The 57671-nt window shown below is 61.8% G+C and carries 53 protein-coding genes, 1 tRNA gene and 2 pseudogenes (1 of these 56 cut by a window edge); 30 read left to right on the plus strand and 26 right to left on the minus strand.

Going from position 1 to position 57671, the window contains the following annotated elements; all coding sequences use genetic code 11:
• Positions 1–81: 81 nt before the first annotated feature.
• On the plus strand, positions 82–642 hold the full coding sequence (locus GB880_RS11725; protein WP_154490164.1) for a YcbK family protein: 561 nt from the start codon (positions 82–84) through the stop codon (positions 640–642).
• A 69-nt stretch (positions 643–711) separates the two neighbouring features.
• On the opposite strand, the gene GB880_RS11730 is transcribed toward GB880_RS11725, so the two are convergent.
• Positions 712–1464, minus strand: coding sequence for an SseB family protein (locus GB880_RS11730; RefSeq protein ID WP_154490162.1), 753 nt, complete (start codon positions 1462–1464; stop codon positions 712–714).
• Positions 1451–2053: a uracil-DNA glycosylase family protein gene (locus GB880_RS11735; RefSeq protein WP_229774255.1), complete on the minus strand. Its 603-nt coding sequence runs from the start codon at positions 2051–2053 to the stop codon at positions 1451–1453. The genes GB880_RS11730 and GB880_RS11735 overlap by 14 nt, the downstream gene beginning before the upstream one ends.
• Positions 2054–2215: 162 nt before the next feature.
• Between GB880_RS11735 and GB880_RS11740 the strand changes: the two genes are divergently transcribed.
• Genes GB880_RS11740 through kdsA form a run of 3 tightly spaced genes read left to right on the plus strand, consistent with a single transcriptional unit; the run spans position 2216 to position 5416 of the window.
• The gene (locus GB880_RS11740; protein WP_154490158.1) at positions 2216–2869 is read left to right on the plus strand and encodes an ABC transporter ATP-binding protein; all 654 of its coding nucleotides are present in this window, start codon (positions 2216–2218) and stop codon (positions 2867–2869) included.
• Positions 2853–4586, plus strand: coding sequence for a capsule biosynthesis protein (locus GB880_RS11745; protein ID WP_154490156.1), 1734 nt, complete (start codon positions 2853–2855; stop codon positions 4584–4586). The genes GB880_RS11740 and GB880_RS11745 overlap by 17 nt, the downstream gene beginning before the upstream one ends.
• On the plus strand, positions 4583–5416 hold the full coding sequence (kdsA, locus tag GB880_RS11750; RefSeq protein WP_154490154.1) for a 3-deoxy-8-phosphooctulonate synthase: 834 nt from the start codon (positions 4583–4585) through the stop codon (positions 5414–5416). Before GB880_RS11745 ends, kdsA begins: the two co-directional genes overlap by 4 nt.
• 11 nt (positions 5417–5427) lie before the next feature.
• On the opposite strand, the gene GB880_RS11755 is transcribed toward kdsA, so the two are convergent.
• Positions 5428–6633: an NAD(P)/FAD-dependent oxidoreductase gene (locus GB880_RS11755; RefSeq protein WP_154490152.1), complete on the minus strand. Its 1206-nt coding sequence runs from the start codon at positions 6631–6633 to the stop codon at positions 5428–5430.
• Between the two features lie 98 nt (positions 6634–6731).
• On the opposite strand from GB880_RS11755, the gene GB880_RS11760 reads away from it, so the two are divergent.
• A tRNA-Gln gene (locus tag GB880_RS11760) sits at positions 6732–6806 on the plus strand.
• Between the two features lie 198 nt (positions 6807–7004).
• Here GB880_RS11760 and GB880_RS11765 read toward each other — a convergent pair.
• Positions 7005–8210 carry an IS256 family transposase gene (locus GB880_RS11765; protein ID WP_013654810.1) on the minus strand — a complete coding sequence of 402 codons (1206 nt, stop codon included), beginning with the start codon at positions 8208–8210 and terminating at the stop codon, positions 7005–7007.
• A 763-nt stretch (positions 8211–8973) separates the two neighbouring features.
• Here GB880_RS11765 and GB880_RS11770 point away from each other — a divergent pair.
• Positions 8974–9219: a helix-turn-helix domain-containing protein gene (locus GB880_RS11770; protein WP_154494472.1), complete on the plus strand. Its 246-nt coding sequence runs from the start codon at positions 8974–8976 to the stop codon at positions 9217–9219.
• A gap of 213 nt (positions 9220–9432) precedes the next feature.
• Here the strand turns inward: GB880_RS11770 and GB880_RS11775 are convergent, their stop codons facing one another.
• From GB880_RS11775 to GB880_RS15830, 5 genes are all read right to left on the minus strand, one after another.
• Positions 9433–10950 carry a hypothetical protein gene (locus GB880_RS11775; protein ID WP_154494471.1) on the minus strand — a complete coding sequence of 506 codons (1518 nt, stop codon included), beginning with the start codon at positions 10948–10950 and terminating at the stop codon, positions 9433–9435.
• Between the two features lie 95 nt (positions 10951–11045).
• Positions 11046–11333: a hypothetical protein gene (locus GB880_RS11780; protein WP_154494470.1), complete on the minus strand. Its 288-nt coding sequence runs from the start codon at positions 11331–11333 to the stop codon at positions 11046–11048.
• Positions 11326–11514 carry a hypothetical protein gene (locus GB880_RS11785; protein ID WP_010399171.1) on the minus strand — a complete coding sequence of 63 codons (189 nt, stop codon included), beginning with the start codon at positions 11512–11514 and terminating at the stop codon, positions 11326–11328. The genes GB880_RS11780 and GB880_RS11785 overlap by 8 nt, the downstream gene beginning before the upstream one ends.
• Positions 11505–12113 (minus strand): tyrosine-type recombinase/integrase, encoded by a 609-nt coding sequence (locus GB880_RS11790; protein ID WP_263467154.1) that lies wholly within the window; start codon positions 12111–12113, stop codon positions 11505–11507. The genes GB880_RS11785 and GB880_RS11790 overlap by 10 nt, the downstream gene beginning before the upstream one ends.
• Positions 12047–12718 (minus strand): DUF6538 domain-containing protein, encoded by a 672-nt coding sequence (locus GB880_RS15830; protein ID WP_327077745.1) that lies wholly within the window; start codon positions 12716–12718, stop codon positions 12047–12049. The genes GB880_RS11790 and GB880_RS15830 overlap by 67 nt, the downstream gene beginning before the upstream one ends.
• 564 nt (positions 12719–13282) lie before the next feature.
• Here GB880_RS15830 and GB880_RS11795 point away from each other — a divergent pair.
• Together GB880_RS11795 and GB880_RS11800 are read left to right on the plus strand one after the other, a co-directional pair.
• Positions 13283–14436, plus strand: a protein-coding gene (locus GB880_RS11795; RefSeq protein WP_263467155.1) for an IS3 family transposase whose coding sequence is annotated in 2 segments (ribosomal slippage) — positions 13283–13541 and positions 13541–14436 — 1155 coding nt in all. Because the reading frame shifts where the segments join, the coding sequence is not laid out codon by codon here.
• A gap of 110 nt (positions 14437–14546) precedes the next feature.
• Positions 14547–15164, plus strand: a complete 618-nt coding sequence (locus tag GB880_RS11800) for a hypothetical protein (RefSeq protein WP_154550797.1) — start codon at positions 14547–14549, stop codon at positions 15162–15164.
• Between the two features lie 137 nt (positions 15165–15301).
• Here GB880_RS11800 and GB880_RS11805 read toward each other — a convergent pair.
• A pseudogene (locus GB880_RS11805) lies at positions 15302–15791 on the minus strand (hypothetical protein); the annotation flags it as partial.
• A gap of 121 nt (positions 15792–15912) precedes the next feature.
• Between GB880_RS11805 and GB880_RS11810 the strand changes: the two are divergent.
• Complete coding sequence (locus GB880_RS11810; RefSeq protein ID WP_013654810.1) at positions 15913–17118, plus strand: IS256 family transposase; 1206 nt, start codon at positions 15913–15915, stop codon at positions 17116–17118.
• A 159-nt stretch (positions 17119–17277) separates the two neighbouring features.
• Here the strand turns inward: GB880_RS11810 and GB880_RS15890 are convergent, their stop codons facing one another.
• The 5 genes and pseudogenes from GB880_RS15890 to GB880_RS11835 all read right to left on the minus strand — a co-directional run bounded on the left by GB880_RS15890 (position 17278) and on the right by GB880_RS11835 (position 22427).
• On the minus strand, positions 17278–17577 hold the full coding sequence (locus tag GB880_RS15890; RefSeq protein WP_154494175.1) for an IS3 family transposase: 300 nt from the start codon (positions 17575–17577) through the stop codon (positions 17278–17280).
• Positions 17578–17872: 295 nt separating this feature from the next.
• Positions 17873–18544: pseudogene (locus GB880_RS11820) on the minus strand (IS5 family transposase); the annotation flags it as partial.
• A 162-nt stretch (positions 18545–18706) separates the two neighbouring features.
• Positions 18707–19687: a GGDEF domain-containing protein gene (locus GB880_RS11825; protein ID WP_154494176.1), complete on the minus strand. Its 981-nt coding sequence runs from the start codon at positions 19685–19687 to the stop codon at positions 18707–18709.
• Entirely contained in the window at positions 19684–20262 is a 579-nt protein-coding gene (locus tag GB880_RS11830) for a hypothetical protein (protein ID WP_154494177.1), read from the minus strand. The genes GB880_RS11825 and GB880_RS11830 overlap by 4 nt, the downstream gene beginning before the upstream one ends.
• The gene (locus tag GB880_RS11835; protein ID WP_154494178.1) at positions 20259–22427 is read right to left on the minus strand and encodes a ComEC/Rec2 family competence protein; all 2169 of its coding nucleotides are present in this window, start codon (positions 22425–22427) and stop codon (positions 20259–20261) included. Before GB880_RS11835 ends, GB880_RS11830 begins: the two co-directional genes overlap by 4 nt.
• A 122-nt stretch (positions 22428–22549) precedes the next feature.
• Between GB880_RS11835 and gltX the strand changes: the two genes are divergently transcribed.
• The 3 genes from gltX (at position 22550) to GB880_RS11850 (ending at position 26079) form a co-directional block, all read left to right on the plus strand.
• Complete coding sequence (gltX, locus tag GB880_RS11840) at positions 22550–23956, plus strand: glutamate--tRNA ligase (protein ID WP_154494179.1); 1407 nt, start codon at positions 22550–22552, stop codon at positions 23954–23956.
• 53 nt (positions 23957–24009) lie between these two features.
• Complete coding sequence (gene gltA, locus GB880_RS11845; protein ID WP_154494180.1) at positions 24010–25302, plus strand: citrate synthase; 1293 nt, start codon at positions 24010–24012, stop codon at positions 25300–25302.
• 111 nt (positions 25303–25413) lie between these two features.
• Positions 25414–26079 carry an SDR family NAD(P)-dependent oxidoreductase gene (locus tag GB880_RS11850; protein ID WP_154494181.1) on the plus strand — a complete coding sequence of 222 codons (666 nt, stop codon included), beginning with the start codon at positions 25414–25416 and terminating at the stop codon, positions 26077–26079.
• Here GB880_RS11850 and GB880_RS11855 read toward each other — a convergent pair.
• Positions 26064–27500, minus strand: coding sequence for a cobyric acid synthase (locus GB880_RS11855; RefSeq protein WP_154494182.1), 1437 nt, complete (start codon positions 27498–27500; stop codon positions 26064–26066). The two genes, GB880_RS11850 and GB880_RS11855, sit on opposite strands and share 16 nt — an antisense overlap.
• Before the next feature lie 55 nt (positions 27501–27555).
• Between GB880_RS11855 and secG the strand changes: the two genes are divergently transcribed.
• The 11 genes from secG to GB880_RS11910 all read left to right on the plus strand — a co-directional run bounded on the left by secG (position 27556) and on the right by GB880_RS11910 (position 37024).
• Positions 27556–28044, plus strand: a complete 489-nt coding sequence (gene secG, locus GB880_RS11860; protein ID WP_263467156.1) for a preprotein translocase subunit SecG — start codon at positions 27556–27558, stop codon at positions 28042–28044.
• A gap of 144 nt (positions 28045–28188) precedes the next feature.
• A complete protein-coding gene (locus tag GB880_RS11865) occupies positions 28189–29832 on the plus strand; it encodes a CTP synthase (RefSeq protein ID WP_154493378.1) in 1644 nt (547 codons plus the stop codon).
• Positions 29833–29917: 85 nt separating this feature from the next.
• The gene (locus GB880_RS11870; protein WP_263467157.1) at positions 29918–30346 is read left to right on the plus strand and encodes a hypothetical protein; all 429 of its coding nucleotides are present in this window, start codon (positions 29918–29920) and stop codon (positions 30344–30346) included.
• Positions 30347–30406: 60 nt separating this feature from the next.
• Complete coding sequence (ppk2, locus tag GB880_RS11875; protein ID WP_154493374.1) at positions 30407–31315, plus strand: polyphosphate kinase 2; 909 nt, start codon at positions 30407–30409, stop codon at positions 31313–31315.
• 77 nt (positions 31316–31392) lie between these two features.
• Positions 31393–31854 carry a tellurite resistance TerB family protein gene (locus tag GB880_RS11880; RefSeq protein ID WP_154493372.1) on the plus strand — a complete coding sequence of 154 codons (462 nt, stop codon included), beginning with the start codon at positions 31393–31395 and terminating at the stop codon, positions 31852–31854.
• 88 nt (positions 31855–31942) lie between these two features.
• Entirely contained in the window at positions 31943–32740 is a 798-nt protein-coding gene (locus GB880_RS11885) for an ABC transporter ATP-binding protein (protein ID WP_154493370.1), read from the plus strand.
• A gap of 19 nt (positions 32741–32759) precedes the next feature.
• Positions 32760–33491, plus strand: coding sequence for a transporter substrate-binding domain-containing protein (locus tag GB880_RS11890; RefSeq protein ID WP_154493368.1), 732 nt, complete (start codon positions 32760–32762; stop codon positions 33489–33491).
• Between the two features lie 66 nt (positions 33492–33557).
• Positions 33558–34436, plus strand: coding sequence for an ABC transporter permease (locus GB880_RS11895; RefSeq protein WP_154493366.1), 879 nt, complete (start codon positions 33558–33560; stop codon positions 34434–34436).
• Positions 34433–35260 (plus strand): ABC transporter permease, encoded by an 828-nt coding sequence (locus GB880_RS11900; RefSeq protein WP_154493364.1) that lies wholly within the window; start codon positions 34433–34435, stop codon positions 35258–35260. Before GB880_RS11895 ends, GB880_RS11900 begins: the two co-directional genes overlap by 4 nt.
• A gap of 3 nt (positions 35261–35263) precedes the next feature.
• Entirely contained in the window at positions 35264–36595 is a 1332-nt protein-coding gene (locus GB880_RS11905) for a glutamine synthetase family protein (protein ID WP_154493362.1), read from the plus strand.
• A 162-nt stretch (positions 36596–36757) separates the two neighbouring features.
• Positions 36758–37024: a hypothetical protein gene (locus GB880_RS11910; RefSeq protein ID WP_154493360.1), complete on the plus strand. Its 267-nt coding sequence runs from the start codon at positions 36758–36760 to the stop codon at positions 37022–37024.
• Between the two features lie 56 nt (positions 37025–37080).
• Here the strand turns inward: GB880_RS11910 and GB880_RS11915 are convergent, their stop codons facing one another.
• From GB880_RS11915 to GB880_RS11930, 4 genes are all read right to left on the minus strand, one after another.
• Entirely contained in the window at positions 37081–38520 is a 1440-nt protein-coding gene (locus GB880_RS11915) for an NAD(P)(+) transhydrogenase (Re/Si-specific) subunit beta (protein WP_154493358.1), read from the minus strand.
• Positions 38521–38530: 10 nt separating this feature from the next.
• Positions 38531–40105: a Re/Si-specific NAD(P)(+) transhydrogenase subunit alpha gene (locus tag GB880_RS11920; protein ID WP_263467158.1), complete on the minus strand. Its 1575-nt coding sequence runs from the start codon at positions 40103–40105 to the stop codon at positions 38531–38533.
• Positions 40106–40313: 208 nt separating this feature from the next.
• Entirely contained in the window at positions 40314–42461 is a 2148-nt protein-coding gene (locus GB880_RS11925) for a malate synthase G (RefSeq protein WP_154493354.1), read from the minus strand.
• Between the two features lie 179 nt (positions 42462–42640).
• Positions 42641–43225: a hypothetical protein gene (locus GB880_RS11930; protein ID WP_154493352.1), complete on the minus strand. Its 585-nt coding sequence runs from the start codon at positions 43223–43225 to the stop codon at positions 42641–42643.
• A 151-nt stretch (positions 43226–43376) separates the two neighbouring features.
• On the opposite strand from GB880_RS11930, the gene pepN reads away from it, so the two are divergent.
• Together pepN and GB880_RS11940 are read left to right on the plus strand one after the other, a co-directional pair.
• On the plus strand, positions 43377–45926 hold the full coding sequence (gene pepN, locus GB880_RS11935; RefSeq protein ID WP_154493350.1) for an aminopeptidase N: 2550 nt from the start codon (positions 43377–43379) through the stop codon (positions 45924–45926).
• Positions 45927–45996: 70 nt separating this feature from the next.
• On the plus strand, positions 45997–46881 hold the full coding sequence (locus GB880_RS11940; RefSeq protein ID WP_229774364.1) for a 1-acyl-sn-glycerol-3-phosphate acyltransferase: 885 nt from the start codon (positions 45997–45999) through the stop codon (positions 46879–46881).
• A gap of 18 nt (positions 46882–46899) precedes the next feature.
• Here the strand turns inward: GB880_RS11940 and proB are convergent, their stop codons facing one another.
• Positions 46900–48012, minus strand: a complete 1113-nt coding sequence (gene proB / locus GB880_RS11945) for a glutamate 5-kinase (RefSeq protein WP_263467159.1) — start codon at positions 48010–48012, stop codon at positions 46900–46902.
• A complete protein-coding gene (gene obgE / locus GB880_RS11950) occupies positions 48000–49034 on the minus strand; it encodes a GTPase ObgE (protein WP_263467160.1) in 1035 nt (344 codons plus the stop codon). The genes proB and obgE overlap by 13 nt, the downstream gene beginning before the upstream one ends.
• A 138-nt stretch (positions 49035–49172) precedes the next feature.
• Here obgE and GB880_RS11955 point away from each other — a divergent pair, with 138 nt between their 5' ends.
• The 4 genes from GB880_RS11955 (at position 49173) to eno (ending at position 53124) form a co-directional block, all read left to right on the plus strand.
• Positions 49173–49505 (plus strand): SMR family transporter, encoded by a 333-nt coding sequence (locus GB880_RS11955; RefSeq protein WP_442793778.1) that lies wholly within the window; start codon positions 49173–49175, stop codon positions 49503–49505.
• Positions 49506–49565: 60 nt separating this feature from the next.
• Positions 49566–50981 (plus strand): protein adenylyltransferase SelO, encoded by a 1416-nt coding sequence (locus GB880_RS11960; protein WP_154493342.1) that lies wholly within the window; start codon positions 49566–49568, stop codon positions 50979–50981.
• Between the two features lie 17 nt (positions 50982–50998).
• Entirely contained in the window at positions 50999–51781 is a 783-nt protein-coding gene (locus GB880_RS11965) for an endonuclease/exonuclease/phosphatase family protein (RefSeq protein WP_229774363.1), read from the plus strand.
• 65 nt (positions 51782–51846) lie between these two features.
• Positions 51847–53124, plus strand: coding sequence for a phosphopyruvate hydratase (gene eno, locus GB880_RS11970; RefSeq protein WP_154493340.1), 1278 nt, complete (start codon positions 51847–51849; stop codon positions 53122–53124).
• Positions 53125–53172: 48 nt separating this feature from the next.
• Here the strand turns inward: eno and GB880_RS11975 are convergent, their stop codons facing one another.
• The 3 genes from GB880_RS11975 to cysS are packed head-to-tail and all read right to left on the minus strand — an operon-like array spanning position 53173 to position 56973.
• Positions 53173–53934, minus strand: coding sequence for a squalene/phytoene synthase family protein (locus tag GB880_RS11975; protein ID WP_263467161.1), 762 nt, complete (start codon positions 53932–53934; stop codon positions 53173–53175).
• Positions 53931–55553: a citramalate synthase gene (cimA, locus tag GB880_RS11980; protein ID WP_154489923.1), complete on the minus strand. Its 1623-nt coding sequence runs from the start codon at positions 55551–55553 to the stop codon at positions 53931–53933. The genes GB880_RS11975 and cimA overlap by 4 nt, the downstream gene beginning before the upstream one ends.
• 22 nt (positions 55554–55575) lie before the next feature.
• Positions 55576–56973: a cysteine--tRNA ligase gene (cysS, locus tag GB880_RS11985; protein WP_154489925.1), complete on the minus strand. Its 1398-nt coding sequence runs from the start codon at positions 56971–56973 to the stop codon at positions 55576–55578.
• A 155-nt stretch (positions 56974–57128) separates the two neighbouring features.
• Here cysS and GB880_RS11990 point away from each other — a divergent pair, with 155 nt between their 5' ends.
• A complete protein-coding gene (locus tag GB880_RS11990) occupies positions 57129–57470 on the plus strand; it encodes an MmcQ/YjbR family DNA-binding protein (protein ID WP_154489927.1) in 342 nt (113 codons plus the stop codon).
• 54 nt (positions 57471–57524) lie between these two features.
• Here the strand turns inward: GB880_RS11990 and GB880_RS11995 are convergent, their stop codons facing one another.
• Positions 57525–57671, minus strand: partial view of a pore-forming ESAT-6 family protein gene (locus GB880_RS11995; protein ID WP_154489929.1) — the 3' end only. The gene runs 306 nt beyond the window's last position; only the last 147 of its 453 coding nucleotides appear in the window; its start codon lies off the right edge, out of view — the gene reads right to left on this strand; it ends in the stop codon at positions 57525–57527.

Here is a 57671-nt window from a genome sequence, read left to right on the forward strand (position 1 = left end):
ATATTCTCAACCAGTTCCGGGTAAACCGGGATGGGCCGTCCCAGGGCGGTGACACAAAGATAGCAGGACAGGCGATCTGACATGACGTTTGAAACTATCTCGCGCCGGGGCATTCTTGGTGTCTTTGCGGCGACGACGGTGGCGGCAGCGCCAGTAATGGCCAACGCATTCGGACTGATCCGCGGCGCCGGTGATATTCGACGCATCCGCATGTACTCTCCGCGCACGGGTGAAAGCATCGACACGGTCTATTGGGTCGAGGGCAAGTATATCCGGGACGCTCTCAACGAAATCAACATCTTCATGCGTGATTGGCGCACCGGCCAGGTGATCGGCGTCGATCCGCGCACCATCGACATTGCTGCGGCCTCGCACCGGCTGCTGCAAACAAGCGAACCCTACATGATGCTGTCGGGGTATCGCTCGCCCCAGACCAATGCGATGCTGCGGTCGCGCTCGGCCGGGGTGGCACGGAACTCGCTGCACATGGTCGGCAAGGCAGCTGACCTGCGGCTGAAATCGCGCTCGGTCTCTCAGATGTACAAGGCCGCCTCGGCCTGTCAGGCAGGGGGTGTCGGGAAATATTCGCGGTCGAATTTCGTCCATATGGACTGCGGGCCTGTGCGCCATTGGGGCGCCTGATTCACGCCCAATCAATTGGCCGTGACTTGCCAGAGCCCGCCCGAAAAGGCGGGCTCTGGCCGTTATGCGTCACCGCAGTCGTGGTGGCATCGACGGCTTGGCCTGCGGAATCTCGGCGTTGGTTTGCGGTGTTTCAGCAACGATTCGCAGCGCCCCCTCGGCTCGAGCCGGGGCATCGAAGGTGATGTCCACGCCCCCCTCCAGTCGCGGAAGGAAGGCGATCAGTTCTGCAAGTGCCTTGGCGATCGCAGGCTGATGGCCGGTGGCCGCCCCGTGCACGATCAGCAGATGCGCATTTTGGCCATCGGCCCATTCAACACGGGCCAGATCCACGGCCCGCGCCAGATGGGCCATGTCAGTCATGCGCTGCCCCAATGGATCGGCCAAAACCCTTACGGCCTCCGCGTCAGGCGGCAACAGCCGGCATGTGCCATCAACATGCACCGGCCGCGCATCGGCGCGCAGTGCTTGCATCAGCCATGCCAGCATGTTCGCATCCAGAAGCATCTGCGAAGGTTGTCCGGGGTTCACCAGTAGCCCGACCGCATTCGACACCAGGGCATTGGCCAGCACCCGGCCGGGCGCGGCAAGATGGGCTATTGGCGCCCCCGCAAAATCGGCAAGACGTTCGGCCAGATCACAAGCTACGGCAAATCTGCCTTCGGGCAGATCGAACATCTGCAACTCGACCTGATCGCCTGCCGGTTCATGGGTCAGCGCGGCGAACAGCTCAGTGTCTGCCAGGCGCGACAATACACGAGCCCGCCTTGCCGCATCGGCCAGATGAAACGGAGTGCTGCAAAGTTCGTCAAGATTCGTCATCGGCTTCGCTCAATGCATTCAGAATCGCCACGCGCAATGCGGGCAGTAGCTCTGCTTCGAACCAGGGATTGCGCCGCAACCAGCCGGTATTGCGCCACGAAGGATGTGGCAAGGGAAAGATGCGGGGTGCGTAAGCTCTCCAATCCGCAACAGTCGCCGTGACGCCTGACCGGGCGGCCGGACCGAGGTGCCATCGCTGGGCATGACCGCCGATCAGCAGGGTCAGCCGAGGTTCAAGCAGTTGCATCACTTGCTCTCGCCAGGTCTGTGCGCAGATCGGGGGTGGTGGCAGGTCGGATCCTCGCTGGTCATAGCCCGGAAAGCAGAAGGCCATCGGCACAATGGCAATTTTCGACCTGTCATAGAAAACCTGTTCATCAGTCTGCATCCAGTCCCGCAGACGGTCGCCAGAACGATCTGCAAATGGCCGGCCCAACCGATGCACCTGCATGCCCGGCGCCTGCCCGACCAGAAGAACGCGGGCCCCGGGTGTGAACCACACCACCGGCTTAGGGCGATGCGCCGTTGCGGTCCCGGAAAAACGCTCGGCGCAAAGGCGGCAATTCTGGATCTGTCGCACAAGTTCCATGAGCGGGACATAGGCGCGCCCCTCTGCCGGGATAAGGGGCATTCACGAAATATGAAGCATTGTCCGGGCAATGTGGACAGCACATGGCCGGCAACATAATCTGCATTTGGCCAAGGTGCAGATAGTCACCTCTGGCGGACATGCCGCAGATCGGAAAGCCGGATGATCGAATTCGATGATGTGTCCAAATCGTTCTGGACCGGCACACAGCGCAAGGTGATCCTGGACCGGGCTTCTTTCCGCATAGAACTGGGCAAGTCCATGGGCATCCTGGCGCCGAACGGCACGGGAAAGACCACGATCATCAACATGATGTGCGGGCTTGAAAAACCCGACGAGGGCACGATCCGAACCAGCTGTCGGGTGTCGTTTCCCCTGGGGTTCATGGGTGGAATCACCCCCACGATGACCGCCAATGAAAACGCCAGGTTCATCGCGCGGATCTATGGCCTGGATCCCGACTATGTCGAGGCGTTCTGTCGCTGGATGGCCGATATCAAGGAATATTTCGACATGCCCGTCGGCACCTACAGCGCCGGCATGCGGTCCCGTTTCACGTTCTCGCTGATGCTGGCGCTGGAGTTCGACATTTACCTGATCGACGAGGGAATGCCTGCGACCACGGATGCCGAGTTCAACCGCAGGGCCGGGGCGGTGCTTTACGACCGGCTGCGGTCAGCGACGGTGGTGGTGGTCTCGCACCAGGCCAGGACGATCGAGAAGTTTTGCAATTCGGCCGCCGTGCTGCGTGACGGACGGCTTTATCAGTTTGAAACACTTGAAGAAGCAAGGCAGTATTATGACTACACCGCCTAAAGCACGCGCCTATCGCCTTCGCCGGGAAGAATCGGTTCTGGCTGCCAGCCGCGCGCCGGCGGCCATAGAAACAGCGCGCCGTGTGCAGATATCGGTCAGCAAGCAGGACAATCAGACAGCACCGGAAAATCTGTTCGACAACTCCGACGATGGATTCGGCGACATGCGCTTTCACGGCGCGCCAGCTGCGAAGCGCGCGCCATCTGCCGTGAGCGATGCCGGTCTGGAGGCGCGTATACAGGCTGTGCGTGCCGAGAATCTGACCGACCGGCAGCTACGCATGGCGCGACGAATTGCAGCCATGCATGAGATCGAGGTGCAATCTGACCTGGAGGCCGTGGTGGCGCTGCGGGATCGCGGCATCGATCCCTTTCATCGCGCTTCGGTCGGCAAGATCCTGTCAGAGGAAGGTGCCCGCGCCGTCGCCACGCCAGAACCCAGCGCCCCCAGCACCATGCCCGTGCCTACGCGGCGCGACGGTCCCGGGCGGCGCGGACGAGGCCATGAGATCGTGCCTATCGCACCTTCCCCAACTCAGCTGCCTTCGCGTGAGGTTCTGACCGAGGACAAGCGCGCAGCCGAGATCATCCGTATTCAACAGGATATTGCACGGCGCCGGCGTCGAAAGCTGATGATGCTGATGATGCGCCTGCTGGTCTTTGTCGGATTGCCGACACTGGTTGCGGGCTATTATTACTTTTTCGTCGCAACACCGCTTTATGCGACATATTCGCAGTTCCAGATCCAGCAGGCGGACAAGTCCACGCCGGGTGGGCTGGGCGGTCTGTTCAGCGGCACGCAACTGGCGACAAACACAGACTCGGTGTCGGTGCAAAGTTATCTGACGTCCCGAGATGCGATGTTGCGGCTGGACCGCGATCTTGGTTTTCGTCAGGCCTTTCAGGGCGCGCATATCGATCCGATCCTGCGCCTTCCTGCCGATGCCACCAACGAACAGACCTACAAGCTTTATCTGAACTCGGTAAAGATCGGCTACGATCCGACAGAGGGCGTGGTTAACATGGAGGTCATCGCGCCGGACCCGAAACTGTCGCAGGATTTTTCCTTGGCATTGATCCAGTATGCCGAAGGTCAGGTGGATCAGATGACGGCGCGGTTGCGCGAGGATCAGATGAAAGGCGCCGTCGAAAGCTATCGCGATGCCGAAAACAAGGTGCAGGAGGCACAGCGTCGTGTCCAGGATCTTCAGCAAAAGCTGGGCGTGCTGGATCCGGTTGCCGAAGGCGGCGTCATCATGGGACAGATTGCCGAACTCGAACGTCAGCTGTCGGCGAAGCGATTGGAACTTGGACAGTTGGAATCGAACGCACGTCCCAATCAAAGCCGTGTTGCCGGGGTCAAGGGCGACATCAGCCGTCTGGAACAGATGCTGGCACAAACCCGAAGCCAGCTTACCGAAGGCAACGCGGCACGCGGTTCGCTGGCGACCATTTCCGGGGAAATCCGCATTGCGGAATCCGACCTGGCTACCCGCCAGGAGCTGCTTGCTGCGGCAGCAGCGCAGATGGAAACCGCAAGGATTGAGGCCAACAAGCAAGTCCGCTATCTGTCGCTTTCAATGCCTCCTGTTCCCCCGGACGAGGCAACCTATCCGAAGGCTTTCCAGAATACGATCGTGGCCTTTCTGATCTTTGCCGGCATCTATCTGATGCTGTCTCTGACCGCCTCGATCCTGCGTGAACAGGTATCTTCATGAAGCACGTCCATATCCGCGACCTGACGCTTGGCAACGACAAGCCCCTGTGCCTGATTGCCGGACCCTGTCAGCTGGAAACGCTGGAACACGCGCTGATGATTGCCGAACCCGTGGCGCAGGCATGCGCGGCCGCCGGCGCAGGTTTCATCTTCAAGGCCAGCTACGACAAGGCCAATCGCACATCTTTGGGCGGACGTCGCGGCATCGGCATCGATCAGGGACTGCGCATGCTGGAAGAGGTGCGCAGCCGGCTTGGGTGCCCTGTCCTGACCGATGTTCATGACGTCGATCAGGCACGGACAGCAGGATCGGTTGTCGATGTCCTGCAGATTCCGGCTTTCCTGTCACGCCAGACCGACTTGTTGCTGGCTGCGGGCGAAACTGGCGCAGTTGTCAATATCAAGAAGGGGCAGTTTCTGGCACCATGGGACATGGCCAATGTCGCCGAGAAGGTCGCTTCTACGGGAAATCAGCGCATCATGCTGACAGAGCGCGGCGTAAGCTTCGGCTATAACACGCTTGTGGCCGACATGCGCAGCTTGCCCATCATGGCCCGCACCGGTTGGCCCGTGATCATGGATGCAACGCATTCGGTGCAACAGCCCGGAGGTCAGGGCAGTTCATCGGGCGGACAGCGCGAATTCGCCCCAGTCATGGCGCGGGCCGCAGTGGCGCTCGGCGTAGCTGGTGTGTTCATCGAAACCCACCAGGATCCGGACGAGGCGCCCTCTGACGGTCCGAACATGATTCCGCTGGATCGGATGCCCGCGCTGATCGAATCACTCATGCGCTTTGATGCCTTGGCCAAGTCTGACCCGGTGATGTCCTAGACCGGAACGCGTCAGCGCTTCGTTGCGGAAATTGCCTTGCCGGCGGCATGCGCCGATGCCCAGGCCCACTGGAAATTGTAGCCCCCTAGCCAGCCGGTGACATCGACGACCTCGCCGATAAAGAACAGCCCCGGCACGTTGCGGGCCTGCATGCTGCGCGAATCCAGTGCGGTGGTATCCACCCCCCCCACTGTCACCTCTGCCGTGCGCCAGCCTTCCGAGCCCACTGGACGCAACTGCCAGCGATTGATCCGCTGTCCTATCTGATCCAAGGCATTGTTCTTGACCTCAGCAAGTTTCCGTCCCTCGAAGCCAAGTTCGTGAACGATCGCTTGGGCCAGTCGCACCGGCAACCACTGGGCAAGGACTGTGGACAGGTTGCTGCGACCTTGACCTACGCGCCGAAGCCGCAATTCATCTGCGATGCCAAGACCCGGTGCAAGATCGATGGAAATCGGATCGCCAGGCCGCCAGAAGCTTGATATCTGCAGAATTGCCGGGCCTGACAGACCGCGATGCGTGAACAAAAGCCCGTCCAGGAAACTCTGATGCAGACCGGGCTGGGAATGGCTCGTCTGCGCCTGTATCGACAATCCGGCGATGGGGCGGCACAACTCAAGATCCTGATGGGCGAAGGTTAACGGCACCAGACCGGGCCGTGGCGCTACGACTGGCACTCCGAAATTGCGGGCGATTTCATAACCCAGACCAGTCGCCCCCATCTTAGGGATGGACTTTCCACCCGTCGCAACCACCAGATTGGGGGCCTGCACCATGCCGCGAGAGGTCTCAACCCGGAAACCATCCTGCCCGCCCGCGACTGCACCGATCGAGGTCTGCAGCCAAAGCTGCGCCCCTCGCATGCGATGCAGCAGCATGTCGATGATCTGCCGCGCGCTGCCATCGCAAAACAGCTGCCCCATGGTCTTTTCATGCCACGCGATTCCCGCGCCCTCCACCAGGTCGATGAAATCCTGCGCCGAGAAGCCTGTCAGAGCCGAGGCAGAGAAGCGTGGATTGCCTGACAGGAACCTGTCCGGAGCGGTGGAAAGATTGGTGAAGTTGCACCTGCCCCCGCCCGAGATCCGGATCTTTTCACCGGGCGCCCTGGCATGATCTATGACCAAAACCCGTTGTTTAGCTGCCGCAAGGATCGAGCCGGCACAGAACATGCCGGCAGCGCCCGCCCCAAGAATGATCGTATCAAATTGTTCCATGCTTGGGCGGATAGAGATCGTCAGCCGGAGCCACAAGTTTTTTCGGTTTTGCCTCTTGCACCCCCTCAACAGCTTGGGTAGATACCCGCTCACAGAGTTGGGGCGTGGCCAAGTGGTAAGGCAACGGTTTTTGGTACCGTGTACCGTAGGTTCGAATCCTACCGCCCCAGCCAGTTCACCTAAGTCAATAAGAAGATGATATTTTCTTCCCTCAGGGACAGGATCCTTCCGAACCTTTTCGATGGAATAGCCTAGATCAGCTAGCGACCTGCTTAGTCATGTGAGCGGGACGCCAGTCAGGATTCTGCCCCAAGAGATGCCGGTCACGTCCGTCAAGCTGGTGTAAATTCCTGGATGGCCTGAGGGCATGATCAGGCGGCTTTCGTGGTTATGCTGAGAATGGGGTCGATCTCCTCCTTGTCGATCTCGGCGAAGGCCTCGACCATCATGTAGCGGCTCGAGGTCTGCCATTCGTCGTTGGCTTCGAAGAGCACGGCGCCGATCAGGCGCATGATTGAGGCCTCGTTGGGGAAGATCCCGACGACATCGGAGCGCCGCTTTACCTCCTTGTTCAGGCGCTCGATCGGGTTGGTGCTGTGCAGCTTGGTCCTGTGCTGGCGCGGGAAGGACATGTAGGCCAGCACGTCATGCTCGCTGGCGTCCATGAGATCGGCCAGCTTGGGCCAGCGCGGGCGCAGTTGTTCGGCAACCTTGCGCCAGGTTTCGCCCGCATGGGCGCGGTCGGGCTGGTCGAAAGCCTGGCGGATCGCGGCGGCGACAACGGTGTGTTGGCCGCGCGAGACGTGGGCGAGAGCATTCCTGATCCAGTGAACGCGGCATCGCTGCCAGGTCGCTTCGAACACCCGGGCAATGGCTGCCTTGAGGCCGGTGTGGGCATCGCTGATCACCAGCTTGACCCCACTCAGCCCCCGGGCGCGGAGGGAACGCAGAAACTCGGTCCAGAAGGTCTCGGCCTCTGAGGGCCCAATGCCCAAGCCGATGATTTCCCTTCGGCCCTCGGTGTTGGCCGCCACCGCAATTATGGCCGCGACCGGCACGATGCGCCCGCCTTGGCGGACCTTGAGATAGGTGGCGTCGAGCCAGACATAGGGCCAGTCGCCGGTGAGCGGCCGGTTCAGGAACTCCCCGACCCTGTCATCGATATCCTTGCAGAGCTTCGAGACCGTGCTCTTCGATATCCCGCTGAGCCCCATGGCCTGCACCAGCTCGTCGACGCGGCGGGTGGAGACGCCGCCGATCCAAGCCTCCTGGATCACCGCCACCAGCGCCTGCTCGGAGGTCTTGCGGGCCTCGAGGAAGCCCGGGAAATAGCTGCCCTGCCGCAGCTTCGGCACCCGCAGGTTCAGCGTGCCCAAACGGGTATCGAGAGCGCGCTCTCGATACCCGTTGCGCCAGGTCGTGCGTTCACCGCTGCGTTCATGCCGGCCGGCGCCGATGATGCCTTCCACATCGGTCTCCATGATCAGTTGCAGCACGGCTTCGGCAATGCCGCGCAAGAAGTCGCCCTGATCGTGCTTGGCCAGAAGCTCGGACAGGTCCATGTTCGTCTTGGTCATCGGGGTCTCCGTAGGGGCCGTGGTTGAAGTCGCCAAACTCCACCTCGAACATACACCTCGATGGCCACCTGGGATCACACCGCCGACGGCGATGAAATTACACCAGCTCCTCGGACGCTAACGAGATGCCCCAGGGAACTGCCCCTAGAGCGGCATTCAAGGGGTGGCTGGGTATGCCGCTTTCAACAGGCCGAAGCGCAGGCGGCGGAAGCGGAGATCAATTCGACCCTCGGCACATCGCAGTATTTAGCAGTCGCTCAACATTGAGATGTTAAGTTACTCAGACAACATAGAGGAAATAACGATAGAAAGCATCATTTTGCATGTAAAATCCAATGCCTCCAGATGTTTTTCGTGAGGCGCGCCGGGGCGATCGTAGAGGTTGTTTATGAATGTTTCAAACATTGCTTCAGATGCAATTCTGATAAGGTCCGCGCTTTCGTCTGTCTCATGGTTGGTTCCCTCTAGTCGAGAGAGCAGCTGTGCGCGCGTGAATCCCCTTTCCTTTGCTCCGACAATTTGCTCCCCCCGCTTCTTGTGCTGATGCACATGCTTGCGCCGTCAGCGACTCCGTCGCTCTTGCAACCAATGGATCAGGAGTTTCCGCCTTTACGATGACAGGAGTCGTTGCCAGCGCAAGAAGGGTCAGCGCGTGGACAAAGGGTTTCAAGATTGGGTTCCTCTCACAAAATACTTCCTAGAATCTGCTTTTTTATAGAATACTTCATAGAGCAAGCGAGATAAGTCTTGCTTGTGCGCGGGGATGGATATTGACCCCGACGCCTTTCTGATGACCTATGCGCGGGTGCTGCGCCGGCATCGCAAGGATCTGAACCTCTCGCAGGAGGAACTCGCATTCCGGGCGGGGTTGAGCATGCGCTACGTGTCATTGCTCGAGAGCGGGAAACACCAGCCCAGCCTGAGCACGATGAAGGCACTGGCCGATGCTCTGGACACGAACCTTATCGCGATGATCGGTGAAGCCGAGAACGACAACGATCAGGCATAGCAGCCTGCCTTACGCCGCAGGGTGGCCCGCCTGCTACGATGGCGTTGTCTTTGCCGAGGCTGACGGAGCCCTAGTCATTCACTGCCCCTTTTGCCCCCCTGTGATGGCAGGATACCCTCATAACATACTGATATGTATAAGTATGGGGAAGAAGGAAGGAACAGGAAGAATACACAAAGAATCCTCCTCCTCGTGTACCCTCCCCCTCCTCTTCTAACCATACAGGAAAGGAACAACCTCCCTGCCTGTAGTATCCTCCCACTCCTTGAGCCTTGTCAGATATCCTTCACAGCGTTCCGTCTCGCGCCACATCTGGAAATCCTGTCGGACATGAAAAGGACTATACTGCATCGTGTCCAGCCCCAGAGCCTTGGCCTCCAAGGGAATCTCCCGACCGACCACCTCAACAGCAGCACGGATCATCGCCGCTTCCAACTCCTTGCTATGGGTATAGGGAACGATGGCGCTGTCGTGAATGGTCAGAACAGGCAAATCCAAGAGAGTGCAGTGGGTGATGACCTGCTCCATGATCTGGGAATCGGTGAACATCAACCTGATGCCCACATCCGAGCAAAGGCTACCTGCCAGCGCCGGGACATGCTCGCTAAAGGCGTCGATGGTCTTTTGGAGGGTTGTATTCTTCAAGTGTTTCCCGGGATGTCCAACCTCAAGCCCTTCCCGAAAGGCTAAACAGGCAGAATGAGTATCCTTGGCGTTCAGAGCCGTCAGCACCAGTTGCTTGACCAGACCGCGCTGTTCCCTTGGATCGGTATCCGGAAATTGCCCAGGAGGAAGCTCATAGGGATCAGGAGGAAGTTCCACCCCTTGCTGTGCTGCCAGAATCTGGATGTGCATGGCCTTGAAGTCGATCTCGACGGTCGGGGTGTCGTTGATGAAGATCTGCGACCGTAGCTTGCTGTTCAGCCCATGCCACCACGGCCCATAGAACCGTCCGTTCATCTCCCATGATCCTCGGCTGAATATTCGCCTGACAAACTGATGGCGAGGTCCGACAGCGACCCTGATGTCCTTTCCCCTGTTGTCCTGCCGGACGACCCACGGCTGCTCCAGGGTGTGGATGTCGATGAAGGTCCGCGCGAGTAGGACGTTATAAGCCGTCAACACCTGCCTCATGCGGAGGGTGTCATCGGTGTCCTGGTATTCTGCTGCACGACTATGCTCCCCTTCGCCCGTCTTCAAGATGATGCATTCCGAGGGGACGACCTGGATAGATCGACCATCAACAGCCAACACCTCGAATCGTTTCTGAAGCTCCGAGCTGGCCTGTATCCTGCCCGTCCGATTCCCCTTCGCACCGGGGGCGACGAAGCTTCCCGCCGATACTCGCACGAGACCTGCCACCTGTAGCTGTTTCACTAGCACCACCAGATGCTTGGAAAGCCCCAATGGGTTATAGCGGGATTTGCTATCCCATGCCCCCTCCGAGAAGGGCATACCCAAGCATAGAAGAGGATCCTCCTGCCAAGCCAGATAAAGGTCCGTCACCAAGACCCGTAGCTGCTCGATATAAGGCCGTGTGGGCTTCTTGCCGCCCTTCTGCTTCTCTGCCTCCCCGGTAGCAAAGTGCAGGTTCCAGATATCCTGCACCAGACCGACCAAGGCGGGGTCTTCCGTCCAGATTGTGGTGTTCAGAGGCCGGGAATGCTGAGGATCAAAGATCGCCTCCTGCTTCTTGTTGGCTGGCTCATCCCCTTGTAACTGTTGTTGCATCCTGTCCCCGTGTTCGTGTTGGCCTATGTATCTGGGTCTCCGAAGAAAAAAGAAAAGTGGGTGATCCCCGGCGACCGAAGCCGCCGAGGAAAAGCCTACATGCAGTCGATGGCATCCATGACAAGCTCAATGGCTTGTTGCTGCCACGGGGCAAGGACGGTTGATGTCAGAGGAAGCCATGCCCCACTATCGAGCCTGACCACCTCCTCCCCCTCATCCGTGACATCATAGGCAAGGCTGCCACCATCAGGCCCGAGGAACACCACCGAGCAATCGCTGCTGAAAACCCGTGCCAGAGCTTCGGCATCGGCTTCTGGGCCGTAGGGCAGCCACCACCGCCCGTCACGCTGCACGAGAGAATAGACCTCCAAGGGTTCAGTCATCCCACCCTCCCAGACGCCCGGTGTGCAGGTAATAGGCAAGGGCTTCCCGGAACTGGGCCGCATCCCGGAAACCCTGCTCCTGCGCCGCCCGATCCTCGGCCATGGAACGAGAAAGACCGCCATCATACTGGATGATAGCGGCCCGCTCCTCGAACTCGTCAATGTCAGGTATCAGGGGCATGGCAGCCCCACCTTCTCGACGATCTCGCGCTTCTGCTCGTCGCTGATCCCGGCGGAGTAGATGCCGTAAGTCATCCTGTTCTCCGACCGTGCCGACTGGTGCCCGACGATGGATGCCGTGAAATGCTCCGGCACCCCTGCCCGCTCGCACTGCGCCACGAACCACTTCCGGGTGGAATGGAACACGACACCGGGCCGGTCCAGCCCCAGAGCCGTCCGCATCGTCGCGAACCGCTTGGTCACGACCGAAACCGTCAGATCAGGAAACAGCCGCCCCTGCCTCGGCAGCCTTTCCAGAATCGGAATCAGGGCTGAATGCAACGGGATGAAGCGTTCGGCCGCATCGGTTTTCAGCGTCCTGACCGCATTGGGTCTGACCCAGACGAACCAGCCCAGATTGCCCTTCCAGACCAAATCCTCCCTGACCAGCCCAACAGCTTCACCGGCTCGCATCCCGGTCAACAGGCAGAACAGCAGGACATCGCTGATCCGGGCATCCTCCAAGGCCACCAGCCTCCCAACCTCGGCATCCGTTAGTGCCGCATAGCTGCGATTCTTGCCCTTGGCCTCCACCCGCACGGTCTTGAAGGGGTTTGCCACCAACTCCCCCTATATACCGCCCAGTCGAGGAAATGCCCGACCTGACTGACGATCCTCCTCTGTGTCCGGGCAGAGATACGCTCGCCACGGCTGGCCTGAACAAGCTGGTCCAGCCCGTAGCCACGGGTCCGCCATGACTTCCCTGCGTGACAGCCGAGTAGCGCCACCTTCCGCACAAAAGCCAGTGCATCGTCGCGTGTGATCGCCCCGATCTGCCTTGTCCCACAGGTCGACACGAACAACCCGACCGAGAATCTGACCGACTTGAATCCACCATGCTGTAGTTCCCGCGACCGCCGATTGAGATAGGTCTGGGCAAGTTCCTTTACCATCCTGCGCCCCACCAGAACTACCGGAGAGAATACTGGCGGCGTCACCACCACGGGCACCGGCTTCTCCACCACCTGCCCCGCCCTGGCCTTTGCCAGAACTTCTTCATATTTGGCATTGACCTCGGCAGCCCGTGCCTTGGCGATCCGGGCATCCCCGGTCTTCAACGACTGCTTCATGGCCTGCCCGAGAACAGGCTGGAGTTCCTTGGGGTAGTTCCTTCGATACAGCCAAGTCTGCTGCTTGAGATATGCGTATTTGATCCGCACAGACATGCGACCTCCATCTGGGGCATCCGCCCCATTCCTCTAGTGTTTCTGATTTTTCCGATTGACTGCTGCGGCTTAGAGGGACTGTTGAGTTCCCAGCCATACCTCGCCGTGCTCAAGCACCCTGAGGATCATCGAGAATCTGGCTTCTGGCATTCCCCCGCCTGCAGACCAGCGGGCGCTATTGGGATCGGATGTCAGCGCCACATCGAAGGCGCTAGCGACCACCACGTGCTAGGCTGCATCATACCACCCCGCCTTGAGGGCCTCCTTGTAGACCGCCATGGCAAGTTCGCGACTGATCCTCGATGCCACCCATGCGATCAGCATAAGGCTCAACCAGCGCCTGGCTGTGCGAAAGCCACGCTTGACGAGGTGTTGGAAAGTGGTTTTACTCATGAAGTAAGTTCCTGCTTCTGCTTCTTTATACAGATACGGGAGATTCCTCAGTTTTGCTGATGAAGCTGAGACAGTGCTCAAGTGCAATTGGAGTGGTTCATGGTGACCTGCCCCCCGGAAGTTCCCTCGCTGTGATGTAGAGTCTGCCCAACCTGAGAAGGAGCAGACGACGTGAGGAAAAGCCGTTTCACCGAGGCGCAAATCATCGGGATGATCAAAGAGCAGGAGGCTGGTTTGCCGACCTCCGAGCTTTGCCGGAAGCACGGGTTGAGTCCCGCGACCTTTTACAAGCTGAAGGCCAAGTATGGCGGGATGGACCTGTCCGACGCCAAGCGGCTGAAGCAGCTCGAAGACGAGAATGCGAAGCTCAAGCGCCTGCTGGCGGATGCCATGCTCGACAATGTGGTTCTAAAGGATCTCCTGGGAAAACCCTGACGACACCGATGGCGCGGCGGGACGCGGTGCTGCGGGCGATGAAGGATCATCCGATCTCTCAACGCCGGGCCTGCGTCCTGATCGGTGTCGATCCGAAAACGGTGCGGCGGGACAGGCCGCCCGACAACCCGGAAATCCGTGAGGAGATGCACAAGATCGCCGAGAAACGCCGACGCTTCGGCTATCGGCGTGTGGGCATCCTGCTGGAGCGCAAGGGCATGATCATGAACGAGAAGAAGCTCTACCGCATCTATCGGGAAGAGGGGCTGTCGGTGCGCCGACGCCGTGGCCGCAAGAGGGCCCGCGGAAGCCGAACCCCAATGCCGGTGCCATTGCGCCCAAACCAGCGGTGGTCGCTGGACTTCCTGTCGGACACGTTCGGGGCTTGCCGCAAGTTCCGCATCCTGGCGGTCAATGATGATTGCTGCCGCGAGAACCTGGCGCTGATCGCAGACACCAGCATCTCGGGCTCGCGGGTCGCACGGGAACTGGACGCGCTGGTCCGCATCTATGGAAAACCCGCTTGCATCGTCTCCGACAATGGCACCGAGTTCACCAGCAAGGCGATCCTGAAGTGGGCAAATGACAACAAGGTCGAGTGGCATTACATCGACCCGGGCAAGCCGCAGCAGAACGGCTACCTCGAGAGCTTCAACGGCAGCTTGCGCGACGAATGCCTCAACGAGGAGATATTCGACAGCCTGGCTGATGCCCGCCGAAAGCTGGCCCTCTGGCGATACGATTACAACAACGTCAGGCCGCATTCCTCGCTGGGCAACCAAACGCCAGCAGAAGCGCGCCGGGCGCTTGAGCAATCTGAGAGCTCCGCGCCCGGCGCGCTTGCCACACCCGAAACCGACCACTATCAACCCCAAGGACTCTCGTTATGAACGAGGGACGACCGGGGGGCAGGTCAATGGTTTTCCCGTTCTTGGCCATCGCTGTGCCGGTGCTTCATTCCTCTGGGGCTTGGATTGCCTCAACGGCAGCAGGTGGATACGTGGCAGGAACTCTGTCCAGCACTTGGATCGGTGCACTCGTTCTTGGAAATCAAGCACTGTTTAGCGGCCTTGGTATTATCTCGGTGGCAGGGATTTGGGGTGCTGTCGGCGGTATTGGGGCCTCGGTGACTGGAGGTGTCGGCGCAGCCCTGAGCGCAGTCGGGCTTGGTGGTGTAGCTAGCTATCTTGGCATCGCCCCGGTGGCGACCTTTCTCGGCCTAACCCCGGTTGGGTGGGCGATTACCGGGACCGCAACGGTAGTCGCGGGCACGCTTGGATATTACTTCACTCGCAGGACAATGCGGCGACTGAATGAGGAGAGGCAGAAGGGGGGGCTTGAGCCGATCACCATTATGCAGATCCTCCGGGAGGTTCGGCAGCTTGAAGCGCAGTCCATGAGTGACATCCTTCAAAGACTGTCCAGGGAACGCGACGATGTTCAGGTCTCGGCTAGCGGAGAAGAAGCCATTGTAAACGGTCAAGCATTCTCGGTCGGCAAGCTGAAATACGTTATTAGCGATGACGGATCTGAAGAGATCGTTTTTATAACAAGAACCGGTCGTAGGCAGCGGATATTGCTTGTGAAGCCCGCTAAGTCGAACCTCGCATCGGCTTGATGAGCTGAACGCTGGTTAAGCGTAGACTTTCGGATGTGTCGGATAAACGCCCCGCCTGCTGCCCCACCCCGCCACCGACTGGCAACATTCTGGTACCAAATCTTCCGTCTAGCAGGAATCCTACCGTCCCAGCCAATTCACCAAATATTTGATAGTACTATATCAACTTGCGTGAAAGCCTTTCGAGGCTTTCCGAAGACGGTCAGCGCATTGCTGGCGTCGACATGGCCCGCCGCCCGTCGAACTGAACCGCACCGGGTGTGCTGAGGGCTGATTTTGGTCAGCTGCGCAGCCAAGGCGTCAGTTTCCCGAGCGGCGTAGTAGTTGACCTCGGCTTCAGCGGGCGGGATCTTTTCGATCAGCTCGAGCAGGCGGCGTATATTGAACCAGTCGACCCATTCGAGGATCGCATATTCGGCGCCCTCGAAGCTGCGCCCAGGCCCGCGTCGGTGGATGCCTCGGCATTGAACACCCCGTTGATCGTCTCGGCCAGCGCGCTGTCGTAACTGTCGCCCAGGCTGCCCACCGAAGGCTAGATGCCTGCCTCTGCGAGGTGCACGGTGTAGCGGATGGACAGGCATTGAGGCCGAGGTCGCGGTGATGAACCGGTCCCTTGCCCTTGGCTGGTTAGCGTCCGAGGAGCTGGTGTAATTTCATCGCCGTCGGCGGTGTGATCCCAGGTGGCCATCGAGGTGTATGTTCGAGGTGGAGTTTGGCGACTTCAACCACGGCCCCTACGGAGACCCCGATGACCAAGACGAACATGGACCTGTCCGAGCTTCTGGCCAAGCACGATCAGGGCGACTTCTTGCGCGGCATTGCCGAAGCCGTGCTGCAACTGATCATGGAGACCGATGTGGAAGGCATCATCGGCGCCGGCCGGCATGAACGCAGCGGTGAACGCACGACCTGGCGCAACGGGTATCGAGAGCGCGCTCTCGATACCCGTTTGGGCACGCTGAACCTGCGGGTGCCGAAGCTGCGGCAGGGCAGCTATTTCCCGGGCTTCCTCGAGGCCCGCAAGACCTCCGAGCAGGCGCTGGTGGCGGTGATCCAGGAGGCTTGGATCGGCGGCGTCTCCACCCGCCGCGTCGACGAGCTGGTGCAGGCCATGGGGCTCAGCGGGATATCGAAGAGCACGGTCTCGAAGCTCTGCAAGGATATCGATGACAGGGTCGGGGAGTTCCTGAACCGGCCGCTCACCGGCGACTGGCCCTATGTCTGGCTCGACGCCACCTATCTCAAGGTCCGCCAAGGCGGGCGCATCGTGCCGGTCGCGGCCATAATTGCGGTGGCGGCCAACACCGAGGGCCGAAGGGAAATCATCGGCTTGGGCATTGGGCCCTCAGAGGCCGAGACCTTCTGGACCGAGTTTCTGCGTTCCCTCCGCGCCCGGGGGCTGAGTGGGGTCAAGCTGGTGATCAGCGATGCCCACACCGGCCTCAAGGCAGCCATTGCCCGGGTGTTCGAAGCGACCTGGCAGCGATGCCGCGTTCACTGGATCAGGAATGCTCTCGCCCACGTCTCGCGCGGCCAACACACCGTTGTCGCCGCCGCGATCCGCCAGGCTTTCGACCAGCCCGACCGCGCCCATGCGGGCGAAACCTGGCGCAAGGTTGCCGAACAACTGCGCCCGCGCTGGCCCAAGCTGGCCGATCTCATGGACGCCAGCGAGCATGACGTGCTGGCCTACATGTCCTTCCCGCGCCAGCACAGGACCAAGCTGCACAGCACCAACCCGATCGAGCGCCTGAACAAGGAGGTAAAGCGGCGCTCCGATGTCGTCGGGATCTTCCCCAACGAGGCCTCAATCATGCGCCTGATCGGCGCCGTGCTCTTCGAAGCCAACGACGAATGGCAGACCTCGAGCCGCTACATGATGGTCGAGGCCTTCGCCGAGATCGACAAGGAGGAGATCGACCCCATTCTCAGCATAACCACGAAAGCCGCCTGATCATGCCCTCAGGCCATCCAGGAATTTACACCAGCTTGACGGACGTGACCCCTTGGCTGGCCGGCCTCCGTGGAACTGGCTGCTCCAAGGCATCGAGAAATAGCCCCGCATGAGCGCAGCCGCTGACACGGCAAACGACGATCTTGCGGTCATAGGCGTCTATGACGAAGGCGACATGGGCAAACCCCTTCCAGGTCGCGACATAGGTAAAGTCGCTGACTCAGAGCATGTCCGGCGCCGGCACGCGTTACTGCGGTTCACTTTGTCGAACGGACACGGCGCCTTCCTGTTGGAAACTGTACTCCTGTGCGGCTTGCCCCGAATTGTGCCTTGAACGCCCATTACCTTCATCAGCCATGCCACCCTGCATCGGGCAATGTCGAAGCCCGCGCGGCGTAGCTGGCCCCGGATCTTCTGGACGCCGTAAGCCCGCCAGAGCTCATCGAAGACCCGCATCATCTCGGCGGGCAGCGCCTCATTCCCGCGCGCCCGATCAGGCAGGCGCGACGGATCGGCCCGCTTTGCCAGATGGCAATTCTCCCTGTTTTAGCGGGGCGCGACCATAGAACTTATGCGGCCATTTTCAACTTGATGCCGGGTGTGACGTCGCCGATGCCTATGTTGGGACGTTCGTTATTGTAGGCCCATAGCCATTATGTGGCGATCTGCTACACCTCCTCGATGGTTTAAAATATGCAGGCCAGCCATTCGTGGCGGACCGTCCGATCTGACTAGGGTCCAGACTCATTGATCGTCAAAGCCAGAACAGGGCGGTTGCGGCGAGGAAGACCTTTGGGCACCTGTCGTAGCGGGTGGCAATGCGGCGCCAGTCCTTCAGCCTGCAAAACATGATCTCGATGCGGTTTCGGCGTTTGTAGCGGCGCCTGTCGTATCGGACGGGCGTGCCGCAGGACTTCCGGCCCGGGATGCAAGGCTTTATCCCTTTGTCTTTCAACGCCTCCCGGAACCAGTCGGCATCATAACCGCGGTCTGCGATCAGTCAGTCCGCGCCCGGCAAGCTGCGCAGCAAAGCCGCCGCGCCCAGGTAGTCGCTGACCTGGCCTGCGGTCATGAAGAGGCGGAGCGGGCGTGCCCTGGCCTCTGTCACTGCGTGCAGCTTGGTGTTCAGCCCGCCCTTCGTCCGCCCGATCGGGCGCCCGCGCTTGTCGTCGGCGCCCCCCTTTTTGACCCGCAGGCTCGAGGCCGTGCGGTGCGCCTTGAGATAGGTCGCATCGATCATCACCACCTTTTCCTCGCCACCGCCCGAGGCCAGCCCCATGATCCGGACGAAGCCCCCCATCCGGCCCCAGCGGATCCAGCGGTTGTAGAGCGCCTTCAGTGGCCCATACTCGGACGGTGCGTCACACCACCGCAACCCGTTGCGATTGGCGAAGATTATGCCGCTCAGAACGCGTCGGTCATCAACCCCGTCAGTCCGGGAGCTTGAATCACACAGCCTGTGCCGCCTCAAGAAGATCAAGGGCCCTGGGCCTAGGTCCAGACATCTGCTCCTCCTCAGCCGGGCAGACGATACATCACATCCAGAGAACTTCCGGAAAGGTCATGAGCAGTTCTCCTTTCCAATCAATCAACCCTTCGACGGAGCTGCGAATCCTTGATTGATCCTACGCATGGAAACAATCCCCTTACCGGATCTTTTACTTTCATAAAGAAGGTCATCTGCAGCGTCAATTAATCTCTCGACGTCTAGCGAAATAACGCCCTCTATAATAACTGCACCTATACTTGCACCAAACTTAACACCAAACATACACTCGTCTCTGATCGAATCCAAAAGACTTTTTAATCTTTTTTCAAGAGACCCTTCAGAAACGCATGAGGTTATTATCACCACGAACTCATCTCCTCCAATTCTGCAACATAAATCATTTGCTCTGAATTTATTTTGAATTTTTTTTGCCACTTCCTGCAAAACCGAGTCGCCTACGGTATGACCGAAAGTATCATTTATCGCTTTGAAGTTATCCAAATCAATATGAGCAACAGCGATTCCGCCTAACGCATGATTTTTGATCATGGACAACCGACGCCGCATCCCTCTTCGATTCAAAAGTCCCGTTAAAGGATCTCTTTCCGCGCTTTCGGCAGCCACTTCCCATGCAGACTTGAAGAACTGGTTCATGCTATCGAGATTTCGTTGCGCCAGGCTGGCAGCTTCCTTGAGAAAGAGAATTTCGGTTACAAGGTCCGCCGGCGTAAAATCCTGCTCGGTCAAGTCATGCGCGCAAACCGCAGATGGCGTAAGGATTCCATAGCTGCAGTTGAGCAAGGCGGTCTGGCTATTCACCAAAGCCCCGTGAGCCCTTAACGGCAAATGAGGGAGATTTCTGATTTCAATAAAGAAACGTTCGCCTGTTGAAGCAAGAGAAAATATACTGCAATCTGGAACGCTGCCCTTGAATCTATATCCAATCAAATCCTCAGAGACGTTCTTCAAAGCCCCTATACATTTTTTTAACGTTTCACCCTGCCCAATGACAGCGCCATCTTTTCTAAAAATTAGATGGAATGGAAGCAGTTTTCCAAGGACAGTATGATCAATTTTCACGCACTTGCCCCTGACAATCTGAATGACTTCTTTCTTTGATAAGTGAGAGAGGCTACGTTTATTTCGATCCTCTTGCAACCGACGTCTACCACTGCGAGCGTCCCGTAGTCATCAGCCATTCCCTGGATCACCCCCCCCACCAGATGCGCTATCATAGCCCCTGTGTTGCTTACATGTATAATGTAGTTATCATCTTTTCTTTCCACCGAGAGCCGGAGGTCAAGCAGTATCTCACTTGAGTAAATCAGATTGACGCGCCCAGGAAGCTCCTGAACAGATTGCAAGAACTCCTCAAAATCTCTGCCACAAAAGCGCAGCAATCTTCTGATAGACTCCTGTCGGGTAATCCACAAACCTGCATCATATATTATTTCTTCCAGGGTTTTTCCGGTTGCTTTTGAAACGCGATCGATTCCTTCACGGACATCGCTTCGGTTTATGGGCCATGAAACCATACAATCTCTATTTTCCAAGCCGTCAAAGCTGTGATCATCTCCATATTGATCCAGAAGGAATTTGCACAACCAGAGGTCCAACAGCCCATGAGCCGGCAAATCGAGGTCATTCTCCATCATTGCCAAACCCTTCCACCATCATTCCCGGAATTTTCGATCAGCAACAAATTGCGCTCAGCTTTCATCGACAATGCCCCTAGATCAAGGCTTGAACTTTTGTCGACAAGTTTGCAGTCTAAAGGATACTTTTCGCCAGCAATCTGGGCAGCGACTATAACTATTGTGTTACTCTGGCAAAACCCTTTCCATTCCAGAGACGCAATGGGGGTTCGCAGGTGATGAACTTCCAGCCCATCTGCCAATCTCGCAACGCGATGGCCAGGCGGACCCTCCCATAATGGTCTTTCTGCAGCGCGCGTCTGTGTAACCGGATCTCCGTCAGCTTCCAGCCATTGCTTTACTGCAAACTTGCCACCGGTAGCGCTTGATGGCACCCGTCCTTGGGCGGTCATTATTGCAACGGCGTCTCGCTCGGCTGATATGAGAATCGCCGGACGCGTTGCTGTCAGCCAATTCAGTGTTGCGGCAGCAATGAGGACAAAGCCACATGCGCGTCGACAATGCTCTAGCGCGCGAATCCGTATCGGTGAAACTGGTCCCAGAACGGCTAAACTGGCACCCAAGGCCAGAAGGGGGAGTGTCGATGCAGGTGCCTGTGGGACCAATGTCACCGCTCCCTTCAAGTGGGAGACCGCACCGGCAACCTGGATCAGCCACTCGGTCCCTAGGCCCATGATCCACAAGGCTGGTGCGGCAAGTCCCAGCGGGGCAAGAATTGCTGCAAGAACCCCTGCGGGCATGACAAGGCTGCCGACCGCAGGCACGACCAGCAAGTTTGCGATCAGGCCATAATGCGTCAATCGCCCGAAATGTATGGCCGAAATCGGCGCCGTTGCCATGCCGGCTATAAGTGAAGAGAAAACAAGCATGGCTAACGGGCGTGTCCAGCGCGGAATCATCGATGACCACCGCATCCAGGGCTCATGTGCGATGATGAGTGCAACCGTTGCCGCAAAGCTCATCTGAAATCCCGAATTTATCAGGGATTCCGGCTGCCAGACCAGAACAAGCGTTGCGGCAACGGCCACCGTGCGCAGGGAAATGGCACGCCTGTCCAGCAAAATAGCTGCAAGCATGACCGCCACCATGATATAGGCGCGCTCTGTGGCCACACCACCCCCCGAAAGCCACAGATAGAATGTCGCGCCGATCAAGGCACCAAGGGCTGCGGGCTTGTGCACATGCCGTAAATCGGGTGCCAACCATCCCTGGACAGCAGCACCCAAATAGCGCAGGGCTGCATAGAGAAAGCCGGCCAGCATGCTCATGTGCAGACCGGAAATGGAAATGATGTGATACAGGTTGGAATCGCGCATCACCTGATTGGTGGTTTCGGCGATCCCCGAACGATCGCCGGTCATCAGCGCTGCCGCAATGGCCCCCGCCTGGCCTTCGATGCGATCCTGAATGGCTGCGGACAGGTTCATGCGCAGCTGATGCAGGCTGAACAGCGAAAAAACCGGCGCCGGCGCGATTCGCATGACCTGGGTCCGGGTGTAACCGATGGCCCCCAGCCGTTCGAACCATGCCACGCGCCTGTAATCGAAGCCGCCAGGTTCGGCCGGACCGTTCGGCGGGCCAAGATGGGCGGTCATCATGACCCGATCGCCGGGTTGCGGCGGGGTTTGGTCCGACAGAAGCGATATCCGCACGCGCTGAGGGGTCTTGTCTGGGGCAACATCTGCAATCACGACCTGATCGAGAAGAAGCCTGATGCGATCGCTGGATGATCGGTCGATGCCCAGAACACGACCTTGCACCGGACCATAATATCGAAAATCTAGGACCGGCGCAGCAACCGCATGCGCACGTATGCCTGCCAGTCCAGCACCCGCCGCCATCACGGAAACGCACAATAGCAGGAACAGCAGCCACTCGGCCAATGGCCAGCTCATCCGCCCCTGTCTGGCCCGGCGGCGCAGAATGATCCCGGCAAAGGCAGACAAGGCGATAAGCGAGACCAGGCTTGTATAGAAGCGCCAGCCGGGCTCGACAGGCAAGGCAAACCACCCTCCTATGCCGCATCCAAGCCAGATCGGCACCCAAGGTATGATGCCAGCGCGTGTGATCACAGAGGCGCGCGTTGCCGGGCTTTCGTTTTCCCGGCGATGGGCACGCTCTGTCGCGGATGCGCGCAGCGTCGGTGCAGAGAGTGCCGATTCCATCACCGAAACTTGTCCTTGCCTCAGCACTTGCGTATCTGTTGCGCCAAGAATGGCACGCCCGATCTTACAAAAGGGTTAACGGCGCCCGCCTTGTCCCCGCTTTTGAACCTGTCCGAGTTGAAATGACCCTGTCCCGTCCCATCGTGACCCGCTTTGCCCCCTCGCCCACAGGCTACCTGCACATCGGCGGTGCCAGGACTGCGCTGTTCAACTGGTTATATGCCCGCGGACGCAATGGTCGCTTCCTGCTTCGGATCGAGGATACGGACCGCGCGCGTTCGACGCCCGAGGCGACGGAGGCCATCCTGCAGGGTTTGCGCTGGCTGGGGCTGGATTGGGATGGAGAGCCGGTCAGCCAGTTCGAGCGCCATCCGCGCCACAGCGCAGTTGCGCATGAGATGCTGGACAATGGCACAGCCTACAAATGCTTTGCCTCGGCCGACGAGATCGAGGCGTTTCGACAGCAAGCCCGGGCCGAGGGGCGTTCGACGCTGTTTCTGTCGCCTTGGCGGGATGCCGATCCGTCCACCTTCCCGCAAGGCCCTTACGCCATCCGCCTGAAGGCCCCACGTTCTGGCGAAACGGTCGTCCAGGACGCAGTGCAGGGCAACGTTGTTTTCGGAAACGATCAGCTGGACGACATGGTGCTGCTGCGCTCGGACGGGACGCCGACCTACATGCTTGCGGTGGTCGTGGACGATCATGACATGGGGGTCACCCATGTCATTCGCGGCGACGATCATCTGACCAACGCCGCCCGTCAATTTCAGATCTACCAGGCCATGGGTTGGGAAGTGCCCGTCTTTGCCCATATCCCGCTGATCCATGGCACCGATGGCAAGAAGTTGTCCAAGCGCCACGGTGCGGTCGGCCTGCAGGACTATGCGGCCATGGGCTATCCTGCGGCTGCCATGCGCAATTACCTGGCCCGTCTGGGATGGAGCCATGGCGACGACGAACTCTTCGACGATGCCCAGGCCCTGGAATGGTTCGATCTGGACGGGATCGGCAAATCCCCCGCCCGCCTGGATTTCAAGAAGCTGGAACATGTCAGCGGATGGCACATTGCCCGCATGAGCGACGAGAACCTGTTGCAGGAACTGACAAGCTATCTGACCGCAAGGGGCGAGCCCGCACTGTCCGAAATGCAACTGAGCCGCCTGCGTCCGGCCCTTTCCAGCCTGAAGGCAAAGGCCAAGACCTTGCCGGCATTGATGGAACAGGCACAGTTCGCCCTGATCAGCCGGCCCGTCCAGCCCGATGAAAAGGCGGCCGCGGCCCTGGATACTGTATCCCGTGGTATACTGACAGAATTGACTGCTGCATTGCAGAATGCTAGCTGGAATCGCGAAGAACTCGAGTCTGCCGTCAAGTCGGTCGGCGACGCTCGGGGGCTGGGACTGGGCAAGTTGGCGGCGCCGCTGCGCGCAGCCTTGGCCGGTCGCAGTTCGACCCCCAGCGTATTCGACATGATGTTGGCCCTTGGCCGCGAAGAGACACTGGCCAGGTTGCAGGATCAGGCGGGTTGATACCCGCACCCATCACCCGGCCCCGGCCGGAGACAGGTGAAAGGAAACACGGAATGGCAGAAAGCAAATCCGCAAAGCTGCTCGTCAAAGGCAAGGAACTGGAACTGCCGATTCTGTCGCCCACGGCAGGGCCGGACGTTCTGGATATCCGCAAGCTTTATGCACAAGCGGATGTCTTTACCTATGATCCGGGCTACACGTCGACCGCATCCTGCGATTCGACCATCACCTATATCGATGGCGACAAGGGAGAATTGTGGTATCGCGGCTATCCCATCGAACAGCTCGCCGCAAAATCGCATTATCTCGAAGTGTGTTACCTGCTGCTCTACGGAGAGTTGCCGACCCAGGAGCAGATGGTCGACTTCGAGACCCGTGTGACCCGCCACACGATGGTGCACGAACAGATGCACAACTTCTTCCGCGGGTTCCGTCGTGACAGCCACCCGATGGCAACCATGGTGGGGGTGGTGGGCGCCATGTCCGCGTTCTATCACGATTCGATCGACATCAACGATCCCGTCCAGCGCGAAATCGCCTCGATCCGGTTGATCGCAAAGGTGCCGACGATCGCGGCGATGGCCTACAAGTATTCGCTGGGCCAGCCCTTCGTCTATCCCCGCAACGAACTGGATTACGCCAGCAACTTCCTGCACATGTGCTTCTCGGTTCCGGCCGAACCCTATCATGTCGATCCCGCCTTGGCCCGCGCCATGGATCGAATCTTCACCCTGCATGCCGATCACGAACAGAACGCTTCGACTTCGACCGTCAGGCTTGCGGGTTCGTCGGGGGCAAACCCGTTCGCCTGCATTGCCGCCGGCATCGCCTGTCTGTGGGGGCCGGCCCATGGCGGCGCCAACCAGGCTTGCCTTGAAATGCTGCGCGAAATCGGAACGGTCGACCGCATCCCCGAATTCATCGCACGCGCCAAGGACAAGAACGATCCGTTCAAGCTGATGGGCTTTGGCCACCGGGTCTACAAGAATTTCGATCCGCGCGCCAAGGTGATGAAGGAATCGGCCGACGAGGTGCTTGACCTCTTGGGCATTCATAACAACCCCACCCTGCAGGTCGCCAAGGAGCTGGAAAAGATTGCGTTGCAGGATGAATACTTCATCGAGAAGAAGCTTTATCCCAACGTGGACTTCTATTCCGGCATCATCCTCGAGGCCATGGGCTTCCCGACATCGATGTTCACCCCGATCTTCGCGCTGTCGCGCACAGTCGGCTGGATTTCGCAGTGGAAGGAAATGATCGCCGACCCGCAAAACAAGATCGGGCGGCCGCGCCAGCTTTATGTCGGCTCGCCCCGGCGCGACTACAAGGATGTCGCCGACCGCTGAAACTGCGCAGGTTTCTGGACGGCCCCGACTTTACGTCGGGGCTGTCTGCTTTTTATCCCGCCGCAGGGTTGGGGCCTTGCGCATGGCACGGGCTGGTGCGAAATCGGCAGCATGAGCGAACATGACAAGATCGCGCTGATCACCGGCGCTTCGCGCGGACTTGGTGCCGCATTGGCCGAAAACCTTGCCGGTCGGGGCTGGCATGTGCTGGCAGTGGCGCGCACCGCCGGCGCGCTGGAGGAGTTGGACGACCGGGTGCGACGCGCGGGCGGATCGGCGACGCTGGCGCCCATGGACGTAGGCAATGCCCAGGCCATGGTGCAGATGGCCGAGGCGGTGATGTCGCGCTGGGGCGGGCTGGACCTCTGGGCGCATTGCGCCATCCATGCAGCACCCCTGTCGCCGGCCGGGCATATCGATGCCAAGGATTTCCAGAAATCGGTCGATCTGAACATCGTCGCCACCCGCGGCCTGATCGCCCTGATCGAGCCCTTGCTGCGAGCGCGCCAGGGCACGGCGCTGTTTCTGGACGATCAGCGTGCGGGACAGAAATTCTTTGGTAGCTACGGCGCCACCAAGGCCGCCCAGATCGCCCTGGCCCGCAGTTGGCAGGCCGAGAACGCGACGCTGGGTCCGCGCGTGGTCATTGCCCAGCCAGGGCCGATGCCCACCGCGCTGCGCGCCCGCTTCTTTCCAGGCGAGGATCGCGCCCAATTGAGCGATTGCCACACCGAGGCAGGGCGGATTCTGGACCAGATGCTTCAGCCCGCCAGCTGAAACAGCCTGTCCACGTCAAGATGTCGCGCCAGGTGATCGGCCAAGGCGTCCAGCACCTGATCGACACCGGCCTCATAGGAAAGCGCGGATACCGCGCCATGGCTCGCCAGCCAGGCCGCGCGAAAGTCGTCGCTGGCGAACAGCCCGTGCAGATAGGTGCCGGCCACGCGGCCATCGGCACTGACCGCGCCATCGGCTTCGGGAATATGGGCAAAGGGCCGGGCGCAATCCGGCCCGTTCGTGCGACCCATGTGAATTTCATAGGCGGCGACAGGCTGGCCAAGGGCGCGCCCCTGCACCCGCACCAGACGCTTTTCCGCCGCCATATGGGTTTCGACATCCAGCAACCCCAGGCCCTGATCGCTGCCCGGTGATCCGTCATGGCCCTGGGGGTCGTGAATCATCCGCCCCAGCATCTGATAGCCGCCGCAGATGCCAAGGACGCTGCCCCCCCGCCGCAGATGCGCGGCAAGGTCGATGTCCCAGCCCTGCGCGCGCAGAAACGCCAGATCGCCCCGGGTCGATTTCGTGCCGGGCAGAATCACCACATCCGCGTCGCCCGGCAGCGCCCTGCCCGGCGGCACCATCGTCAGCCGCACCCCCGGCTCGGCGGCCAGCGGGTCGAGATCGTCAAAATTGGCGATCCGCGACAGCATCGGGCACGCCACATGCAGGCCGCCGCGCTCGCCGCGGGTGCGGGACAGATCGACCGCATCCTCGGCAGGCAGGCGCGCGGCGGCGTCGAACCACGGTACCAGCCCAAGGTCCGGCCAGCCGGTGCGCTCGGAGATAAAGGCGCGGCCGGCATCGAACAACGCCGGGTCGCCGCGAAAGCGGTTGACGATGAAGCCGCGGATCATCGCCGCATCCTCGGGGGCGATGACTGCCTGCGTGCCGACGATCTGGGCGATCACCCCACCGCGATCGATATCGCCCACCAGCACCACCGGCACCTGCGCGGCGCGGGCAAAGCCCATGTTGGCGATGTCGCGGGGCCGCAGATTGACCTCGGCCGGGCTGCCGGCGCCCTCGACCAGCACCAGTTGATGGCGGCGGCGCAAATGCCGGTAGCTGTTCAGCACCGCCTGCATCAGCTGCGCCTTCAGCCCGGCATAATCCGCGGCTTGCGCCCGCCCCTGCGCCCTGCCCTGCACGATCACCTGCGCGGCGCGGTCGGTTTCGGGCTTCAGCAGCACGGGGTTCATGTGCACGCTGGGCTCCAGCCCGGCCGCGCGTGCCTGCAGCGCCTGGGCCCGGCCGATTTCCCCGCCATCCGCGGTGACGGCGGCATTGTTGGACATGTTCTGCGGCTTGAACGGTGCCACGTCGATTCCCTGCCGCCGCGCCAGCCGGCATAATCCCGCCACCAGCAGCGATTTGCCCACATTCGAGCCGGTCCCCTGGATCATCAGCGCGCCCAACGCCCACCCCCGCTTGCCAATCCTGCCCTTGGTGACTAGATAGGCGCGTCGCTGAATGAAAGGCCCCGTGGTGGAAAACATCATCCTGACCGTGCATCTGATCCTGGCCGTTCTGTTGATCGGAGTGGTGCTGCTGCAACGGTCCGAGGGTGGTGGCTTGGGCATGGGCAGCGGTGGCGGTGGTGTGATGACCGGCCGTCAGGCGGCGAACGCCCTGTCGCGCCTGACCTGGATCTTTGCCATCGGCTTCATCATCACCTCGATGACGCTGACGGTCATCGCCGCGCGCGGGGCCTCGACCGGCTCGATCGTGGATCAGCTGGGGCTGGGTGGCGCAGCCCAGTCGGGCAGCAACACCAACATGCCGTCGCTGGGCGATTACGCGCCGCCCCCGGGCGCGGGACAGCCGCTGCTGCCCGGCGCGGGTCAGCCTCTGACCCCCGCAGCCCCGTCAGCCCCCGCCAGCGAGGCACCCGCAGCCCCGGCGCCCGCAGCGCCGCAGCCGGCAGCCAGCGGCGACACCCCGGCAGCCGGCACGAACTGAACCTACAGCTTGGGGCGCGCAACGCGCCCCTTACAACAAATAGCGGTCCGTTGCGGCCACGGGACAAATCGGATAAACATCAAGTCCCGTGATACCGCCCAGATTCGGGCCGCGATTCCTATTTGATTCATCACGGGGGCCCCGATGGCGCGCTATATCTTCATCACCGGCGGTGTGGTTTCTTCTTTGGGCAAGGGGCTGGCATCGGCGGCGCTGGGGGCGCTGCTGCAAGCGCGGGGATACACGGTGCGGCTGCGCAAGCTGGACCCCTATCTGAATGTCGATCCCGGCACGATGTCGCCTTTCGAGCATGGCGAAGTCTTTGTCACCGACGACGGCGCCGAAACCGACCTGGACCTGGGCCATTACGAACGCTTCACCGGCGTATCCGCACGCAAGACCGATTCGGTTTCGGCCGGGCGCATCTACTCGAACGTGCTGGAAAAGGAGCGCCGCGGCGCCTATCTGGGCAAGACCATCCAGGTCATTCCGCATGTTACCAATGAAATCAAGGACTTCCTTGCCATCGGCGAGGATGAGGTCGATTTCATGCTGTGCGAGATCGGCGGCACGGTCGGCGATATCGAAGGTCTGCCGTTCTTCGAGGCGATCCGCCAGTTCGCCCAGGAACGCCCGCGCGGGCAGTGCATCTTCATGCATCTGACCCTGTTGCCCTATCTGGCGGCCTCGGGCGAACTCAAGACCAAGCCCACGCAGCATTCGGTCAAGGAGTTGCGCTCGATCGGGTTGCAGCCCGATGTGCTGGTCTGCCGCAGCGAACATCCGATCCCGGAAAAGGAACGGGCCAAGATCGCGCTGTTCTGCAACGTGCGCCCCGATGCGGTTATTCCCGCCTATGATCTTACCTCGATCTACGAGGCGCCGTTGGCCTATCACCGCGCAGGGTTGGATCAGGCGGTTCTGGATGCCTTCCAGATCAGCCCCGCGCCCCGCCCCGACCTGAGCCGATGGGAAGATGTCATGGACCGGTTGACCAATGCCGAAGGTCAGGTGCGCATCGCCGTGGTCGGAAAATACACCCAGCTCGAAGATGCCTATAAATCAATAGCCGAGGCGCTGACGCATGGCGGCATGGCCAATCGTGTGCGCGTCAAGGCCGATTGGGTCGACAGCGAGAAGCTGGAGGGCGAAGGCGCCCATCTGCTGGACGGCTACAACGGCATCATCGTGCCCGGCGGGTTTGGCGAGCGCGGCACTGAGGGCATGGTGGCGGCGGCGCGCTATGCCCGGGAAAAGAAAGTGCCCTATCTGGGAATCTGCCTTGGCATGCAAATGGCTGTCATCGAAGCGGCGCGCAATCTGGCCGACATGCCCGACGCAGGTTCCGAGGAATTCGACCACGAGGCCGGAGAGACCCGCTTTACCCCGGTCGTCTACCATCTGAAGGAATGGGTGCAGGGAAATTACACCGTCCAGCGCAAGCTTACCGATGACAAGGGCGGCACCATGCGGCTGGGCGCCTATACGGCGGTGCTTCAGCCCGGTTCGCGCATTTCCGAGGTCTATGACGGGGCGCTCGAGATCGAGGATCGCCACCGTCACCGATATGAGGTTGACGCGCGATATCGTGAAAAGCTCGAGGCGGCCGGTCTGCGCTTCTCGGGAATGTCGCCCGATGGTCGGTTGCCCGAGGTGGTGGAATACCCCGATCACCCTTGGTTCATTGGCGTGCAGTCGCATCCGGAACTGAAATCCAAACCTTTCGCACCCGCCCCCCTGTTCGCAGGATTCGTTCGGGCCGCGATGGAAAACGAACGGCTGGTCTGAGATCGCAAATATCCCCATACTTGCGCAGCAAGTGACAACGGGGATTGCGGCCATGCGCCTTGCCTGCGCGTTAACGATATCCTGTGTGGCGGCAGCGACGGCCCTTCAGGCCGACGCACCGCTGTTCGTGATCCGGCAAGGCGACCTGCCTTTCGATCTGGGGCCCGGCGCCCCGCAAAATCAGCCGGCACGTCCGTCGAACTCACCCCATGCGGCTGCTAATTCGGCCGCGAATGCCGCCAACCGTTCGACGACCTACGCAAACTCGCCAACCAACCCGGCCAATGAGCGTCGGGTGATCTACACCGCCCGGGGCGAGGTTGTGGGCTATTATGCGGCCAATGGCGCTGGCGTGCTTAACCTGTTCGATCTTGGCGGTCGGCGTGTTGCCTATCGCCCGCGCGGCAGCAAGAGTCTGTTCTCGGCAGACGGACGCTGGTGCGGCACGGTCGCTGCCGCGCAAGGCGGCGGATTTGCCTTTGGGATGACGGCTGAATGCGCCCGCCGCTTCTGAGCGACACGGCGTTGTCACATTTCGCGGCTACACCGGCCAGGACTGCGCAGAGGTGCAAGGATGCGGGACGAAACCCCGAACGACTGGCTTGAAGCCGAACTGGAAAACACGCTCGACGAAGATTACGAAATCGAGCTCGAGGACGCGATCCTGTCGCAGGAAATCGCCCGCATCTATCGCGACACCCACCCAGGACAGATGCCGCGCGCGACCTACTTCCGCGAATTGCTGCGCCTGCAGTCGGAACTGATCCGGCTTCAGGACTGGGTCAGCTACACAAAGGAAAAAGTCGTCGTCATCTTTGAAGGTCGTGACAGCGCCGGCAAGGGGGGCGCGATCAAGCGCATCACCCAAAGACTCAATCCCCGCGTCTGCCGCGTGGTGGCGCTGCCGGCCCCCTCGGACCGTGAAAAGACACAATGGTATTTCCAACGCTACGTGCCGCATTTGCCGGCGGGCGGCGAAATCGTCCTTTTCGATCGCAGCTGGTATAATCGCGCCGGGGTCGAACGGGTCATGGGGTTTGCAAGCGAAGATCAGGTCGAGCAGTTCTTCAACGACGTGCCCGAATTCGAGCGTATGCTGGTGCGGTCCGGCATCCGGTTGGTAAAATACTGGTTTTCCATTACCGATGAGGAACAGCAGATGCGCTTTCTGATGCGTATTCACGATCCTCTGAAGCAATGGAAACTTTCACCGATGGACCTGCAATCCCGGGTGCGCTGGGAGGATTACACCAAAGCCAAGGAGGAAATGTTCGAGCGCACGAACATTCCCGAGGCGCCGTGGTATATCGTGCCGGGCAATGACAAGAAACGCGCCCGCCTGAACTGCATCGCGCATCTGCTGTCCCTGATTCCGTATGAAGATGTTCCGCATGAAGAGGTGCGGCTGCCCGATCGCGTGTTCAATCCCGATTACGAACGCGAGGTTCTGCCCCCGGAACTCTATGTGCCGCAACGTTACTAGTCTGCCGGTTGCCATTCCGTGCATAGTCGCAATACTGCGGTATTCACTTTATACCCTGGTATTCGATCGCACCGGCCATGTTCCGAAATCTGCTTAGCCGCCTATTTACCGACTGCCCCCAACCCGCCAGCTTGACCGCCCAGGATGCCGAGGTTGCGGTGGCCGCGCTGCTGGTGCGGCTGGCGCGCGCCGACGATCACTATGGTGAAGCGGAACGGCAACGGATCGACCAGATACTGATGCGACGCCGGGGTCTGGACGCAGTCCAGGCTGCCGAGCGCCGCGCCGCGGCCGAAATGATCGAGGCAGAGGCACCCGACACTGTGCGGTTTACGCGCAGCATCAAGGACAGGATCGATCTGACTGATCGCAATGACATTCTGATGGCTCTGTGGCAGGTTGCCTATGCCGACGGTCGCCGCGACCAGGACGAAGAAAGTTTCGTCAGGTTGGTGGCCGGACTGCTGGGTATTGCCGACAGGGATTCGGCGCTGGCGCGCCAACGTGCCCTGGAACAGCTGGGACTGCCCCCGGCGTGACAGAACCCTTGCCGCCGATCTGCCGCCTGACTGGAAAGCCAGTTACGAAAGCGTTGCAATCGCGCGGCAAATATCGCCTGATACCGGCATGAGTCAGTCAGATCTTCCTGCCGCTGCCGATAAACCGGTGATCGAAATTCGCGACCTTCACAAGGCCTATGGCCCGCTGGAGGTCATCAAGGGCGTCAGCCTTCGTGCGCCGCGCGGTCATGTCATCAGCCTGATCGGCTCTTCGGGATCGGGAAAATCGACCTTGCTGCGCTGCTGCAACCTGCTCGAGGACAGTCAGTCGGGCGATATCCTGTTCGAGGGAGAGCCCGTGCGCTGGCGCGGAAGCGGCCACGGCCGTGTTCCGGCGGATCGCGCCCAGGTCACGCGCCTGCGCACAAATCTGTCCATGGTGTTTCAGCAGTTCAACCTGTGGTCGCATATGACCATCCTGCAAAACGTGATGGAAGCACCCGTTCATGTCCTGCGCCGCGACCCCGGTGAGGTCGAGGTCCGCGCGCGCAGACTGCTGGACAAGGTCGGGATTGGCGACAAGGCCGAATCATGGCCGGCACAATTGTCGGGCGGCCAGCAGCAACGCGCCGCCATCGCACGCGCCCTGTGCATGGAGCCCAAGGCGCTGTTGCTGGACGAGCCGACCAGTGCGCTGGATCCCGAATTGCAGCAAGAGGTCGTCAAGGTCATCAAGGATCTGGCAGCCGAACATCGCACCATGCTGCTGGTGACGCATGACATGCGGCTTGCCGCCGATGTCAGCGATCACGTCGTCTTTCTGCACCAGGGCCGGATCGAGGAAGAGGGTCCGCCCGGGCAGCTTTTTGGCGCACCGCGCTCGGATCGGTTGCGCCAGTTTCTAAGTGCCACAATGGCCGAATAAAACCGACAGGAGAGGATGAATGAAGACAATCGTGTTTGCCGCCGCAGCCGTCGCGCTCAGCGCCGGGATGGCCCTGGCGCAGCCGGTGCGCATCGCCACTGAGGGCGCCTACCCTCCCTACAATCTGGTGAACGATCAGACTGGTCAGGTCGACGGCTTCGAGATCGAGCTTGGCAACGAACTTTGCAAACGTGCGCAACTGGAATGCACCTGGGTGAAGAACGATTGGGATTCGATCATTCCGAACCTGAACAGCGCCAACTATGACGCCATCATGGCCGGCATGAGCATCACCGAAGAGCGCAAGAAATCGGTAGCCTTTACGCAGAACTACATGCCGCCCAATCCCTCGGCCTATGCGGCACCATCTGCGGATGTGGATATCACCAAGGGCGTGGTCGCGGCTCAGACCAATACCATTCAGGCGCAGCACGTGGCCGAATCCGGGGCCGAGCTGATGGAATTTGCCACACCCGACGAAGCTGTCGGCGCGGTGCGCAATGGCCAGGCCGAAGCGGTCTTTGCCGACAAGGACTTTCTGGCCCCGGTCGTCGAAGAGTCCGGCGGTGCGCTGGTCTGGGTAACGGGACAGGACAATGTGCCCCTGGGTGAAGGCATCGGCATGGCCCTGCGGCAGTCGGACACCGAGCTCAAGGACAAGTTCGACGCAGCCATCACCTCGATGAAAGAGGACGGATCGCTGAACGAACTTATCAAGAAATGGTTCGGCGAAAGGTCGCTGCTGTTCTGATCGATAGCTACCGACAGACCTGAATGCCCCTTCCGCGGCAGCGGGCGGGGCCCCACGGAGTGATCCATGTTCGCCTCTTGCGCCGATCCGAAAACCCTGGAAGGCCTGTCCTGGCTGCTGTGCTACCTGACATCGGGCAAGCATATGCTGTTCTATGTCTCCTTCGGAACCGTATTGCTTTTGCTGGCGATAACCGCGCCGGCGGCGTTGCTGTTCGGATTCGGCGGCGCGATGGCCTCTCGCTCGCGCATCGCGCCCTTGCGCTGGCTGGGAAAGCTCTACACTTCGATGGTGCGGGGTGTTCCCGACATCATCTTCTTCCTCTTTGTGCCGATTGCGCTGGATCAGGGTTTTGAGTGGTTGCGTTCCCGCATCTATTGTGATCCATCGGTGCCGGTGCGCCAAGGCCATGAATTCATTGTCTGCCCGATGGCCAAGTTGCCGTTGTCCACCGCGCCGGAATGGGTGCATCAGTTCTATGGCATCGTGCTGGCGATCGTGGCTTTTGCCATTGTTTTCGGCGCATTTGCCGCGAATGTCCTTTACGGCGCGATGAACGCGGTGCCGCGGGCGCAGCTGGAAACCGCCGAAGCCTATGGCATGACTCAACGACAGGTGAACCGACGAATCCTGATCCCGCAGATGTGGACCTATGCCCTGCCCGGCCTGGGAAACCTGTGGATGATCCTGATCAAGGCGACGCCGTTGTTGTTCATTCTGGGGGTCGAAGACATCGTTTACTGGGCGCGCGAATTGGGCGCGGCCAAGACCAGCGCCTATGCCTATCCCCATCCGGATTGGCGGCTGTATTATTTCCTGGCCATTCTGGTGTTCTATCTGCTCATGACCTGGGGATCCGAGCGAATCCTGGACCGGTTGCGCCGACGCCTTTCGGCCGGACAGGCCACCATGGCCGGTGAAGCAATGCGAAAGGCGGCGCAATGAACACATGTCTGCAAACCTTGCAGGATTACGGATTGCGCGCCATCGGCATCGGAGAACGGATGCTGCCGCGCACCGGCTTTACGCTCTGCGAGCAGATGACGCTGATCGGCTCGGGGCTGATCTGGAACGTCTATTTCGCTGTCATGGCGCTGGCCTTCGGTTTCTTCCTTGCCAATGCCGTGGCGCTGGCGCGGCTCAGTCCGCTGCCCTGGCTGCGCAAGCCCGCGGAATGGTTCATCTTTGTGTTTCGCGGCAGCCCGCTGTTCATCCAGTTCTTCCTGGCTTACGAGGCGCTTGTGCAGCTGCCCCGCGCAGGGATCGATGTGTTCGGAATTACTGTCCAGACCGGCTGGATGACACGGGCATGGGCCGGGGCGCTGCTGGTCCTCATTCTTAACACCACCGCCTATTCCGCCGAGATATTCTATGGCGCGCTGCGCAACCTGCCAAAGGGCGAACTCGAGGCTGCCGATGCCTATGGCATGACTGGATGGACGCGTTACCGACGCGTGGTCTGGCCCAATGCCATGCGGCTAGCCTGGCCTGCCTATACCAACGAGGCGATATTCCTGTTTCACGCCACCACGCTGGTGTTCTTTTCAAGCTTTCCCGCATTCCAGCAACGCGGAGACGCACTGTATTATGCCAATTATTTCGCCGACAAGACGTTCAACCCCTTTATCGCCTATCCCATCGTCGCGGCATATTTCGTGCTGCTGACGCTGGTGCTGATTGCACTTTTCGGAATAGTCAATCGCAGATTGAACCGCCATTTACCGGGCGCAATCCGAAAAATTCGCTACCGACCCAATCTAGTCAGGTGATCCATGGACTGGCTGCTCGAGCATCCCGACGTCAAGACTATCCGCGTTGCCGCCGCTGACCTGAACGGCGTCGCTCGAGGCAAGCGCATTCCGGCACGTTTTGCCGACAAGTTGCTGACCGAGGGCACAAAATTTCCGTTTTCGGTCCTGAATATGGATATCTGGGGCGAGGATATCGAGGACAGCCCCCTGGTATTTCAGGCCGGCGACCCCGACGGTCTGCTGTTGCCGACCGAGCGCGGCTTCATGCCAATGCCATGGCTAGAGGCCCCTACCGCTCTGCTACCCCTATGGATGTTCCATCCTGACGGCAGACCCTATGAAGGCGATCCCCGCCAGGCACTTGCACGGGTGGTCGATCGATACAAGGCAGCGGGCCTGACCCCCGTTGTCGCAACCGAGCTCGAGTTCTTCCTGATCGATGATTCCGGTGGTCAGTTGCGCGTTCCTCCGTCTCCGCGATCGGGCAAACGCCGCACGGGCGCCGAAACGCTGAGTCTGCGGGCGCTGGATGCGTTCGACCGCTTTTTCACGGCGCTTTACGATGCCTGCGAAGCCATGGACATTCCCGCTGACACCGCCATTTCCGAGGCGGCACCGGGGCAGTTCGAAATCAACCTGATGCACCAGGCGGATCCGCTGAAGGCCGCCGATGATTCGTGGCTGTTCAAGCTGTTGGTCAAGGGGCTGGCGCGGCAATACGGTTTTGCCGGTTCCTTCATGGCCAAGCCCTACGAAGCCTGGAACGGCTCGGGCATGCATATGCATTTTTCGGTGCTGGACCAGCGGGGGCGCAACATCTTTGACAATGGTGGCGATGAAGGAACCGAGCAGTTGCGTCACGCGGTGGCCGGTTGTCTTGCCGCGATGCCCGGATCAACCCTGCTTTTTGCGCCGCACGAGAATAGCTATGATCGTCTGGTGCCCAATGCCCATGCCCCTACGGGCATCGGTTGGGCCTATGAAAATCGCACGTCAGCGATTCGCATACCCTCTTCCGGCCCCAAGGCACGCAGGATCGAACATCGGGTCGCAGGCGGTGACGTGAACCCCTATCTGACGGTGGCCGCGGTCCTAGGCGCGGCGCTGAATGGCCTTGAGGACAAGATCGAGCCCCCGCCGCCGATTCAGGGCAATGCCTATGAGCAAGGGTTGGCGCAATTGCCGGCGACCTGGGGTGAAGCCATCGACGCGTTTGCCGGATGTGCGCAGATCAAGCGTATATTTCCTGCCCATCTGATCGAGAACTTTGTCATGACCAAGCGTCAGGAGTTGCGCTACATGGCCGAGCTTTCAGATGAGGAAACGGTTGAACTTTATCTTGATACTGTCTGAAATCCGGTAATTTTTTTTGGAAACTCCTGCAGCCGTGACTCTCAGTGCGACTGCGGGCTCCTGTCTGCTCGAATGTGACAGTCGCCTGTTCAAAAGGTCAGATACCGATTTTCCCCGGTCCGAACTAATAATTTTAATAGAATGTTCGTTACCGAGTTCTCGATGTATCTGCCGCCCATCATCCATGATTCCCTGATAGATCCGACCGAGACCGAGGGCTGGGTGCCCGGCAGCATCGAAACCGTGCTGCGGTTTCGGCCGCAGTCGCGCTGGCAGGCAGGTATCATTGCCAACGGGTCCACACGCTCCCAATCACTGGCCACGCGTTGCGTGATGCTGATTCCGCGCAAGGGCAGACGAACCTGCAAGCTTGCCTTGCATCCCCAACTCCCAACCGACGTGGTGAAATCGATGCTGGACGCAATCTGACAGTAAAAGGGCGGATCTCGCGATCCGCCCTTTGCTGCTGGTTGGCGTTTGGTCCGCTAATCGATCAGCGGCAGAAGGCTGTCGATCGACTTTTTGGCATCGCCATAGAACATCCGGGTATTTTCCTTGTAGAACAGTGGGTTCTCGATCCCGGAATAACCCGTTCCCTGCCCGCGCTTGCTGACGAACACCTGCTTGGCCTTCCAGACCTCCAGCACCGGCATGCCGGCAATGGGGCTGTTCGGATCTTCCTGCGCAGCCGGATTTACGATGTCGTTCGACCCGATGACGATAGCCACATCGGTATTGGGGAAATCTTCGTTGATTTCGTCCATCTCCAGCACGATATCGTAGGGCACCTTGGCCTCGGCCAGCAGCACGTTCATATGGCCTGGCAGACGGCCGGCGACCGGGTGGATGGCAAAGCGGACATTCTTGCCCTTGGCGCGCAGCTTGCGGGTCAGCTCGCTGACCGATTGCTGGGCCTGTGCCACCGCCATGCCGTAACCGGGAACGATGATGACCTCATCTGCATCGTTGAGCGCCGCGGCGACAGATTCGGCGTCGATGGCAATCTGTTCACCCTCGATTTCCATCGCCGGCCCGGTCTCGCCGCCGAAGCCGCCCAGGATCACGCTGATGAAATTGCGATTCATCGCCTTGCACATGATATAGGACAGAATGGCACCCGACGAGCCGACCAGCGCCCCGACCACGATCAGCAGATCATTGCCCAGGGTAAAGCCGATGGCCGCTGCCGCCCAGCCCGAATAGCTGTTCAGCATCGACACGACGACCGGCATGTCGGCACCGCCAATGCCCATGATCAGGTGGTAGCCGATGAAAAAGGCCAGCAAGGTGATCAGCAGCAGCCACAACACCGGCGCACCCACGGTGCAGTACAGCACCACAGCCAGCAGCGACAGCGCCGCGGCGCCCGCGTTGAGCATGTGCCCGCCGGGCAGTTTGCGCGGCTTGCCGTCAATCTTGCCCGCCAGCTTGCCGAAGGCCACGACCGAGCCGGTAAAGGTCACCGCGCCGATGAATACGCCCAAGGCCACCTCGACCTTCAGCATGGCGATTTCGGCCGGGGTCTTGTGGGCCAGCACCGCGGCAAAGCCGTGGAATTCCGCCGCCGCATCGGCAGCACGGGCGCGCAGCACGCGCGACAGCTCGAACTGCGCGTTGAAGCCGATCAGAACCGCGGCCAGGCCGACCAGGCTGTGCATAGCCGCGACCAGTTGTGGCATTTCGGTCATCTGCACCCGCTGTGCCACGACCCAGCCGATGGCACCGCCGATGGCCAGCATGACAAGGGTCAGCCCCCAGTTGCCATAACCCGGCCCGATCAGCGTGGCGACGACGGCCAGTGCCATGGCGACGATGCCGTACCAGACCGCGCGCTTGGCACTTTCCTGTCCCGACAGGCCGCCCAGCGACAGGATGAACAGAACCGCAGCAACGACATAGGCGGCGGTGGTGAATCCGTATTCCATCGCCTTCTCCTTACGATTTCTGGAACATGGCCAGCATCCGGCGCGTGACCAGGAAGCCGCCAAAGATGTTGACGCCGGCCATCAGCACCGACAGCGCCGCCAGAAACACCACCAGCCACGAGCCCGAACCGATCTGCAGCAGCGCGCCGACGATGATGATGGACGAAATCGCATTGGTGATCGCCATCAGCGGCGTGTGCAGCGAATGGCTGACGTTCCAGATCACCTGGAAGCCGACAAAGACAGCCAGCACAAAAACGATGAAATGCGACAGGAAGCTGGCCGGTGCGAACATGCCGACCAGCAGCATCAGCAGCGCCCCGGCGCCCAGCAAGGTCACCTGCGATTTGGTTTGCGCCTTGAAGGCGGCAATTTCCTGGGCCCGCTTTTCTTCGGGCGTCAATTCCTTTGGCTTTTCCTTGGGCTTGGCCGCAGCGATGGCCTGAACCTTGGGCGGCGGCGGCGGCCAGGTTACATCGCCGTCATGCGTCACGGTGGCGCCACGGATGACATCGTCCTCCATGTTGTGGACCAGAACCCCATCCTTGCCGGGGGTAAGGTCGGCCAGCATGTGGCGAACGTTGTTGCCGTAAAGCTCCGAGCTTTGCGCAGCCATTCGCGACGGGAAATCGGTATAACCGATAATGACCACGCCATTCTCGGTAACGATGCGTTCGTCCGGCACGGTCAGATCGCAGTTGCCGCCACGTTCCGCTGCAAGATCGACGATGACTGATCCCGGCTTCATGCTGTGCACCATGTCCTCGGTCCACAGTTTCGGCGCTGGACGACCGGGAATCAGTGCGGTGGTGATCACGATGTCCATGTCGGGCGCAAGCTCGCGGAATTTCTTCAGCTGTGCTTCGCGGAATTCCGGACTTTGCGGCGCAGCATAGCCGCCGGTGGCGGCGCCGTCCTGGCTTTGATCGGTAAAGTCCAGATAAACGAACTCGGCGCCCATCGACTCGATCTGTTCGGCAACTTCGGGACGCACGTCGAAGGCATAGACCTGCGCCCCCAGGCTGGTCGCCGCCCCAATCGCAGCCAGACCGGCGACGCCTGCGCCCACGATAAGCACCTTGGCCGGCGGCACCTTGCCCGCGGCGGTCACCTGCCCGGTAAAGAAGCGACCGAAATTGTTGGCTGCCTCGATCACGGCCCGATAGCCGGCAATATTGGCCATCGACGACAGCGCATCCATTTTCTGCGCGCGCGAAATGCGCGGCACCATGTCCATGGCAATGGTGGTGATGCCCTGTTCGCGCGCCAGTTCGAGCAGGTCGGGGTTCTGAGCGGGCCAGAAATGTGCAATCAGCGTCTGGCCCCGTCGCATCTGCTTGAGTTCCGAGGCAGTGGGCGGACGAACCTTGACCACCACATCGACGGCAGCAATCAGCGCGGCGGCGTTGGGATGCACCCTGATCCCGGCCGACTGATAGGCGGAATCCGAAAATCCGGCTCGGGCGCCTGCTCCGGATTCTATGTGCACCTCATGGCCCAGCTTGACGAGATGGGCGGCGGACGAGGGGGTTATGGCGACCCGCGCCTCTCCCTCATTGCTCTCTTTCAAAGCGCCGATCTTCACGAGGCGATCTCCCCTGTTAGCGACTTTCTGCGTTCACATAGCACCGCGCAATAATCTTTCACAAGGCTGTGACGCAGCTATCGATCCGTAAAAGACACGGACGAAAGGCGCAAAGGTCGAAAACGTTGCGGCGGTGCAGCATGTGCGGATGCGAAAACCCCGCCCGCAATCTGCGGACGGGGGGCGGTGATTCCCGAATGTCTGCACCTCAGGCAGCCAGGCGTGCGCCCTGCTGCTTGACCTGCAGGCGGCGGGCATGCAGCAGTGGCTCGGTATAGCCCGAGGGCTGCGCCCGGCCCAGGAATACCAGATCGCAGGCCGCCTGGAACGCCGCGCCGTCAAAGCCGGGCGCCATCGGACGATAGTGCGGGTCATGGGCGTTCTGACCATCGACAATGGCAGCCATCTTGCGGAAGCTGTCCATCACCTGCTGCTGGCTGACGATGCCATGATGCAACCAGTTGGCCAATGCCTGCGCAGAAATGCGCAAGGTCGCCCGGTCCTCCATCAGCCCGACGTTGTTGATGTCGGGCACCTTGGAACATCCAATTCCCTGATCGATCCAGCGAACGACATAGCCCAGGATACCCTGGCAGTTGTTTTCAAGTTCCCGGGCGATGTCCTCGGGGGTATAACGCCGGTCGCCGCACAAGGGGATGGTCAGCAGATCGTCCAACCGCGATGGGCGTCGCATTGCCGCGATTTCCGCCTGACGGGCCTTGACATCGACGCGATGGTAATGGGTCGCGTGCAACGTTGCCGCCGTCGGGCTGGGCACCCAGGCCGTGCTGGCACCGGCCAAAGGATGCGCGATCTTCTGTTCCAGCATCGCGGCCATGCGGTCGGGGATTGCCCACATGCCCTTGCCGATCTGCGCCTTGCCGGCCAGGCCGCAGGTCAGACCGATATCGACGTTGCGGTCCTCATAGGCCGAGATCCAGGGCTGCGACTTCATCTCGCCCTTGGCCAGCAACGGTCCAGCCTCCATCGAGGTATGGTATTCATCGCCTGTCCGGTCAAGGAAACCGGTGTTGATGAAGGCAACCCGGTGGCGCGCCGCACGGATGCATTCCTTGAGATTGACCGAGGTGCGGCGTTCCTCGTCCATGATGCCCAGCTTGACGGTGTGACGCGGCAGGCCCAGCGTGTCCTCGACGAAGTCCAGCGTCTCGCAGGCGAAGGCGACCTCTTCGGGTCCGTGCATCTTTGGTTTGACGACATAGATCGACCGGGTTGCCGAATTGCCCGTGCCCTCGCGGTTCAGGTCGCGCATCGCACACAGGACCGTCACCATCGCATCCAGCAGGCCTTCAAAGACCTCGTTGCCATCACGGTCCAGCACCGCCGAGGTGGTCATCAGATGGCCGACGTTGCGCACCAACAGCAAGGCGCGGCCCTTGACGGTGGCCGGCTGGCCGTCAGGCGCGGTGAAAGTGACATCCGGGTTCAGGCGGCGGGTAAAGGTTTTCCCCGCCTTCGTCACGGATTCGGTCAGGCTGCCGTCCATCAGGCCCAGCCAGTTGCCATAGGCCAGCGCCTTGTCGGCACCATCCACGCAAGCCACCGAATCCTCGCAATCGATGATCGCCGACAAGGCCGATTCGATCACGATATCCGCGATGCCGGCGCGATCCTGTGCCCCGACCGGAGCTTCAGGGTCGATCACGATGCGAATGAACAGACCGTTATTCTTCAGGAACACGCTGTTCGGCCGGGCGGCGTCACCTTCGTGGCCTGCGAACCCGGTTGGGTCGCGCAAGGCGGGCACAAGGTTTCCTGAACGCACAGACAGCCCCTGCACATCGGTCCACGAACCCTCGGCAAGCGGCACCGCATCATCCAGGAACTGCCGACCCCAGGCGATCACTCGGGCGCCGCGCGCAGCATCATATGCCCCGGCCGGAGGCAGATCGCCCAGCGCGTCCGTGCCATAGAGCGCGTCATAAAGGCTGCCCCAGCGTGCGTTCGCGGCATTCAGCACGTAGCGCGCGTTCGTGACAGGCACGACAAGTTGCGGTCCCGCCAGGATGGAAAATTCGGGATCCGTGGCCGGGGTGTCGATGCGAAAATCCGGGCCTTCTGGAACGATGTAGCCGATCGAGCTCAGGAACTCGCGGTATGCAACCGTATCCACAGCGGCGCCCTGGTGGCTAACATGCCAGGCGTCGATCTGGGCCTGCAATTCCTCGCGCCGCTGCAGAAGCGCCCTGTTGCGGGGGGCAAAATCATGCAGCAACCGCGAAAGCCCTTCCCAGAAACGATTTGGCGCAACGCCGCTGCCGGGCAATGCTTGCTCGTCGATGAACCTTGCCAGCGCGCCATCGACCCGCAGACCCGCCTTTTCCACGCGTCCCATGCAGCAATCCTTTCTGCTATTCCGTCATGGTCAGTTTGGTGTGCGGTGGTATGCCAATGGTCACGGGGGTTCAACACCCGCGCCATTCAATAATTCGATGATACAGCTGCAAGAAAAATTTGAAAAACCGCCGCCCTTTGCGGGACGGCGGTTTCATGCGTCAAAGAAGCGAAGCTAGATCAGTTGTTCGCAGGCGGCGTGGTCGTGGTGGTTGCCGGCTCTTCGACAGTGATCGCATTGTCCACGGCCTCGGCAGCGTCATTTGCAGCCTCTGCCGCGGCATTGGCCGCACTGTCGGCGGCGGCGCCCGCGGCGTCGACGGCATCCTTCGCCGCCTCGCCCGCTGCATCAGCCGCATTCTCGGCTGCCGTGGCTGCATCCTGCGCAGCTTCGGTCACGGCATTGCCGGCGGCATCGGCGGCATTCTCGGCTGCGGTGGCGGCATCGCTGGCAGCCTCGCCAGCCGCTTCGGCCGCGTTATCGGCAGCCGTTGCCGCATCCTGTGCGGCCTCGGCGGCAGGCGTTTCTGCGGGAACCGTCGTCGTCACCGCAGCATCTTCACCCGTCGTGGTGACAGCATCACGCCCCATGAAATACTGCAGGACAAAGTAGGCAATCGCCAAGGCCAGAAGAATACCGATGATCAGCGGCAGCGGCGATGCACGACGCTCTACCGGCGCGACATAAGGCTCGGGCCGGGCGGCAGGCTGATGCGGGTCGGTGCTTTCAGTGCGGCGGGGATCGTTCGGGTCGTAGTTGGCCATCGCATGGTCCTCGTTTCTGAATTAGCGGTCTTGCCGTCCGGCCGTGTCGGGGATGCCCCTGTCTTGCGACCCGGCTATACACCGTCTAACACTTCGGTTTCACACAAGTTCCCAAGCTAGCGATTTTTTCTGCTCGCGCGAAAGGTGAAAAATGACCGTCACGCAATATCTTTCCGACTGGCGCCCCTATCCGTTCGCCATTTCCCGGACGCGGCTGGAATTTGTGCTGCATCCGACCGAAACCCGGGTGCGGTCCTGGATCGATTTCGAGCGGCGGGGTGACGGGGATCTGGTCCTGGACGGCGCGGGGTTGACCACGCTGTCCCTGTCCATCGATGACCGGCCGCTGTCGCCGGAGCTGATCGATGCCGAGAACCGCAGCCTGACGATTCCCGCCGCAGAGCTGCCCGAACGCTTCACCTTCTCGGCCGAGGTGCAGATCGATCCGCAGTCGAATACCGCCCTTGAAGGGCTGTATCTGTCAGGCGGCATCTTCTGCACCCAATGCGAGGCCGAAGGTTTTCGCCATACCACCTGGTATCCGGACCGTCCCGATGTGATGGCACCCTTCCATGTGACCATCCACTCGACGATGCCGGTGCTGCTGTCGAACGGCAACCCCGTGTCGCGCGATGGCAACACGGCCGTCTGGCACGACCCATGGCCCAAGCCCGCGTATCTGTTCGCCTTGGTCGCCGGTGATCTGCGCGCCGTCAGCGACAGCTTTACCACCATGTCGGGCCGCAAGGTGGCGCTGAACGTCTGGGTCCGCCCGGGGGACGAGGATCGCGCCGGCTATGCGCTGGAAAGCCTGATCCGCTCGATGCGGTGGGACGAGCAGGTTTATGGTCGCGAATACGATCTCGATGTTTTCAATATCGTCGCCGTCGATGATTTCAACATGGGCGCGATGGAAAACAAGGGGTTGAACATCTTCAACTCGAAACTGGTGCTGGCCAGCGCCGAAACCGCCACCGATCTGGACTATGAACGGATCGAGGCGGTGATCGCGCATGAATATTTTCACAACTGGACCGGCAACCGCATCACCTGCCGCGACTGGTTCCAGCTGTGCCTGAAAGAGGGGCTGACCGTATTCCGCGACCAGCAGTTCACCAGCGACATGCGCTCTGCCGCGGTCAAGCGGATTTCCGATGTCCAGACGCTGCGCGCGCGCCAGTTCCGCGAGGATGCCGGACCGCTGGCCCATCCGCCGCGCCCCGACCACTATCAGGAAATCAACAATTTCTACACCGCCACCGTTTATGAAAAGGGTGCCGAGGTGATCGGCATGCTCAAGCGTCTGGTGGGCGATCAGGCCTATCGTCAGGCACTCGACCTGTATTTCAGCCGCCACGACGGTCAGGCCTGCACCATCGAGGACTGGATCAAGGTGTTCGAGGACACGACCGGCCGCGACCTGCGCCAGTTCAAGCGTTGGTATACCGACGCCGGCACGCCGCAGTTGTCGCTGTCCGAGGACTGGCGCGACGGCACCTTGACGCTGAATTTCAGCCAGCACATCGACCCCACCCCGGGCCAGTCCGAAAAGCCGCCGCGGGTCATCCCGATTGCGGTGGGGCTGATCGGCCCGAATGGCGACGAGGTGGTGCCGACCACGGTGCTGGAAATGACGGACACCAGGCAAAGCTTCAAGTTTTCCGGCCTGGGCGCGCGTCCCGTGGTGTCGCTGCTGCGCGGGTTTTCGGCCCCGGTTACGGTCGCGCGCGAAATCACGGCGGCCGAACAGGCATTGCTGCTGGCCCATGACACCGACCCTTATGCGCGCTGGCAGGCAGGGCATGATCTCGCGCTGGACGCCCTGATCGCCGAGGCCCAGGGCCAGGGCGCAGACAGCGCGCTTGCCGATGCCCTGGGCGGGGTGCTGGACGATTCCGGCCGCGACCCCGCCTTTGCCGCGCTGTGCCTGACGCTGCCGGGTGAGGAAGAGGTCGCCACCACCATCGCAGCCCGCGGCGCGGTGCCCGATCCCGATGCTATCCACCAGGCGCGCGAAGGCCTGGCCCGCCGGATTGCCGAACAGCATCGGGCGGCGCTGGCGCGGATCTATGATGACACTGCCGCCACGGGGCCCTATCGCCCCGATGCCGAAGGCGCGGGCCGCCGCAGCCTGCGCCTTGCCTGCCTGGGCTATCTGTCGCGCATCGACGGGGCCGAGCGGGCGGCGGCGCTGTTCGACAGCGCCGGCAACATGACCGAAACCCAAGGGGCGCTCGAATGCCTGATCGCCGCCGGGCGCGCCGATCAGGCATTGGCACGGTTTGCCGATCGGTTCCGCGACAACCGGCTGGTGATGGACAAGTGGTTCATGGTCCAGCCCCTGCGCAGCGACCCCGCCCAGGCGACAGAGCGCGCCCGCGCCCTGGCCGCGCGCGACGATTTCGACTGGAAGAACCCGAACCGGTTCCGGGCGCTGATTTCCGGCCTGACCGCCAATCATGCCGCCTTTCACGCCGCCGATGGCGCGGGTTACGATTTTGTCGCCGAATGGCTGATGCGGCTTGATCCGGTGAACCCGCAGACGACGGCGCGGATGTGTTCGGCCTTTGAAACATGGACGCGCTACGACGCCAACCGCCAGCAGCACGCGCAAGCGGCGCTGCGGCGGCTGGCCGGGTTGCCGGGGCTTTCGCGCAACACCGCCGAAATGGTCACGCGTATTCTTGCCGCCGCCGGCTAGACGCCCACAAACCACCCTTGCGGGCGCCAATGGCCATGGCAATACTGCGCCCATGAACGCCCGCGAGGATATGAAATCACGCATCGATCCGCTGATCGCCGAGCGGGCGCCCTGGCTTTTTTCAGGCCGCCTGACCCATGACCTGGCACGGCGCGGTTTGATGTGGTTGCTGCGCTATTCCCAGACATTGGATCTGGCCGAGGAATATCGCGACCTGCCCGCCCCTGAGATCCTGCGCCGGATTGCGCAGATCATCATGCGCGACATTCGGGTTTCGGGCCTGGAACACCTGCCCGCGCATGGACCGGCGCTGATTGTCGCGAACCACCCCACCGGCATTGCCGATGGAATCGTTCTGAACGCCGTCATCTCGGCCGTGCGCGATGATCTGTTCATTTACGCCAACCACGATATCCTGCGCATCCTGCCCCAGTTCCATTCGGTCATTGCACCGGTGGAATGGCGACTGGAAAAGCGTTCCCACGCCAAGACGCGCGTCACCATGGACTACACGCGCGAGGCTTTGGCTCAGGGGCGCATCGGCTTGATCTTTCCCTCGGGGCGGCTGGCCAAGCGACGCGGGCTGACCTTGCACGAACGGCCATGGATGGCCAGCGCGGCGATGATTGCACGCAAGTTCGATGTGCCGGTGGTTCCGCTGCGTATCCGGTCGCGCAATTCGGCGCTGTTCTATCTGCTGGATGCCATCCATCCAACGCTGCGCGATGTGACGCTGTTCAACGAAGTGCTGAACAAGGCCAGCCAGCCATTCCGCATCACCATCGGCGCGCCCATCGCCGCCCAATCCTTGCCGCCCCGCAGCGAGGACGGCATCGCCATGCTGCGCGATATCGTGCTGGGCCTGCCCGAGCCGGATGCCGAAGCGATGCGCATGGCGCGCCTGCTGCACCTGGCACAGCGCCGACCATTGGTTCCCGCCGCGCCAGCCGACTGAAGAATCAGCCAGGGTGGCCTAGACCACCATATCGTCGCGGTGGATCAGAGCCGCGCGGCCCGGATAGCCCAGGATTGCCTCGATCTCGTCGCTGCGATGGCCGGCAATGGCACGCGCCTCGGTCGAGGCATAGCGCACCAGACCGGATGCCAGTCTTGCCCCGGTTGGGTCCACAACTGCCACAGGATCGCCCCGGCCAAAGCGGCCGCTGATTGCCGTTACCCCAGCGGGCAACAGCGACTTGCCCTGGCGCAGTGCCTGCGCCGCGCCGGCATCGACGGTCAGTTCGCCCTTGGGCTTCATCGCCGCGATCCAACGCTTGCGCGCGACCTGCGGATCGGTGTCAGGCAGGAACCAGGTGACGCGGGCGCCTGCGGCCACTGCCTGCAACGGGTGCAAAACCGAACCCTCGGCGATGGCCATGGCACAGCCGCCCGCAACCGCGGTGCGCGCCGCCAGCAGCTTGGTTTTCATGCCGCCCTTGCTCAGCCCGGACACCGGATCGCCGCCCATAGCCTCGATCTCGGGGGTGATCTGTTCGACGACCGGCAGATGGCGGGCACCAGGGTCGGTCTTGGGGTTCGCGGTATAAAGCCCGTCCACATCCGACAGCAGCAGCAGCTGGTCGGCGCCGCAGGTCACGGCGATCTGCGCCGCCAGTCGGTCGTTGTCGCCAAAGCGGATCTCGTCCGTGGCGACGGTGTCGTTTTCGTTGACGATCGGCACGACCCCCAGCCCCAGCAGCGTCTGGATGGTGGCGCGGCTGTTCAGATAGCGGCGCCGGTCGCTGGTGTCGTCCAGCGTCACCAGTAGTTGCGCGGTGGTGACGCCATGCGGGGTCAGCGCCTCTTCATAGGCGCGGGCCAGGCGAATCTGGCCCACGGCGGCCGCGGCCTGCGACTGTTCCACCCGCAGCGGCCCCGCAGGCAGGCCCAGCACCTTGCGCCCCAGTGCAATCGCGCCCGAGGACACCAGCACCACATCGGTGCCCCGCGCCCGCGCCGCCGCCACGTCGTCGCACAGCGCCCGCAGCCAGGCACCGCGCAGCCCGCCATCATCGACCAGCAACGCCGAGCCGATCTTGACCACCAGCCGCCTTGCGCGGCCCAGTTCCGGGGTCACGGCTGCCACGGCTGATCGGTCCCCGGTTGTCCGGCCGGCTGGCGCGACGGTGCGATCTGCGCCCAAAGCGCGCGCAGCACCTCGGACACGCCCTGCCGCGACACACCCGACATCAGCAGCACCGGCCCGCCCACCTCGGCCTCAAGCGCGGCGCGCTTTTCGTCCAGCTCGTCGGCAGAGATGGCGTCGATCTTGTTCAGGGCAGTCACGCGCGGCTTTTCGGCAAGGGCCGGGGAATAGGCGGCCAGTTCATTCAGGATGGTGCGCGCGTCGGCGGCCACATCCTCGGCCGTGCCATCCACCAGATGCAGCAGCACGCGCGAGCGTTCGACATGGCCCAGGAACTGGTCGCCCAGCCCGCGTCCTTCGGACGCGCCCTCGATCAGCCCCGGAATGTCGGCCATCACGAATTCATGCCCGTCGATGCCGACCACTCCCAGGTTTGGGTGCAGCGTGGTAAAGGGATAATCCGCGATCTTGGGGCGCGCGTTCGACACCGCCGCCAGAAAGGTCGACTTGCCCGCATTGGGCAGCCCCAGCAAACCGGCATCCGCGATCAGCTTCAACCGCAGCCACAAGGTGCGTTCGACGCCAGGCTGACCCGGGTTGGCATGGCGCGGTGCGCGGTTGGTCGAGCTTTTGAAATGCAGGTTGCCGAACCCGCCGTTGCCGCCGCGGGCCAGCAGCACCCGCTGGCCGGGTGTCGTCAGATCGGCGACCAGCGTTTCCTGATCTTCTTCAAGGATCTCGGTTCCCACCGGCACGCGCAGCACCACATCGTCGCCCGAGGCGCCGGTGCGCTGCGACCCCATGCCATGACCGCCCGAACGCGCGAAGAAATGCTGCTGAAAGCGAAAGTCGATCAGCGTGTTCAGCCCCTCGACCGCTTCCGCCCAGACATCCCCGCCGCGGCCGCCGTCGCCGCCATCGGGGCCGCCGTATTCGATGAACTTTTCACGGCGGAAGGATACGCAACCTGCGCCCCCGCCGCCCGAGCGGACATAGACCTTGGCAAGATCGAGGAATTTCACGGTCGGCATCCTTTGAATTGCAAGCCTGTGGGATACGCATATCACGGCTGCGGTTCAAGGCAGCTTGACGTTCGATCCCGTGACTTTTCCGGCAAAAGCAGGCAACAAGATGCTGCAACCGACGGAGCGACCATGCCCATTCTGACCTATGCGATCCTGATGACGGCCATCACGCTGGAGGTGGTCGGCACCACCTTCCTGCAACGCAGCGAACAGTTCACCCGACTGCTGCCCACGCTGATGACAGGCATATGCTACGCAGGGTCGTTCTATTTCCTGTCACTGGTGCTGCGCCACATGCCGCTGGGTCTGGCCTATGCGATCTGGAGCGGCCTGGGCATCGTGCTGGTATCGGTGATCGGTCTGGTGGTCTTTGGGCAAAAGCTGGATCTGGCGGCAATCATCGGTCTGGGGCTGATCGTGGCCGGGGTGGTTGTGGTGAACCTTTTTTCGGGCAGCGTGACACATTAGCGCCGCTGCCCTTAAAATCCCGGCAATCGCGGTTAGATATGGTCGATAAGGAGGGCCGCGATGATCCGTTTTGACAACAGTTATGCCCGACTGCCGCAGGGGTTCTTTACCCGCACCCCACCAACCCCGGTCCGCGCGCCGTCCCTGGTCGCGCTCAACCGCCCCCTGGCCGACCGGCTGGGCCTGGACGCCGATTGGCTTGCCGGACCCGAGGGGCTGGCGATGCTCGCGGGTAACGCAGTCCCCCCCGGGGCCGAGCCGATCGCCCAGGCCTATGCCGGCCATCAGTTCGGCGGCTTCGTGCCACAGCTCGGCGACGGCCGCGCCGTGCTGCTGGGCGAGGTGGTCGCCCCCGACGGTGCCCGCTTCGACCTTCAGTTGAAGGGCTCGGGACCAACGCCATTTTCGCGCCGGGGGGATGGCCGGGCTTGGCTGGGGCCGGTGCTGCGCGAATATCTGGTCAGCGAATTCATGGCCGCGGTCGGCATTCCCACCACCCGGGCTCTTGCAGCCGTTGCCACCGGCGAAAAAGTGGTGCGCGAAACCTCGCTGCCAGGTGCGGTTCTGACGCGGATCGCGGCCAGTCATATCCGCATCGGCACCTTTGAATTCTACGCCGCGCGCGGCGATCATCAGCGGCTGCGGCTGCTGTGCGAACATGTGATCGCCCGCCATTATCCCGACGCCTCGGGCGCGGCGGACCTGTTGCAGCGCGTGGTCGAGCGTCAGGCCAGCACCATCGCCGGCTGGATGGCCCTTGGCTTTATCCATGGCGTCATGAACACCGACAACATGGCTGTTTCTGGCGAAACCATCGATTACGGCCCCTGTGCCTTCATGGATGATTATGCGCCGAACAAGGTGTTCAGTTCGATCGACGCCTATGGCCGCTATGCCTGGAACGAACAGCCGCGCATCGCTGTCTGGAACCTGGCGCAACTGGCCAGCTGCCTGGTGCCGCTGATGGGCAACGACGATCCCGCCGTGATCGAGGCCACACGCATTGTCCACAGCTTTCCGCAGCTTTACCAGCAGGAATGGCTGCGGCGCTTTGCCGCCAAGCTGGGCATTGCCGACCCCCGCCCCGAAGACCGCGACCTGATCGAATCGCTTCTGGAAAGGATGGCAAGCCAGGAGGTCGATTTCACCCGCTGCTTTGCCGGTCTTGCCGATGGGACGGCGCGGGCAGAGTTTCGGCAGCCGGAAAGGTTTGACGACTGGGCTGCGATCTGGCGGCAGCGGTTGGGACCAGCCGGGCCGGACCTTGCGCTGATGGCGCGCGCCAACCCGCGTCGCATCCCGCGCAACCACCGGATCGAGGCGGCTATCGAGGCGGCAAAGACCGGCGATTACACGCTCTTTCACGAATTGGACGCAGCCTTGCGTTCCCCCTTCGACGACAGGGCGGAATGGGATATGTTCGCCTTGGCGCCCCAGCCCGAAGAAATCGTCCGCCGCACATTCTGCGGCACCTGAACATCAGCAAAGGTGCCATGACCCATCCGACCGACCGCTTGAGACTGGCCAGCTACAACCTGCACAAGTGTCGGGGCATGACCGGCCCCCATGCCCCCGAACGAAACCTGCAGGTGATCGCGGAACTGGGCGCCGACGTGATTGCCCTGCAAGAGGTCGATTTCCGCTTTGGCGCGCGCCCCGAGGCGCTGCCGCGCAGTCTTATCAGCGATTTTACCGGCATGGTGCCCGCACCATTCCTGGGCACTGGCGAAAACTCGCTGGGGTGGCACGGGCAGACCATCCTCTTGCGGCCCGACCTGCGCGATGTGGCGCAGATCCGTCGCTTGCCCCTGCCCGGCATCGAACCCCGGGGGGCGCTGGTTCTGCGCCTGCCCGGGCTGACGGTGGTGGCCCTGCATCTGGGGCTGATGCGGTCATCGCGACGGGCACAGCTTTCACGCATAATCGCGCAGGTCAGGCGTATCGGCCACGACCGCGTCGTGCTGACCGGCGACTTCAACGAATGGCACGATTCCCGCGGGCTCGAGGCGCTGGAGCCGCTGCGCCTGGTGGCGCCCGGTCCCAGCTGGCCTGCGCCCTTTCCGCGTCTGCGCTATGACCGTTTTGCCCTGTCGCGCAGCATCGAGGTGCTGGACTGCGGTGTTCTGGACAATGACCTGGCGCGGCAGGCATCCGACCACCTGCCTGTCTGGGCGGATCTGGCGGTCGATGTCTATGCGCCCGGCCCCCGCGGCATGCAGCATCCGCCGATCCGGTCGCGCGTGCCTGACCAACCTGGGCCAGGGGTGCAAGATTGACGCTTTCCCGCAACGGCGGGCTTCGCTAAACAGCGGCCAACCTATTGTCACCAGAGGGACGGAACATGACCGCCATCATCGACATTTTCGCGCGCGAGATCCTGGACAGCCGTGGCAACCCGACCGTCGAGGTCGATGTCACGCTGGAGGACGGCACCATGGGCCGCGCCGCCGTGCCCTCGGGCGCCTCGACCGGGGCGCATGAAGCGGTCGAAAAGCGCGACGGCGACAAGTCGCGCTACATGGGCAAGGGCGTGCTTGAGGCCGTAAATGCGGTCAACGGCGAAATCGCCGAAAACCTGATCGGCGAGGATGTGACCGATCAGATCGGCATCGACCGCATGATGATCGAACTGGACGGGACCGCCAACAAAAGCCGGCTGGGCGCCAATGCCATCCTGGGTGTGTCGCTGGCCGTGGCCAAGGCCGCCGCTGAAGCCAGCGCCCAGCCGCTTTATCGCTATGTCGGCGGCACCGGTGCCCGCATCCTGCCGGTGCCGATGATGAACATCATCAACGGCGGCGAACATGCCGACAACCCGATCGACATTCAGGAATTCATGATCATGCCGGTGGCGGCCGAAAACATTCGCGAGGCCGTGCGCATGGGTTCCGAGGTGTTCCACACGCTGAAGAAGGAACTGTCTGCGGCGGGCCTTGCCACCGGCGTGGGCGACGAGGGCGGCTTTGCCCCCAACCTCTCCAGCACGCGCGAAGCGCTGGATTTCATTCTGAAGGCGATCGAAAAGGCCGGTTACGCCCCGGGCGACGACATCATGCTGGCGCTTGATTGCGCCTCGACCGAATATTTCAAGGGCGGCAAATACGAAATGAAGGGCGAACGCAAATCGCTGACGCCGGCCGAAAACGTCGCCTACCTCGAGGCGCTGTGCAACGACTACCCGATCCTGTCGATCGAGGACGGCTGTTCGGAAGACGACTGGGACGGCTGGAAGCTGCTCACCGACGCGCTGGGCGATCGCGTGCAACTGGTGGGTGACGACCTGTTCGTGACCAATCCCGCGCGCCTTGCCGACGGCATCGCCCGGGGGTGTGCCAACTCGCTGCTGGTCAAGGTGAACCAGATCGGCACCCTGACCGAAACGCTGGACGCCGTGCGCATGGCCGACCGCGCCCGCTATACGTCGGTGATGTCGCACCGTTCCGGCGAGACCGAGGACGCGACCATCGCCGATCTGGCGGTGGCGACGAATTGCGGCCAGATCAAGACCGGCTCGCTGGCGCGTTCGGACCGGCTGGCAAAATACAACCAGCTGATCCGCATCGAAGAAATGCTGGGCGCAGCCGCGGAATACGCCGGGCGGTCGATCCTGCGCGGCTGAGATTCCTTTGCAGCGATGTGATCGGGGGCGGCCACTGGCCGCCCCTTTTCACACCCGCCAGCGATGCGTCAGGGCAAAGCGCCCCAGCGCCAGGCGGCGGCGGAATTCGGACGGGGCCGCATGGGCCAAAGCCTCGATCCCCCTGGGCGCAGCGGCCAGGATCGCGCCCGCGGTCGCGCCGGGATACAGCACCGGCGCGAGCGCGCGGGAAATCATGCGGCGGCCAGCGGCGGCCTCGGCCAGGCGCGCCCGCGCCAGATCGGCCAGGCGTGCCAGTTCGGCCGGTGCGGGATCCCACAGCCCCAGGCCCAGCCTTTGCAGCGCCGGCAGCGCCGCCAGCCATTGCACCAGCCCGACGCCTTCGGCCTGTGCCGCCACCACCGGCGCGGCCTCGGCAGGCGCCGACAGGGCCTCGGCCGCGAATTGCGTCAACGGCACGGCGGTGGCCCGAACATAGTCGCAAACCGCCTGCGGGCCATCATGAGGCTCGCGCGCCGCGTCACGTCTGCGCGCCTCGGCCAGTTCGGCAAAGGCAGCCGCCCGTGCCCCCCAGGCCTCGGCAAGGGGCGACAACAGCTCATGCGGTTGCGGCTGCCGTTCGGCCAGCGATTCCAGGCTGTCGATCCACCATTGCAGCCGCATCTCGGCCACCAGCGGCTCGTTCGAGGCCAGCGGCGCGCGCGCCAGTTCCAGGTTCAGCGCATAAAGTGTCAGCAGCCGCGCCCGTCGCTCGGGCGCCACCATCAGGCAAATGCCGAAACGGTCGGGATCAAGCTCACGCAGCAGCTGTGCGCAGTAATCCACGCTCATGCCGGGGTCACCCGATCCCTGTGCAGTTTCCAGCGGATGGCATCCACCAGCGCCTCGAAACTGGCATCGACGATATTGGGAGAGACGCCCACCGTGGCCCAGGTATTGCCGTGGCCATCGGCGCATTCGATGATGACACGGGTCGTGGCCTCGACCCCGCTGCCGGTGATCCGCACGCGGAAATCGATCAGATGCATGTCGCTGATCGCCTGCTGATAGGGGCCCAGATCCTTGGCCAGGGCGCGCCACAGCGCATTCACCGGCCCCAGGTCATCACCCTGTTCGTCAAGGCTCTCGCTGACGGAAAGCACCCGCTGACCCCCGATGTCCACAACCACCACCGCCTCGGAAACGGAAATGCGCCGCCCCAGTGCGTTGCGGCGCCGCTCGACAGTGACGCGATAGCGCTCGACCGAGAAATAGGGCTGCAGCCGGCCCAGTTCCGACAGGGCCAGCAACTCGAAACTGGCTTGGGCACCGTCATAGGCATAACCAGCATCCTCGCGGGATTTGACCAGATCGAGGATGCGCGCCAGCGCCGGATCGTCGCTGTTCACGCTGACGCCCGCATCTGCCAGGCGCGCGCGAAGATTCGATTGCCCGGCCTGGTTCGACATCGGAATGATGCGGTCGTTGCCGACAATTGCAGGGTCGACATGCTCGTAGGTGGCGGGGTTCTTCAGGATCGCGCTGGCGTGCAACCCGGCCTTGTGGGCAAACGCCGAGGTTCCGACATAAGGAGCGTTGCGCAGTGGCGCGCGGTTCAGAATCTCGTCCAGTCGCCGCGAAATCCGCGTCAGCGCCGCCAGACCTTCCATGCTGACGCCTGTGGTCAGGGTCGAGCGGTAAGGCTCTTTCAGCAACAGGGTCGGAATCAGGCTGGTCAGGCTGGCGTTGCCGCAGCGCTCGCCCAGACCGTTCAACGTGCCCTGGATCTGACGCGCGCCGGCATCGACCGCGGCCAGCGAACAGGCGACGGCCTGCCCGGTGTCATCATGGCAATGAATGCCCAGACGATCGCCGGGAATGCCTGCGGCAATCACCGCGCGCGTCACCTCGGCCACCTGCTGCGGCAAACTGCCGCCGTTGGTGTCGCACAGCACCACCCAGCGCGCGCCGGCATCCACCGCCGCCCGCAGGCAGTCCAGCGCATAGCCGGGGTTCTCGGCGTAACCGTCAAAGAAATGCTCGGCATCGAACAGCGCCTCGCGCCCCTGGGATACCAGATGCGCCACCGAAGCCGCGATATTGTCCAGGTTGTCTTCAAGGCCGATTCCCAGCGCCTCGCGCACATGAAACGGATGCGCCTTGCCCACCAGACAGACCGCGCGAGTGCCGGCATTGGCGACAGCCGCCAGCACCTCGTCATTCGCGGCCGACCGCCCTGCCCGCTTGGTCATGCCAAAGGCGGTCATCGTGGCCCGCGTCTGGGGCGCAACGGCAAAGAAATCGCTGTCGGTGGGGTTCGCGCCGGGCCAACCGCCCTCGATGTAATCGACGCCCAGCTGGTCAAGCATCGCCGCGATCTCGACCTTTTCGGCGGCGGAAAACTGCACGCCCTGGGTTTGCTGGCCGTCGCGCAGGGTGGTGTCGTAAAGATACAGACGCTGGGGCTGCATGGTGCTTTCTTTCGGCGGGGGATCAGGATTGGGCAGGCAGCCTGGCGGGATCGAAGCCCGGCCCGGGTTGCAGATCGACGCTGTCGCGGGTCATCCGCACCTCGACCCCGGCAGCGACCAATTGCGATTTCAGCGCATCGACGGCGGCAAAATCGCGGCTTTGCATCGCCTCGGCCCGCAGCGCCGACAGCCGCGCGGCCCAGGCACCCAGATCGGCGGTCGCGGCCTGCGCCCAATCGCCCTGCGCCGCATCCAGAAGGCCCAGCAACCGCCCCGAGGCCAATAGCCCCGCCGCGTCCCCCTGACCGGCCAATTCGTGCATGGCGGCAATCGCACCCGCGGTGTTCAGGTCGTCGGCAAGCGCGGCGATGACGGCGGGTGCCGGGCTTGGCGCGGGGTCGATCCCCGCGACAAGGCCGCGCCACCGGCGCAGCACCGCCTCGGCCTCGCGCGCCTTTTCGGCCGTCCAGTCCATCGGCTTGCGGTAATGGGTGGACAGCAGCACCAACCGGATCACCTCGCCCGGGATGCCCTGGTCCAACAGGTCGCGCACGGTAAAGAAATTGCCCAGCGACTTGGACATCTTCTTGCCCTCGACCTGCAACATCTCGTTATGCAGCCAGATGCGCGCGAACTGCCCCTGCGGATGCGCGCAGCAGCTTTGCGCGATCTCGTTCTCATGGTGGGGAAATTGCAGGTCGATGCCGCCGGCATGAATGTCGAAACTGTCGCCCAGAAGCTCGTAGGACATGGCCGAACATTCGATATGCCAGCCGGGCCGTCCCCGACCCCAGGGCGAATCCCACCCCGGCAACTCCGCATCCGACGGCTTCCATAGCACGAAATCCATCGGATCTTCCTTGAAGGGCGCCACCTCGACCCGGGCACCGGCGATCATGTCGTCGACCGAACGCCCCGACAGACGGCCATAATCTGCATAGCTGCGCACCCGAAACAGCACATGGCCGTCGCGGGCATAGGCGTGGCCCGCAGCGATCAGCTCCTGGATCATAGCGATCATCGGGCCGATGTAATCGGTGGCACGTGGCTCGTGATCGGGTCGCGCCGCCCCCAGCGCATCCATGTCTGCGTGATACCAGCCGATGGTTTCGCGCGTGCGTTCGCGGATCAGATCCTCCAGCGTCCCCGGCGCACCCTGCTGCTGTCGCGCCAGGGCGGCCGCGTTGATCTTGTCATCAACATCGGTGAAGTTGCGCACATAGGTGACATGCTGCGCGCCATAGACATGGCGCAGCAACCGCACCAGCACGTCGATAACCACGACAGGCCGGGCATTGCCCAGATGCGCGCGGTCATAAACGGTCGGTCCGCACAGATACAGGCGCACATTGGTGCTATCCAGCGGCTCAAGGATTTCTTTCTGCCGCGTCCTCGTGTTTGTCAGCCTGATCTGGACCATGACTTCCCCTTTGCGGGCGTCATCAGGTCACCATGAACCGCCCGCCTGAAATTTCAGCCGGTAATAATGCAGCGGATGGCGGCGGTGTTCACCTTCATGGCCTTGGCTTAACGCATTGTCTTGCCTCTGCCAAGAGAGGCTGCGACAGTTGCCGCATGAGCCGCGAACTGGTGAATGAAATCTGCGCCGCCCAACCCGGGGCCGAATGGTCGGACCCCTGGGGCGGCGGCCACGACTGCTGGAAGATCGGCGGCAAGATGTTCGCCGTGACCGGGGCCAGCGGCAGCCATGTTTCGGTCAAGACCGACAGCCCCGACACCGCCCGCTTCCTGATCGAAACCGGCGTGGCCGAACGTGCGCGCTATTTCCATGCCAGCTGGGTGGCCTTGCCGCTGGATGCCGCGCCCGACGAACTGGCGCACCGGATCAGACATTCCTATCGCATCGTGCGCGGCAATCTGCCCAAGCGGGTGCAGCAAGGTTTGCCCCCGATGTAGGGCGCGACCGGACAGGCCGGCCGCGCCCCGTTGGTGTCGCGTGTCAGACCCGCATCAGGCGGGAACCTGCGACGCCAGCTGCTTCAGCAGGGCATCCATCTGCTTGCACAGGGCCTCTTCGCTGCTGTTCTGTTCCTTGGCCGCATCGGCCAGGCTGCGCTCGACGCCCATGGCGGAAACGGTGCCCGCTTTCCCCTTGGC

Origin of the sequence: Paracoccus sp. SMMA_5_TC, from assembly GCF_009696685.2 — a bacterium.
In the GTDB taxonomy this organism is placed as follows: domain Bacteria; phylum Pseudomonadota; class Alphaproteobacteria; order Rhodobacterales; family Rhodobacteraceae; genus Paracoccus.

Bases quoted from the DNA above. Each gene is read 5' to 3' on its own strand.
- GB880_RS11725 (WP_154490164.1), top strand. From the start codon at position 82: ATGACGTTTGAAACTATCTCGCGCCGGGGCATTCTTGGTGTCTTTGCG.
- GB880_RS11730 (WP_154490162.1), bottom strand. From the start codon at position 1,464: ATGACGAATCTTGACGAACTTTGCAGCACTCCGTTTCATCTGGCCGAT.
- GB880_RS11735 (WP_229774255.1), bottom strand. From the start codon at position 2,053: ATGGAACTTGTGCGACAGATCCAGAATTGCCGCCTTTGCGCCGAGCGT.
- GB880_RS11740 (WP_154490158.1), top strand. From the start codon at position 2,216: ATGATCGAATTCGATGATGTGTCCAAATCGTTCTGGACCGGCACACAG.
- GB880_RS11745 (WP_154490156.1), top strand. From the start codon at position 2,853: ATGACTACACCGCCTAAAGCACGCGCCTATCGCCTTCGCCGGGAAGAA.
- kdsA (WP_154490154.1), top strand. From the start codon at position 4,583: ATGAAGCACGTCCATATCCGCGACCTGACGCTTGGCAACGACAAGCCC.
- GB880_RS11755 (WP_154490152.1), bottom strand. From the start codon at position 6,633: ATGGAACAATTTGATACGATCATTCTTGGGGCGGGCGCTGCCGGCATG.
- GB880_RS11765 (WP_013654810.1), bottom strand. From the start codon at position 8,210: ATGACCAAGACGAACATGGACCTGTCCGAGCTTCTGGCCAAGCACGAT.
- GB880_RS11770 (WP_154494472.1), top strand. From the start codon at position 8,974: ATGGATATTGACCCCGACGCCTTTCTGATGACCTATGCGCGGGTGCTG.
- GB880_RS11775 (WP_154494471.1), bottom strand. From the start codon at position 10,950: ATGCAACAACAGTTACAAGGGGATGAGCCAGCCAACAAGAAGCAGGAG.
- GB880_RS11780 (WP_154494470.1), bottom strand. From the start codon at position 11,333: ATGACTGAACCCTTGGAGGTCTATTCTCTCGTGCAGCGTGACGGGCGG.
- GB880_RS11785 (WP_010399171.1), bottom strand. From the start codon at position 11,514: ATGCCCCTGATACCTGACATTGACGAGTTCGAGGAGCGGGCCGCTATC.
- GB880_RS15830 (WP_327077745.1), bottom strand. From the start codon at position 12,718: ATGTCTGTGCGGATCAAATACGCATATCTCAAGCAGCAGACTTGGCTG.
- GB880_RS11810 (WP_013654810.1), top strand. From the start codon at position 15,913: ATGACCAAGACGAACATGGACCTGTCCGAGCTTCTGGCCAAGCACGAT.
- GB880_RS15890 (WP_154494175.1), bottom strand. From the start codon at position 17,577: ATGATGCGGGTCTTCGATGAGCTCTGGCGGGCTTACGGCGTCCAGAAG.
- GB880_RS11830 (WP_154494177.1), bottom strand. From the start codon at position 20,262: ATGATGGAGAATGACCTCGATTTGCCGGCTCATGGGCTGTTGGACCTC.
- GB880_RS11835 (WP_154494178.1), bottom strand. From the start codon at position 22,427: ATGGAATCGGCACTCTCTGCACCGACGCTGCGCGCATCCGCGACAGAG.
- gltX (WP_154494179.1), top strand. From the start codon at position 22,550: ATGACCCTGTCCCGTCCCATCGTGACCCGCTTTGCCCCCTCGCCCACA.
- gltA (WP_154494180.1), top strand. From the start codon at position 24,010: ATGGCAGAAAGCAAATCCGCAAAGCTGCTCGTCAAAGGCAAGGAACTG.
- GB880_RS11850 (WP_154494181.1), top strand. From the start codon at position 25,414: ATGAGCGAACATGACAAGATCGCGCTGATCACCGGCGCTTCGCGCGGA.
- secG (WP_263467156.1), top strand. From the start codon at position 27,556: ATGAAAGGCCCCGTGGTGGAAAACATCATCCTGACCGTGCATCTGATC.
- GB880_RS11865 (WP_154493378.1), top strand. From the start codon at position 28,189: ATGGCGCGCTATATCTTCATCACCGGCGGTGTGGTTTCTTCTTTGGGC.
- ppk2 (WP_154493374.1), top strand. From the start codon at position 30,407: ATGCGGGACGAAACCCCGAACGACTGGCTTGAAGCCGAACTGGAAAAC.
- GB880_RS11880 (WP_154493372.1), top strand. From the start codon at position 31,393: ATGTTCCGAAATCTGCTTAGCCGCCTATTTACCGACTGCCCCCAACCC.
- GB880_RS11885 (WP_154493370.1), top strand. From the start codon at position 31,943: ATGAGTCAGTCAGATCTTCCTGCCGCTGCCGATAAACCGGTGATCGAA.
- GB880_RS11890 (WP_154493368.1), top strand. From the start codon at position 32,760: ATGAAGACAATCGTGTTTGCCGCCGCAGCCGTCGCGCTCAGCGCCGGG.
- GB880_RS11895 (WP_154493366.1), top strand. From the start codon at position 33,558: ATGTTCGCCTCTTGCGCCGATCCGAAAACCCTGGAAGGCCTGTCCTGG.
- GB880_RS11900 (WP_154493364.1), top strand. From the start codon at position 34,433: ATGAACACATGTCTGCAAACCTTGCAGGATTACGGATTGCGCGCCATC.
- GB880_RS11905 (WP_154493362.1), top strand. From the start codon at position 35,264: ATGGACTGGCTGCTCGAGCATCCCGACGTCAAGACTATCCGCGTTGCC.
- GB880_RS11910 (WP_154493360.1), top strand. From the start codon at position 36,758: ATGTATCTGCCGCCCATCATCCATGATTCCCTGATAGATCCGACCGAG.
- GB880_RS11915 (WP_154493358.1), bottom strand. From the start codon at position 38,520: ATGGAATACGGATTCACCACCGCCGCCTATGTCGTTGCTGCGGTTCTG.
- GB880_RS11925 (WP_154493354.1), bottom strand. From the start codon at position 42,461: ATGGGACGCGTGGAAAAGGCGGGTCTGCGGGTCGATGGCGCGCTGGCA.
- GB880_RS11930 (WP_154493352.1), bottom strand. From the start codon at position 43,225: ATGGCCAACTACGACCCGAACGATCCCCGCCGCACTGAAAGCACCGAC.
- pepN (WP_154493350.1), top strand. From the start codon at position 43,377: ATGACCGTCACGCAATATCTTTCCGACTGGCGCCCCTATCCGTTCGCC.
- GB880_RS11940 (WP_229774364.1), top strand. From the start codon at position 45,997: ATGAAATCACGCATCGATCCGCTGATCGCCGAGCGGGCGCCCTGGCTT.
- GB880_RS11960 (WP_154493342.1), top strand. From the start codon at position 49,566: ATGATCCGTTTTGACAACAGTTATGCCCGACTGCCGCAGGGGTTCTTT.
- GB880_RS11965 (WP_229774363.1), top strand. From the start codon at position 50,999: ATGACCCATCCGACCGACCGCTTGAGACTGGCCAGCTACAACCTGCAC.
- eno (WP_154493340.1), top strand. From the start codon at position 51,847: ATGACCGCCATCATCGACATTTTCGCGCGCGAGATCCTGGACAGCCGT.
- GB880_RS11975 (WP_263467161.1), bottom strand. From the start codon at position 53,934: ATGAGCGTGGATTACTGCGCACAGCTGCTGCGTGAGCTTGATCCCGAC.
- cimA (WP_154489923.1), bottom strand. From the start codon at position 55,553: ATGCAGCCCCAGCGTCTGTATCTTTACGACACCACCCTGCGCGACGGC.
- cysS (WP_154489925.1), bottom strand. From the start codon at position 56,973: ATGGTCCAGATCAGGCTGACAAACACGAGGACGCGGCAGAAAGAAATC.
- GB880_RS11990 (WP_154489927.1), top strand. From the start codon at position 57,129: ATGAGCCGCGAACTGGTGAATGAAATCTGCGCCGCCCAACCCGGGGCC.